We start from the raw sequence: 46,681 nt of genomic DNA on the forward strand, positions 1-46,681 counted from the left end.
TCATCGCCTTGCGCGCGAAGGCGACCAGGGTGCCAAGGAAGAGACCGGTAACCACCGCCAGGGCCACGATCAAGGGACGGTTCGGCTTGATCGGCTTTTCCGGCGGCACCGGCGCATCGACCATCCGCACATTGCTGACGCGTCCGACGGAAATCAGGCGCAGTTGCTGGGCCGTATTCGACAGCGCCGTGTAGAGGTCGGTATTCACCTTGATATCGCGGGTCAGGCGCGCTTCGTCCTGCTCCAGCACCGGCAAGGCCTTGATGCGTGCGTTGACTTCTTCGATCTCCGCTTCCACTTCCTTGTGCTGGCGATTGATGGCCGCGACGATCGGGTGGTCTTCCGTGAAGCGCGCCAGCAGCTCGGTCTTTTTCTGGATCAGGTCGATCCGGCGCGCACGGGCCGCGGCAGCCTGTGCCAGGCTCATCCGGGCTTCTTCCTGCAGGTCCACGGTTCCGTTGGCATTGCGGAACTGGTTGTAGCGGTCCTCGGCCTGCTCGAGCTGGCGCTTCAGGATGGGCAGTTGCTGGTTCAGGAAAGCCAGCGACTTTTCCGCCTCCTCCGTTTTGCGGGCGAGGTTCTGGCGCATGTACTCGCGGCCGATTTCGCTGAGCAGGGTGTGCGTGCGGCGGGCATTCTCCCCTTGCAGCTTGACCTCGATGATCCCGGACTGCTTGCCCTGTTCGGTGATCACGAGGGCGCCCTGGATGGCCTGGATCATCGCCACGCGCGAGATACGGCGCAGGCGGAAGCGGGCCCCGGCATTCGCCGCCATGCGGTCCACCTTCAGCTCGATGGTGCCTTCCGGAGTCGGGACCCGGTAACCCAGGCCGACCGCGCCGTCGAAAGCGATGCGCTGGCCGCCGCCCGAGAAGCGGTAGCTGCCATTGCCGAGCGCAGTCAGGGTAAATTCGCGGCCCAGCCAGGACTCGGGCACTTCGAACACGGACACCTCGGCCTTCTCGGCTCCCCAGACATAGCCGCCATACCCGAACAGGCCGGGCTCGGACAGCGCATTGTTGTTCTGGTTGGCGAACCAGAATCCGGCGATCGGGAAGTACTTCGGCTGCACGTCGATATACAGCTGCAGGTTGTCGACCGCGCGCGAGACCACCATGCGCGAGCGCAGCAGTTCCATTTCGGCGATGGCCGCCTTCTTGGTCTCGAACAGCGAGGAGGCTTCGCTCAGGATGTTCTTCGACGCGTTCGGGCTTTCCTCTTCGACGTGGATCATCAGGTTGGATTCGTACACGGGCTTGGCGACGAGGGCGTAGAGCACCGCGACCAGGGTGATGAAGGCGGTGATCCCGCCGATCAGCCAGCGGCTGTCGTAGAGAGTGTGGAAATATCCCTTGAGGTCGAAAGCGGGCTCATCCGACGGTCCCTCGACGGTACGGATGTCGAAGGGAATGCCGACGATCGGACTGGGGTGGACGACGCGGCTCAGGGAATTCGATTCGCCATGGATATTCATGAGGTCGTGCTCCGTGCGATTGGTCAGGGCCTGGTGGTCGCGCTCACTGCCGACGTCAGCGCACCCGGAATCAGCAGGCTCAGGTTACGGTTCCAGTTGGCCAGCGGCGTGGCGGCCACGTAGACGATGTCCTTCGGCTGCAGTTCGAAGGACTCGGCCATCGCGAGCGATCCGGCCACGCGGGCGTCGAGCTGGAATACGCGGGTACGGTCGGCGGTCTTGCGCACCACGTAGACCTGGCGCGCATCGCCGCTCAGCGGGCTGATGCCGCCGCTCTCGCCCAGCGCCTCGTTGAGGGTCAGGCGGCCGTCGTGCATCGTCAGCGCTTTCGGGGTCAACACCTCGCCGGACACGAAGACCTTGCTCTCGTCACGCGAATGCACGCGCACCACATCGCCCGGCGCCAGCATCACGAGGCCCGGGTTGATGCCTTTCTGCACCAGGTCGCGCAAATTCACCCGGTAACGCTGTTTGCCGCGCTCCAGCACGATGCGGCTCTGGTCCGCGCTGGGCAGCAGGCCGCCGGAGCGGTTGATCGCCTCGACCAGGGTCATCGGGATGTCGTTGATGGCCTGCAGCCCCGGCGACTTGACCTCGCCGTCGACGTACACCCGCTTGCTGCGGTAGGCCTGTACCCGCAGCGTGACGTTCGGATTGGCGAGGTATTTCGCCAGCTTCGCCGTCAGCAGGGCGCGTGCCTGCTCCTCGGTCAGGCCGTCGACGGCGACGAGGCCGATCAGCGGAAACTGGATGCGGCCCAGGTGGTCGACCACGAAACCGGGCGCCCCAGCACTGGCGCCGCTGGGATCGGGCGCGCTCGCGCCTGCGTTCATGGCATTGCCGGCCAGCTCGGGGTGGTCCCAGACGACGATGGACAGGACGTCGCCGCTGCCGATGGCGTACGGCGGCGGGTTCGGCACCAGCAATGAGTCGAGGTCGGAGTTGGCCTGTTCCTGGTGTTGCTGGCGCTCGGCGGCGATCAGCTTTTCGGTGATCATTTCCGTCGGCGGCGCGGATTCGTCGGCGCCGGCGCTTCCTCCCGAGCGGAAGACCATGGCAGGCGCGCAGCCCGCAAGAACAAGCGCAAAAGCAGGCGCCAGCACGGCGGCGCAGGCTCGTGCCAGAAATTGCGTAGTGGAAGCGTTCATGTCTTGCCTGTCGAAATGAGCTGCCAGCCTCTGGCGATCAGAGTCAGGGTAAGCCCCTTACCCGGCAGGGCTTTGGCGCACGTCAAACGGCAGGCTCAGGTCAGCAATGGCGGCAAGGGTAGGCGCTCAGCGCACTTCCTCGACCAGGCGCAGGACTTCGGCGAAGGTCCAGATCCGGCGCAGCTCGATCACGTCGTAATTGGCGGCGACGTTGGGCGGGAAGGCCGAGTAGCGCGCATTCAGGTTCACGATGCGGCGCACGATCTCGTCGATGTCCGGGCGCCCGCTGGAACGCAGGATGGTCACGTCCTCGACGCTGCCGTCGCTGCGGATGGCGATGCTGACCACGGGATCGGTGTGCACCGCGCCGCTGGAAAGCTGGGCCTGGCTGACGATGGCGTTGCGCTCGATCTTCTGGCGCACGCTGTCGAGATACAGGCGCAGCGGCACGTCGCGGCGGGCGGCGTCGGCCAGGGCGCGCCGTATCGCCTGCTGGGCCTGCTGGGCGGCCCGCATGGCCGGCGGCACGGCCTTCGCGACGTCGATGCCGCGCAACAGTTCGCGGGCGCGCGAACCGAAATCCTTGCCCGGCAGGCCGCGCGATCCGGCGCCGGCGCCCTGCCCGCTGCCTGGACCGAAGCCGGCGTCGGCGCCACGCTCGGCGCGCGCCGGAGCGCCGCCCGGCCCGGCGGACGGCTGGACGGGCGCCGCTTCCTGCCGGGCCAGGCGCTGGGCCGCTTCGGCTTCCGTGGCCTGGCGGCGCGCGCGTTCCTCGGCACGCTGGCGTTCCGCCGCCTGCTGGGCGCGCTCCTCGGCCTGGCGCTGTTCTGCGAGCTGCTGCGCGCGCTGCTGTTCAGCGAGCTGCTGGCGGGCCAGCTCCTCGGCGCGGCGCTGCTCGGCCAACTGCTGCGCGCGCTGCTGCTCCGCAAGTTGCTGACGGGTCTGCTCTTCGATGCGCCGTTGCTCGGCCAATTGCTGGGCGCGCTGCTGCTCCGCGCGCTGCTGACGCGTCTGCTCTTCGATGCGCCGTTGTTCGGCCAACTGCTGGGCGCGCTGTTGTTCGGCTAATTGCTGACGGGCCAGCTCGTCAGCGCGACGTTGCTCCGCCAATTGCTGCGCGATCTGCTGCTCAACCAGTCGTTGACGCGCCAATTCCTCGGCACGGCGTTGCTCGGCCAATTGTCGAGCACGCTGTTGCTCGGCGAATTGCTGCCGGGTCTGCTCGTCGATGCGCCGTTGCTCGGCTAGCTGCTGGGCGTACTGCTGTTCGGCTAATTGCTGACGAGCCAATTCCTCGACACGGCGCTGCTCGGCCAACTGCTCCTGAGCACGTTGCTGCTCCTCCATCTGCGCCCGCGCCAGCGCGTCGGCACGCAGCTGCTCCGCCACCCGCCTCTCTTCTTCGTCGGCACGCTGCTGCTGCGCGAGCTCGCGCCGGGCAGCGGCGCTTTCTTCTTCCGCTTGGCTCGCAATCTGCGGCGCGGGCGGCGCCGCCGCCTCGGCTTCCTTCGGCACCTCCTGCACGTCCGCCACGGCAGGCGTTTCCGGCTGGGGCAGGACGAAGCTGGGGAGCTCGCTGGCCTGGCGCGCGATCACCTCGGTGTGCAGCGTTTCCTTCGGCGGCTGGAGACGTGGACGGGACCGGCGCCGCAGGACGCGCCGGGCAGGCGGCGCCGCTTTGGGCGCCGGAGGAGCCGGCATGGCCGGAGCCGGATCGCGCAGGGTGAATCCGCGCTTCGGCACAGGCAATGGCGCCTGCTGCCCGGCCCGCGGCACGGGCGTGGTCTCGGCCGGGGCGGGCGTCACGGGCGCGGGCGGTACAGGAACACTGGGTAAAGGCGGCACGGCGACAGGCGGCGCCTCGACCGCCGGCGGTGCCGGCATGGGCTGCGGCGCCGGCGGCGCCAGCACGACCCGCAATGGCGCCCCCTCCCCCAGCCGCATTCCCGGTATGCCGAACTGCAGCGACAACAGCAGCGCATGCAGCAGCAGCGAGACCAGCAGGCCTCCGGCCAGCCGGCGGTTGGCAGGCGCCAGCTTCGATGGCGCGCGCAGTGCGGCGGCCGGGATCGCGATGAGCGTGGACATGCGATGGCAGCAGGAAATATTGTCTAAGTGTTATAGATCTTATCACTCAGCAGTTTGGATGGCGCGCACGGTTCGGAACGGCAAATCCGATCCCGGCTACAATGAAACGACGCGTTCAGGATGAAAAGGAGGGCCGATGTCTCCAGGATTTATCTTTGCCACGGGTATCGAAAACAGCAATCCGACCATCGAGCATGGACGCGTCCGGATGGACGAGCTGGACAAGTGCGGCCACTACAAGCACTGGCGCACCGACTTCGACCTGGTGCAGGAGCTCGGCCTGAAGGTGCTGCGCTACGGTCCCCCGCTGCACCGCACCTGGCTCGGCCCGAAGCGCTACGATTGGGAATTCGCCGACCTGGCGTTCAACGATCTGCGCCAGCGCAACATCGCTTCCATCGTCGACCTCTGCCACTTCGGCGTGCCGGACTGGATCGGGAATTTCCAGAACCCGGACTTCCCCGAGCTGTTCGCCGAATACGCGGGCACGTTCGCGCGCCGCTATCCCTGGCTGCAGCTGTACACGCCGATCAACGAGATGTCGATCTGCGCCCTGTTCTCGGCCCTGTACGGCTGGTGGAACGAGCAGATGACGACCGACCGCAGCTTCGTCACCGCGATGAAGCACCTGGTCAAGGCCAACATCCTGGCCATGCACGCGATCCTGAAGGTGCGTCCGGACGCCCTGTTCGTGCAGAGCGAATCGACGGAATACTTCCATGCCGAAAGCCCGGCGGCCATCGGTCCGGCGGAACTCTACAATGCGCGCCGCTTCCTCTCGCTCGATCTCAACTACGGCCGGCGCGTCGATTCCGAAATGTACGAATACATGCTCGACAACGGCATGACGCGCGAAGAGTACCACTTCTTCCTGAATAATAATCTGAAGCACCACTGCATCATGGGCAACGATTATTACCAGACCAACGAGCACTACGTCTCGGCCGACGGGCTGACGCGGTCGGCGGGCGAGATCTTCGGCTACGCCGTCATCACCCACCAGTACTACAACCGCTACCGCCTGCCGGTGATGCATACCGAGACCAACCTGTGCCAGGGGCCGCGCGGCGACGAGGCCGTGCAATGGCTGCGCAAGGAATGGGCCAACGTGCTACGGGTCCGCAACAACGGCGTCCCGCTGGTGGGCTTCACCTGGTATTCGCTGACCGACCAGGTCGACTGGGACACGGCGCTGCGCGAGAACAACGGCAATGTGAACGAGCTCGGCCTGTTCGACCTGGACCGCAAGATCCGCCCGGTCGGCATCGCCTACAAGGAGCTGGTGCGCGACTGGATGGAAGTCCTGCCGACCCAGAGCGTGTGCCTGCAGGTGCCGATCGCGATGCCGCACGAATTCCAGCGCGTCGTCCCGCCGTACACGGGCTGGCCCTTCGACGACGATGCGACCCTGGCGCCACGCACGGAAGAGCGGGAATAGCGCTCAATGCGCCCGCGGGGTGAAGGTGTAGGTCTCGCCGTGCGCGAGATAGCTCACCTGCTCCTCCAGCCCGGCCGCCTTGACCTCGCGTGCGAAATCCGCCAGCGGCGACTTGAACACGTCGTAGTCGTCGTAGTGGATGGGGATCGCGTGCTGCGGGCGGATGATCTGCAGCAGCTGCACGCCGTCCTTGCCGTCCATGGTCACCTTGAACACGCCCAGGATGCGGGTCCCGCCCAGGTGCAGCAGGGCCAGGTCGATGCCGGGGAAGCGCTGCGGGATCGCCTTCAGGTCGTCGTACACCAGGGTGTCGCCGCTGATGTACATGCGGTAGGTCGGGCCCTTGCCCGGGCCGAAGTCCAGCACCGAGCCCATCACGCTGGGCAGCAGCGCCTGCATGCCGGCCTTGCCGTGGCGCCCGGGCGCGGCCGTGATGCGCAGGCGCGATTCGCCCTTCTCGACCTCGACCCGGTCCCACTTGCCGAGTCCGATGGCACGGGTGAAACCGAGCTTCCCGAGCGAGTGCGCGGCCTCCTTGGTGGTGACGATCGGCGTGTCCTTGGCCAGCTTTTCCTGCACCAGCTTGTCGAAGTGGTCTTCGTGCATGTGCGACAGCACCACCAGGTCGATCGGCGGCAGCTTGCCGAGCTCGATCGCCGGATTGGTCAGGCGCTCGGCGCTCAGGCCATAGCCGAGGTGCACGTGGTCGCCCTTGTGCAGGAAGTTCGGATCGGTGAGGATGGTGAAGCCCTGGTAGCGGATCAGGACGGTGGCGGTGCCGATGAACTGGACGGTGCCGTTCACTTCCGTGGCCGGGCTGCTGCCCGGCGGCAGCTTGAGCGAAAACACGCCGCCGGACGGCGTGGATGCGGCGGGCTCCTGTGCGTGCGCGGGAACGGCGGACGAGAAAGCCAGCGCCATCAGGACAGCGGCGGCGCGGCCCGCAGCGGCGGACCATGGCAATCGGCAAAGCGGCATGTTCTCCCTCAGGGTATCGGCATGATGTTGTCGGGATGGACACTACCATGGACGCTTGCGCGGCGGCGTTCGCTAGCAGGAAGGAAACGGATGGCCTGCCCAGCTGGGTTCGAACCAGCGACCCTCAGCTTAGAAGGCTGATGCTCTATCCAACTGAGCTATGGGCAGTCAGCTTGGCAATGAAGATTGCCGGAGAAATGAAAACGGGCCGTCGAGGACAGCCCGCGTTCGAAACGGTGGTCGGAGTACAAGGATTCGAACCTTGGACCCCCTGCTCCCAAAGCAGGTGCGCTACCGGGCTGCGCTACACTCCGATGGAAACGATCATACCCCGCCAGCCCGCAAGCGTCAATGAACGACGCCCGGCCGGCGGACCGGCATCACACCTCGAAACGCGCGGCGATGCGCCTGGCCATCGATTGCGCCAGTTCGGCTTCCTTGGCCTCGACCATGACGCGCACCAGCGGTTCCGTACCCGACGGACGGATCAGCACGCGGCCACGATCGCCCAGCTCGCGCTCCACAAGCTCCTTCTCGGCCACGATGGCATTGTTCTTGGTCCAGTCGAAGCCGGGCTGGATGCGCACGTTGATCAGGGTCTGCGGGAACAGCACCAGGTCCTTGCAGCACTCGGCCAGGCTTTGGTTGCCGCGGCGCAGCGCCGACAGCACTTGCAGGGACGAGACGATGCCGTCGCCGGTGCTGTGCTTGTCCAGGGCCAGCAGGTGGCCCGAGCCTTCGCCGCCGAACAGCCAGCCCTTCTCCCGCATCATTTCCAGCACGTAGCGGTCGCCGACCTTGGCGCGCGCGAAGCCGACGCCCATTTCCTTGAACGCCACTTCGAGCGCCATATTGGTCATCAGCGTACCGACCGCGCCGTCCACCTTGCCGGTGGCCATGCGCGCACGCACCATCACGTACAGCAGCTCGTCGCCGTTGTACAGGCGGCCGGTGGCGTCGCACATGATCAGGCGGTCGGCGTCGCCGTCCAGCGCGATGCCGAGGTCGGCCTTGTGCTCGACGACGGCCTGGGCCATCGCCTTCGGTGCGGTGGCGCCGACGCCGTCGTTGATGTTGAAGCCGTCCGGCTTGGTGCCCAGCTCGATCACCTCGGCGCCCAGTTCGTGGAACACGTGCGGGGCGATGGCGTAGGCGGCGCCGTGGGCGCAGTCGACCACGATCTTCATGCCGCGCAGGTCCAGTTCGTTCGGGAAAGTGCTCTTGCAGAATTCGATATAGCGGCCCTGGGCGTCGCGCAGGCGGGTCGCGCGGCCCAGCTTTTCGGACGAGACGCAGCCCATCGGCTGGTCGATCGCTTCTTCGATTTCCAGTTCGACCGCATCCGGCAGCTTGGTGCCGTGCTCGGAGAAGAACTTGATGCCGTTGTCCTGGAAGGGGTTGTGCGAGGCCGAGATCACGACGCCGGCCTGCAGGCGCAGGGCGCGGGTCAGGTAGGCGATCGCCGGGGTCGGCATCGGGCCGGCCAGCATGACGTCGACGCCGGCGGCCGAGAAGCCGGCTTCCAGCGAGGCTTCCAGCAGGTAGCCGGAGATGCGGGTGTCCTTGCCGATCAGCACGGTGGGGCGGCCGCTGGCGCCGGTACTGCCCTTGGCCAGCACCTTGCCGGCGGCGTAGCCGAGGCGCATCACGAAATCAGGGGTGATGGGCGCTTCGCCCACCAGGCCACGTACGCCATCGGTACCAAAATATTTGCGTGCCATGTTGTTCTCTTTAATCAGTTGTGTGCTCTTTGGCGGCGGATGCCGCGTTCCATACCCGCAAGGCGTCCACGGTCTCTGCGACATCATGGACCCGCACGATGCGGGCGCCCTGCGCTACCGCAGCCAGTGCGCCGCCCAGACTGCCGGCCATGCGCTGCTCGACGGGGCGTCCCGTCAGGGCGCCGATCATCGACTTGCGCGACAGGCCGGCCAACACTGGCAGGCCCAGTTCGCGCTGCATGCGATTGATACCGCAAAGCAAAGCGACATTATGCTCGACAGTCTTGCCAAAGCCAAATCCGGGATCAATCGTGATGCGCTCACGCGTCACCCCGGCCGCCAGCAAGGCCTCGACCCGCTCGCGCAGGAAGGCGATCACCTCCCCCACCACGTCATGGTAGCTGGGGCCGGCCTGCATGTCCTGGGGCGTGCCCTGCATGTGCATGATGCACAGGCCGACATCGCTGTCGGCCACCGCCTCGATCGCTCCGGGCGCGCGGAAACCGTTGATGTCGTTGATCATGTCGGCGCCGGCGATGATCGCTTCGCGCATCACCTCCGGTTTGCAGGTGTCGATCGACAGCGCATGGCCGAGTTCACGCAACGCATAGATGACCGGCATCACGCGCGCCAGTTCTTCCGGCACCGGCACGCTGGGCGAACCGGGACGCGTCGACTCGCCGCCGATGTCGATGATGTCGACGCCGTCCCTGATCATTTGCTCGGCCCGTTCCATGGCGAATTCGAGGCCCTGGTAGCGGCCGCCGTCGGAAAAGGAATCGGGGGTGACGTTGAGGATGCCCATCACCAACGGGCGCTGGGCAAGGTTGAAGCCGAAACGGCCGCATTGGAGGTATTGACGCATAATAAAAAGCTAATTAATCGCAGAAAAAAAGACACCCCGTAGGGTGCCTTTCATGAAGCCGTATGACGGGCGCTGTGGCGGCCCGGCGATCAGGCCGGTGCCGGGGCGTTGGTGGCCACGCCGCCCGAACCGTCGCCGCCGCTCGGACGCTTGGTCAGCTGCACCGACTTCGGCGGGGTCGGCTGGCGGCCGGCCATGATGTCGTTGATCTGGTCGGCGTCGATGGTTTCCCACTCGAGCAGGGCCTTGGTCATGACTTCGACCTTGTCGCGGTTCTCTTCCAGCAGGCGGCGCGCCAGCGCGTACTGCGTGTCGAGGATAGCCCGGATCTCGGCATCGACTTTCTGCTGGGTCGCCTCGGAGATGGTCTTCACGGAACCGCCGAAGAAGCCTTCGTTCGCGTCGTCCTCGTAGACCATCACGCCCATGCTCTCGGACATGCCGAAGCGGGTCACCATCGAGCGCGCCAGCTTGGTCGCGCGGGCGAAGTCGTTCGAGGCGCCGGTCGACATCTGGCCGACGAAGATCTCCTCGGCGATGCGGCCGCCGAACAGGATCGAGATCTCTTCCAGCATCTTGTCCTTGTAGCCGGACAGGCTGTCATGTTCCGGCAGCTGCCAGGTCAGGCCCAGCGCGTAACCGCGCGGCATGATCGTGACCTTGTGCACCGGATCGGCCTTCGGCAGCAGCTTGGCGATCACCGCGTGGCCCGACTCGTGGTAGGCGGTATTGCGGCGCTCTTCCTCGCGCATGACCATGGACTTGCGCTCCGGGCCCATGAAGATCTTGTCCTTGGCATCCTCGAAGTCGCTCATCTCGACCAGGCGCTTGCTGCGGCGCGCGGCGAACAGGGCGGCTTCGTTGACCAGGTTGGCCAGGTCGGCGCCGGAGAAGCCCGGGGTGCCGCGGGCCAGGATGTCGGCCTTCACGTCGGTGCCGATCGGCACTTTACGCATGTGCACGTTCAGGATCTGTTCGCGACCGCGGATGTCCGGCAGGCCGACCATCACCTGGCGGTCGAAACGGCCCGGACGCAGCAGCGCCTTGTCCAGCACGTCGGCGCGGTTGGTCGCGGCGATCACGATCACGCCCGAGGAGGCCTCGAAGCCGTCCATCTCGACCAGCAGCTGGTTCAGGGTCTGTTCGCGCTCGTCGTTGCCGCCGCCCATGCCGGCGCCGCGGTGGCGGCCGACGGCGTCGATCTCGTCGATGAAGATGATGCAGGGCGAATGCTTCTTCGCGTTCTCGAACATGTCGCGCACGCGGGACGCGCCCACGCCGACGAACATCTCGACGAAGTCGGAACCCGAGATCGAGAAGAACGGCACTTTCGCTTCGCCGGCGATGGCGCGCGCCAGCAGGGTCTTGCCGGTACCCGGGGGGCCGACCATCAGCACGCCGCGCGGGATACGGCCGCCCAGTTTCTGGAACTTGGTCGGGTCCTTCAGGAAGTCGACGATCTCGGCGACTTCTTCCTTGGCTTCGTCGCAGCCGGCGACGTCGGCGAAGGTGACGGTGTTGTTGGTTTCATCCATCATGCGGGCCTTCGACTTGCCGAACGAGAAAGCCCCGCCCTTGCCGCCGCCCTGCATCTGGCGCATGAAGAAGACCCAGACGCCGATCAGCAGCAGCATCGGGAACCAGGAGATGAAGACTTGCTGCAGGAACGACGGCTCTTCCGGCGGCTTCACGTCGAAGCGCACGTTGTTGTCGCGCAGGTCCTTGATCAGGCCGCGGTCGAGCATGGTGGCCGTGGCGCGCACCTTGCTGTCGTCCTGGCGAGTTGCCGTGATGTTCGATCCCTCGATCACGACGTCCTTGATGCGTTTCGCCTGAACGTCATCGAGCAGCTCGGAATAAGCAATCGTCTTGCTGCCGCCCGCTACGCTGTGGTTGTCGAACTGCTTGAACAGCATGAACAACAGCAGCGCGACCACCACCCAGATGGCGGATTTGGAAAACATATTATTCACGAAAACTCCTCTGATGCGGACGCATCTTTTCCCATTGTTTCAAACGCGGATTTTACCGCAATAAGCAGGCGGTGCCACGCACGGCCGCTCATAAAGCTTTGCCCCGTCACTATAACGGTTTTTTATTTCCGCCGCGCACGAATAAACACCGTTCGCTACAGGCGGATGGCGTCGGGTGGCTTCACGCACACTCACCACCCGTGGCTGATGTGTGGTTGCCGCCGCGAATATCAAGGGACAATTCGTGGATTAATTCGCATTTCTTCTATGCCGGATTCTTGAGACCGCGGCCAAGCAGGAAAATCTCCGACGACTTATCGCGGCTCGCCTTCGGTTTGATCTGCTTGACCACCTTGAATTCCTGGCGGAAGAGCTCAACGATTTGCGTAAAGCCCATGTCCTTAAAGCATTTTACTAACAATGCGCCGGACGGCTTGAGGTGCGCTTGAGAAAACTCAATGGCGATTTCGATCAAATGCTCCATGCGCGCCGCGTCCGCCGTCGGGATGCCGGACAGGTTCGGCGCCATGTCGGACAGCACCAGGTCGGCCTGGCGGTCGCCCAGGATGTCGGCCAACTGGTCCAGCACGCTTTCCTCGCGGAAGTCGCCCTGGATGAAGTGCATGTCGGCGATCGGCTCCATCGGCAGGATGTCCAGGCCGATCATCGTGCCCTTGATGCCGCCCTCATCGCCGCCGGCCAGCTTGCGCCGGGTGTACTGGCCCCAGCTGCCGGGGGTGCAGCCGAGGTCGACGATCACCTGGCCCGGCTTGATCAGCTTCTCCGCCTCGTCGATCTCTTTCAGCTTGTAGGCCGCACGCGCCCGGTAACCCTCTTTTTGTGCCAATTTGACATAAGGGTCGTTAATGTGGTCGTGTATCCAGTTTTTATTGAATTTGTTCTTGGCCATTCGCGTAAAATACTGCTTTTAATAGGTACATCAAAAAAGAACCATTATGATCAAACTTACACCGGCCGAGCGCGCTGCCCTCCGTGCGGAGGCCCACGGGCTCAATCCTGTCGTCATGATCGGCGAAGCCGGCCTGACCGAGGCCGTCATGAAAGAAATCTCGTCCAGCCTGGACGCACACGGCCTGATCAAGGTACGTGTGTTCGGCGACGACCGCGAAGAGCGCGTCGCCGCCTACGAACGGATCTGCGAAGAGCTGGACGCCGCACCCGTGCAGCATATCGGTAAACTGCTGGTCCTGTATCGCCCGAAGAAGGAAGCCGTCAAGGAACGTTCGGCCAAGGCCGGCAAGGGCATGCGCGAAGTCACCATCGTCAAGCCGAGCCCGAGCGGCACCAAGAAGCCCAGCGTCACCAAGGTCCTGCTGAAGGGTAACGAACGCGTGACCCAGGGCGGCAACGTCAAGCGCGCCAAGCCGCGCCAGGCCAGCACCAAGAAGACCGCGCTCAGGTGAGCTGCAGGCGGCGATAAACAAACAACCGGGGCATGCCCCGGTTTTTTATCGGCTCTTCACCACCAGCACCGCCCCCAGCACGGATTCGAGCAGGTACAGCACCTGCGACACGCCATGCAAGGCCGCGAAGGTAGCCCACTGCGGCGACGCCCGCACCCCGGCCGGGCCGGCCGCCTCGCGGATCGCCGCCATCATCGGCTGCAGGCCCAGGTAGACGACCAGGCTGCAGGCCAGCATGCCGGCGATCAGCCAGGCCAACCAGCGGCGCCGGCGGCCGTCGAGATCGGCCGAGCGCCACACCAGCAACGCCAGCAGCGGCGCCAGCGCGATCGACAGCCAGGCCAGGCGGGTCAGCATGGTGCCGACCACGTTGCCGGCCTGGGTGCTGTCGAGGACCGCGAATGCGCTCGGCGCGGCCAGGTAGCTGACCGCCCACACGCTGCCGGCCCACAGGCTGGCCGCCAGCAGGCGCAGGTTGGCGAGCATGGTCACGCCCGGATCAGACGTAGCGGACTTCGAGGATTTCGTATTCGCGCGGACCGGACGGGGCCTGCACTTCGACCACGTCGCCGGCGTACTTGCCGATCAGGGCGCGCGCGATCGGCGAGGTGACGGACACCTTGTTCATTTTCAGGTCGGCTTCGTCGATGCCGACGATCTGGTAGGTCACTTTCTGGCCGCTCTCGAGGTCTTCGAGGTCGACGGTCGAGGCGAACACCACGCGGCCTTCGGCGTCGAGGGTGCTCGGATCGATGACCTGGGCGGTCGACAGCTTCTGTTCCAGTTCCGCGATGCGGCCCTCGACGAAAGCCTGGCGCTCCTTGGCGGCATCGTATTCGGCGTTCTCGGACAGGTCGCCGTGCGAGCGCGCTTCGGCGATCGCATCGATCACGTTGCGGCGCTCCTTGGTCTTGAGCTGGTGCAGCTCTTCCTTCAACAGTTCGGCACCGTATTTGGTCAATGGAGTGTTCATGGGTCGTCGCTATAAAAAAGTGAAAACCACAGAGCCGCACGGGATTCACCGCACGAACTCTGTGGTTCAGGTACTGCTTCTACGCTTAGTTTAAGGTTTTATGCAGGCCTTGTAAATCGTAGACCCGCAACTCGTCCAGCTGGCGCATGCCCTGCACCGCCGCTTCGGCGCCGGCGATGGTCGTGTAGGTCACGACGCGCGCCTGCAGGGCCGAGGTACGGATGGTGCGCGAGTCGTTGATCGCGCTGCGCTTTTCCTCGACCGTGTTGACCACCATCGCGATCTCGTGGTTCTTGATCATGTCGACGATGTGCGGACGGCCTTCCAGCACCTTGTTGACCGGGGTGACCGGGATGCCGGCGGCGGCGATCACCGCGGCGGTGCCCTTGGTCGCCACCAGCGAGAAGCCCAGCGCCACCAGGTCGCGCGCCACGGCCACGGTGCGCGGCTTGTCGGAACCCTTCACCGACAGGAACACGCGGCCCGAGGACGGCAGGCTGATGCCGGCCGCCAGCTGCGACTTCACGAAGGCTTCGCCGAAGGTCATGCCGACGCCCATCACTTCGCCGGTCGACTTCATCTCGGGGCCGAGGATGGTGTCCACGCCCGGGAACTTCACGAACGGGAACACGGCTTCCTTGACGCTGTAGAACGGCGGCGTGATTTCCTTCGTCACGCCCTGCTGTTCCAGGGTCTGGCCGACCATGCAGCGCGCGGCGATCTTGGCCAGCTGCAGGCCGGTCGCCTTCGACACGAACGGCACCGTGCGCGAGGCGCGCGGGTTCACTTCCAGCACGTAGACCACGTCCTGCTTCTTGCCTTCGACGTCGGTCTGCTGGATCGCGAACTGCACGTTCATCAGGCCGACCACGTTCAGGGCCTTCGCCATCAGCGAGGTCTGGCGCTTCAGCTCATCGATGGTGTCCTGCGACAGCGAGTACGGCGGCAGCGAGCAGGCCGAGTCGCCCGAGTGCACGCCGGCCTGTTCGATGTGTTCCATCACGCCGCCGATGAAGGTGGTCTTGCCGTCCGAGATGCAGTCGACGTCGCATTCGATGGCGTCGTTCAGGAAGCGGTCCAGCAGCACCGGAGAATCGTTCGAGACCTTGACCGCTTCGCGCATGTAGCGCTCGAGGTCGCGCTGCTCGTGGACGATCTCCATCGCGCGGCCGCCCAGCACGTAGGACGGGCGCACCACCAGCGGATAGCCGATCTCGGTCGCCAGCGCCAGCGCTTCCTCTTCGGTGCGCGCGGTGCGGTTCGGCGGCTGGCGCAGGCCCAGCTTCTGCAGCAGCTGCTGGAAGCGCTCGCGGTCTTCGGCGGCGTCGATCATGTCCGGCGAGGTGCCGATGATGGGCACGCCGTTGGCTTCCAGGTCCAGCGCCAGCTTCAGCGGGGTCTGGCCGCCGTACTGGACGATCACGCCTTCCGGCTTCTCGAGGTCGACGATTTCCAGCACGTCCTCGAGGGTCAGCGATTCGAAGTACAGGCGGTCCGAGGTATCGTAGTCGGTCGACACGGTCTCCGGATTGCAGTTGACCATGATGGTCTCGTAGCCGTCTTCGCGCATGGCGAGGGCCGCGTGCACGCAGCAGTAGTCGAACTCGATGCCCTGGCCGATCCGGTTCGGGCCGCCGCCCAGCACCATGATCTTCTTCTTGTCGGTCGGGTTGGACTCGCACTCTTCGTCATAGGTCGAGTACATGTAGGCGGTGTTGGTCGCGAACTCCGCGGCGCAGGTGTCGACGCGCTTGTAGACCGGGCGGATGCCCAGCGCGTGGCGCTTCTCGCGCACGGCCTGCGCGGTGGTCTGCATCAGGAAGGCCAGGCGGCGGTCCGAGAAGCCCTTCTGCTTCAGCTTGTACAGCGTCGGCTTGTCCAGGCTGTCCAGCTTCTGGTGATCCAGCCACAGTTCGATGTCGACGATTTCCTTGATCTGGATGAGGAACCACGGATCGATCTTGGTCAGCGCATGCACTTCTTCCAGCGTGAAGCCCTGGGCAAAGGCGTCGCCCACGTACCAGATGCGCTCCGGACCCGGCTCGCCCAGTTCTTCCTCGATCTTCTCGCGGTCGCGGGTCTTCTCGTTCAGGCCGTCCACGCCGACTTCCAGTCCGCGCAGGGCCTTCTGGAAGGATTCCTGGAAGGTGCGGCCCATCGCCATCACCTCGCCCACCGATTTCATCTGGGTGGTCAGGTGCTTGTCCGCGGCCGGGAATTTTTCGAAGGTGAAGCGTGGGATCTTGGTGACCACGTAGTCGATCGAGGGCTCGAAGCTGGCCGGGGTCGCGCCGCCGGTGATCTCGTTGCGCAGCTCATCCAGCGTGAAGCCGACCGCCAGCTTGGCCGCCACCTTGGCGATCGGGAAGCCGGTGGCCTTCGAGGCCAGCGCCGACGAGCGCGACACGCGCGGGTTCATCTCGATCACGATCATGCGGCCGTCGACCGGATTGATCGCGAACTGCACGTTCGAGCCGCCGGTGTCGACGCCGATCTCGCGCAGCACGTTGATCGAGGCGTTGCGCATGATCTGGTATTCCTTGTCGGTCAGCGTCTGCGCCGGCGCGACGGTGATCGAGTCGCCGGTGTGCACGCCCATCGGATCCAGGTTTTCGATCGAGCACACGATGATGCAGTTGTCCTTCCTGTCGCGGACCACTTCCATCTCGTACTCTTTCCAGCCCAGCAGCGATTCCTCGATCAGCAGTTCCGAGGTCGGCGAGGCTTCCAGGCCGCGCTTGCAGATCGCTTCGAATTCTTCCTCGTTGTAGGCGATGCCGCCGCCCGAACCGCCCATCGTGAACGACGGACGGATGATGACCGGGAAGCCCAGCTCGCGCTGCGCGTTGCGCGACTCGTCCATCGAGTGGGCGATGTAGGAGCGCGCCGAACCCAGGCCGATCTTGGTCATCGCGTCCTTGAACTTGGCGCGGTCCTCGGCCTTGTCGATCGCTTCCGGCGAGGCGCCGATCAGCTCGACCTTGTACTTGTCCAGCACGCCGTTGCGGTGCAGGTCGAGCGCGCAATTCAGCGCGGTCTGGCCGCCCATGGTCGGCAGGATCGCGTCCGGGCGCTCCTTCTCGATGATGCGCTCGACCGCCTTCCAGGTGATCGGCTCGATGTAGGTGACGTCGGCCGTCTCCGGATCGGTCATGATGGTCGCCGGGTTCGAGTTGACCAGGATGACCTTGTAGCCTTCTTCGCGCAGGGCCTTGCAGGCCTGGGCGCCGGAGTAGTCGAATTCGACCGCCTGGCCGATGACGATCGGGCCTGCGCCAATGATCAGGATACTGTTAATGTCAGAACGCTTTGGCATTTATTTCTTCTCCTGAGCTTGCATGAGGCTGATGAAACGGTCGAACAGATACGAAACGTCGGTCGGGCCGGGCGAGGCTTCCGGGTGGCCCTGGAAGCAGAAGGCCGGCTTGTCGGTGCGTTCGAAGCCCTGCAGCGAGCCGTCGAACAGCGAGACATGGGTCACGCGGCAGTTGGCCGGCAGCGTGCTGGAATCCACCGCGAACCCGTGGTTCTGCGAGGTGATCAGGACCTTCTTCGAGTCCAGGTCCTGCACCGGGTGGTTGGCGCCGTGGTGGCCGAACTTCATCTTCAGGGTTTTCGCGCCCGAAGCCAGGGCCATGATCTGGTGGCCGAGGCAGATGCCGAAGGTCGGGATGCCGGATTCGATCACTTCCCTGGTCGCTTCGATCGCGTAATCGCAGGCGGCCGGGTCGCCGGGGCCGTTGGCCAGGAAGATGCCGTCCGGGTTCAGGGCCAGCGCCTCGGCGGCGGTGGCCTGGGCCGGCAGCACGGTGACCTTGCAGCCGCGCTCGGCCAGCATGCGCAGGATGTTGCGCTTGACGCCGTAGTCGAAGGCGACCACGTGGAACTGCGGGTTCTCCTGCTTGCCGAAGCCTTCGCCCAGCTTCCATTCGGTCTCGGTGAAGACGTACGGTTCCTTGACCGAGACGACCTTGGCGAGATCCATGCCGTTCAGGCCGGGGAAGGAACGCGCCAGTTCGAGCGCCTGGGCTTCCGACGGCTCCACGCCCTGCTGGGCGGTGAGGATGGCGCCGTTCTGGGCGCCCTTCTCGCGCAGGATGCGGGTGAGCTTGCGGGTGTCGATGCCGGCGATGGCGACCACGTTTTCCTGCTTCAGGTAGTCCGACAGCGATTGGGTCGAGCGGAAGTTCGACGCCAGCAGCGGCAGGTCGCGGATGATGAGGCCGGCGGCATGCACCTTCGAGGCCTCCACGTCGGCCGGGTTCACGCCCTGGTTGCCGATGTGCGGATACGTCAGGGTGACGATCTGACGCGAATAGCTGGGGTCGGTAAGGATCTCCTGGTAGCCCGTGATCGCGGTGTTGAACACCACTTCACCGGTCGTGTGACCGATGGCTCCGATCGAATATCCTTTGAAAATGGTTCCGTCTGCGAGGGCCAGGATGGCTGGAACGGCTGGGCCAGAAAAAAATGGCGGCAAGGGCAACTCTCCAATAAGGTTGCCGTAGCCGCGCCACGTCAGACCGACCTGGATGAGCGGCAAAGCCGTCGTGCTGCGCCTGCGCTCGGGGTCGTTATGATGAAGGAGTGAGTGGGTAAGCGCTACGGCAGGTGAGTGATGGATAAACTTCCGAATTATAGCGCGAATCCGCCTGGTCGGCAATCGGACGTCCTTGCACTTGCCTGCCGTTCCCTCAGGAAATTAAGCGCCCAGCGCGGCGATGCCGGCCCTGGCGATCTGCGCGTCCTCGGCCGACTTCACGCCCGACACGCCGACCGCGCCGATGGTGTGGCCGTCGACCACGACCGGCACGCCGCCTTCCAGCATGCCCTGCAGGTCCGGCGCGCTCAGGAAGGAGACGCGGCCATTGTTGATCATGTCTTCATAGACCTTCGATTCGCGGCGGCCCAGGGCGGCGGTCCTGGCTTTCTGCGGGGCGATCTGCGACGAGATCGGGGCGGCGCCGTCCATGCGCTGCAGCCACAGCAGGTGGCCGCCGTCGTCGACGATCGAGATCACGACGTTCCACTTGTTGGCGACGGCTTCGGCTTCGGCTGCGGCGGCGATCTTCTTCGCGTCGTCGAGGGTCAGAAACGGTTTGGTTTGCATCTGTGTCTTCCTATCGTGGTGGTTGTTATCGGTCGGCTCAGGGAGCCGGGCTGAGTTGCATGGCCTTGAGCCTGGCCTTCAGTGCCGGCATGACGCTTGCCGCGGCCTGTTCGCCGGCCAGCACCGCCATGTTGCGGCCGTTGAAATCGGCGCTGCCCATCGCGCCCAGGGCCGGGGTGATGACGACGTCGGCATCCTTCAGCTCGTGCTGGTTCAGGCGCTGTCCCATGATGGTAAACGTCTGCATCAGCACGTCAAGCGAGCTGGCCGTGGCCTGGGCCTCGGTCGCGCTCGAAATGTTCACGGCGATGATGAACTCGGCGCCCATCTCCTTCGCGAAGCGCACCGGCACCGGCGCCACCAGGCCGCCATCGACGTAGGTGTGGCCGGCGATGCTGACCGGCTGGAACACGCTAGGCACGGCGGACGATGCGCGCACGGCCATGCCGGTGTTGCCGCGCCTGAACAGGATCGGCTGGCCGTTCTTCAGGTCGGTGGCGACGGCGCCGAACGGGATCTTCAGCTTTTCGATCGGCTGGTTGTGCACGGCCTTGTTGACGTAGGCCTGCAGGGCCTCGCCTTTCAGCACGCCCGGGGACTTGCTGAAGAAAGGCAGCGCCCAGTCCGAGATCGAAGCCTCGTCCATGTCGAGCGCCATCTTCTGCAGCGCGAAGCCGCTGTAGCCGTAGGCGTACATGGCGCCGACCACCGAGCCGGCGCTGGTGCCGACCACGATGTCGGGCACGATGCCCTGGGCTTCCAGGGCCTTGATCACGCCGATGTGGGCAAAGCCGCGCGCGGCGCCGCCGCCGAGGGCCAGGCCGATCTTCACCTTGCGCGGGACCGGGGCGGGGGTGGGCGCGGCGGCGACCGTGGCGGCGGGCTGGGTGGGGGTGCTGCCGCAGCCGGCCAGCAGAGCGGCGGCGCCGAGGGCGGACAGCAGGGAGCGTCGAGACAACATCATCCGGGGGAGAGCCAAATCGGTAAAGAGCTGATTGTAACCCGATCGCGGCTGGGCCTGGTGCCCCCTTATCCCGGCAGCGACGTATTCGGCAATACCGCCGTAAACACACTGCCCTGCCCCGGCTGCGAGGTGATGACCAGCTTGCCGCCATGCCGCAGCAGCACGTGCTTGACGATCGCCAGTCCCAGTCCCGTGCCCTGGGTCTCGCGCGAGCGGCTCTTGTCGACGCGGTAGAAGCGTTCGGTGAGGCGCGAGATGTGCTGCGCGTCGATGCCGATGCCGGTGTCCGCCACCGAGAAACGCAGGTCGTTCGGCCCGTGCTCCCAGGACAGCTTGATGCTGCCGCCTTCCGGCGTGTAGCGCACCGCATTGGTCGCCAGGTTGCCGAAGGCGCTGCGCAGTTCGTCGAGGCTGCCCATCACGTCCGGGCCGTCGACGCTGAAGTCGATCGTGTGGCGGCCGTTCGACAGCGCGCGCGCATCCAGCGCCACCTGCTCCACCAGGGCCTTGATGTCGACCCGTTCGCGCTTCAGCGGATACTCGTCCGACTCCAGGCGCGACAGGGTCAGCATGTCGGCGATCAGGCGCTGCATGCGCTCGGCCTGTTCCGTCATCAGCTTCAGGTGGGCGATGCGGGTCCGCTCTTCCATGCCGGGGTCGGCCAGCGCGATCTCGAGGAAGCCGACGATCACCGTCAGCGGCGTACGCAGTTCGTGCGAGGCGTTGGCGATGAAGTCGCGGCGCATGGCTTCGATGCGTTCGGTCTCGGTGGCGTCATGCGTCACCAGGATCTGCCGGCGGTTCTCGAACGGGATCACCTGCACCACCAGCTTGCGGCCGCGGAAGGCGAGCGTCAGCGGCTGCTCGTAGCGGCCGAGGATGATGTAGTCGATGAATTCCGGATGGCGGATCAGGTTGGTCACGCGCCGGCCCTTGTCCTTGTCCAGGGTCAGGCCCAGGTGGCGTTCGGCGGCCGGGTTGCACCATTCGAGGAACAGGACGTCGTCCATGATCGCCACGCCTTCCGGCAGCAGATGCATGGCCTGGCGGAAGCGCGCCAGCCATTCGGCCAGCTCTTTCTGGTTGCGCTCGTCGTCGCGCCGCAGCCGGTACAGGCGGGCGAACACGTCGGTCCAGGCGCCCCACCCGTCCGGCAGCCGGCTGCTGTGCGGGTCGTGCAGCCATTCGCCCAGCTGGTGCAGGTAGGCCAGCTGCACCACCAGCAGGGCCACCGTGATCGCCAGCGCCAGCGCCAGCCCGGCCACCGGGCCGGACAGCCACCAGGCGACGCCGGCGGCGACGAACACCAGGGCCAGGCGCAGCAGCGCCGGGACCCAGAACAGCAGGTGCGGATGCACGCTGGACGGCACCGGGGTGGCAACGTCGGACCTGGAGCCGGGGGTCGCTTCGGGAACGGCGCGCATGGCTTACTTCTCTTTCTCGCTCAGCATGTAGCCGACGCTGCGCACGGTCCTGATCAGCTTCTCCGCTTCCTTCAAGGCCTTGCGCAGCCGCAGCACGTGGACGTCGACGGTGCGCTCCTCGACCGCGGAGGCGTCGCCCCAGACCTTGTCCAGCAGCTGGCTCCGCGAGAACACCCGTTCGCGGTGGGCCATCAGGAATTTCAGAAGGCGGTATTCGGCATTGCCCATCTCGAGCTGGCGGCCGTCCAGGGTGACGGTGCAGCTGCCCGGATCCAGGGTCACCGGGCCGGCGCTCAGGGGCGCCTCGGCCAGGTGCGGGCTCTTGCGCCGCAACAGCGCCTTGGCGCGCGCCAGCAGCTCGCGCGGCGAGAACGGCTTGGTGACGTAGTCGTCCGCGCCCGTATTCAGGCCGGCGATCTTGTCCTCTTCCATGCTCTTCGCCGTCAGCATGATCACCGGGATGTCCTGGAAGTCGCGGTCGCCGCGCAGGCGCGAGAGCAGCCGCAGGCCGCTCTGGTCGGGCAGCATCCAGTCCAGCAGCAGCAGGTCCGGACGCGCCTGCACGATGGCGTCCCAGGCCGCGGCCACGTTGGCGGCCGTGCCGATCTCCCAGCCGGTCTCGCGCAGCGAGTAGCTCACCAGCTCGACGATCGCCGGTTCGTCCTCGACGATCAGGACACGGGTGTTGGACGCCATGGTGTCAGCTTTCCCCGTGGGCCGCAGGGGAGCCGGACAGCGCCGGCTTCGAGTGGCGGATGTCGCGCCCCTCGGCCACGTAGATCACGTATTCCGCAATGTTCTTGGCATGGTCGCCGATGCGCTCGATCGCCTTGCCGACCCACAGCGTGTCCAGCGCCGACGAGATGGTGCGCGGGTCTTCCATCATGAAGGTGATCATGTTGCGCAGGATGGTGCGGAATTCGAAGTCGATCTCGTCGTCGCGGGCGATGATCTGCAAGGCCTGCTTGCCGTCCAGGCGCGCGAAGGCGTCGAGGGCATCGTGCAGCATGTCGGCGGTGTTGCGCGCGATGGTGCGCACGATGTCGTAGTGGTTGAAGCCGATCATGCCGCGCTCGTGCAGGCTCTTGGCGGTGCGCGCGATCTTGCTGGCCTCGTCGCCGATGCGTTCGAGGTCGGTGATGGCCTTGATGGTCGCCATCACGGTGCGCAGGTCGTTAGCGGCCGGCTGGCGGCGCACGATCAGGTGGCTGCAGGCGTCGTCCAGCTGCACTTCGAGCTGGTTGACGGCCTGGTCGTCGGCCATGACCTTGTCGGCCTGCTCGGCATTCCCGACGCGGAACGCCTCGAGCGCCTCGTCGAACTGGGTTTCCACCATGCCGCCCATGAGCAGCACCTTGGAACGGATGGCTTCCAGTTCCTGGTCGTACTGCTTGGATGAATGCTCGCCTACCATGTCATCAATTCCTATCGAATATCGTTATATTAACTTGTCCGGCACACGGTTTAACTTGTCAGCGCACCGTTGGCTTCACGAGGGCCTTTACAACCGTAGCGAGCGGCTGCAGGGGTGGCCGAGAAGCGCAGCCGTACATCCGGTACGGCGAGCATCGCAGGCCGGCCCTGCGGCCGCGCAGTAGGTTGTAAAGTCCCTCATCCAAAGCGGCCGGTAATGTAGTCTTGGGTTTCCTTGCGCCCCGGGTTCATGAACAGCTGGTCCGTCTCGCCGAACTCCACCAGCTCGCCCAGGTACATATAGGCCGTGTAGTCCGAGCAGCGGGCCGCCTGCTGCATATTGTGGGTCACGATGGCGATGGTGTAGTCGCCTTTCAGCTCGCTGATCAGTTCCTCGATCTTCGCGGTCGAGATCGGGTCCAGCGCGGAGGTCGGCTCGTCGAGCAGCAGCACGTCCGGCTTGACCGCGACGCCGCGCGCGATGCACAGGCGCTGCTGCTGGCCGCCCGACAGCGACAGGCCGCTCTTGTTCAACTTGTCCTTCACCTCGGTCCACAGCGCCGCCTTCTTCAGCGCCCACTCCACGCGCTCGTCCATCTCGCCCTTCGACAGGTTCTCGTACAGGCGCACCCCGAAGGCGATGTTGTCGTACACCGACATCGGGAACGGGGTCGGCTTCTGGAACACCATGCCGACTTTCGCGCGCAGCATGTTCACGTCCACGCCCGGCTCCAGGATGTTGCGGCCGCGGTAGAGGATCGAACCCTCGGCGCGCTGGCCGGGATACAGGTCGTACATGCGGTTCAGGGTGCGCAGCAGGGTCGACTTGCCGCAGCCCGAGGGACCGATGAAGGCCGTGACCTGCTTGTCGTGGATGTCGAGGCTGACGTTCTTCAGGCTCTGGGTCTTCCCGTAGTAGAAGTCCAGGCCGGAAATTTCGATGGTCTTGGTCTTGGTCGCGGTAGCTTGGGTCATCATGGTATCCGGGTTCATGCTCGTTTATTGCGGGCTCTTCTGGCGGAAAATCGTCCGCGACAGGATGTTCAGGGCCAGCACGCTGAAGGTCACCAGCAGCGCAGCGCCCCAGGCGATCGACTGCCAGTCTTCGTACGGGCTCATGGCGAAGCGGTAGATCACCACCGGCAGGTTGGCCATCGGCTGGTTCATGTCGGCGGTGAAGAACTGGTTGTTCAGGGCCGTGAACAGCAGCGGCGCGGTCTCGCCCGAGATGCGGGCCACGGCCAGCAGCACGCCGGTCACGACGCCGGCCTTCACGGCGCGCAGGCGCACCGTCATCGCCACTTTCCAGCGCGGCGCGCCGAGGGCGAAGGCCGCTTCGAGCAGGCTGTTCGGGACCAGGTGCAGCATGTTGTCGGTGGTGCGCACCACCACCGGGATCGCGATCAGCGACAGCGCCAGCGTGCCGGCATAGCCCGAGAAGTGGCCCATGCGCGGCACCAGCAGCGCGTACACGAACAAGCCGATCACGATCGACGGCGCGGACAGCATGATGTCGGTGACGAAGCGGGTCACGGCGGCGAACTTGTTGTTCTGGCCGTACTCGGCCAGGTACATGCCGGCCAGGATGCCGACCGGGGTGCTGACCGCGGTGGACAGGCCGACCATCAGCAGGCTGCCGATGATGGCGTTGCGGATGCCGCCCTCGCTGCCCGGCGCCGGCGTGTCCAGCGCGAACAGGTTGTGCGAGAGCGCGCCAAAACCGTGCACCAGCAGGGTGAACAGGATCCAGGCCAGGAAGCCCAGGCCGATGGCCATGGCCAGCACCGACAGGGCGATGCCGATGCGGTGCCCGAGCAGGCGGCGGCGGTAGACAGGGTTCATCACGCCATCCATTTATTTGACTCCTTCTTTGCGGGACATCCCCAGCAACATCAGTTTGGCGGCCGACAGCACGATGAAGGTGATCGCGAACAGGATCAGGCCCAGCGCGAACAGCGAGGACACGTGCAGCGGCGAGCTGGCTTCGGCGAACTCGTTCGCCAGGGTCGAGGAAATCGAGTTACCGGCGGCGAACAGCGACCACGAGAGCTCGTTCGCGTTGCCGATCACGAAAGTGACGGCCATGGTCTCGCCGAGCGCGCGGCCGAGGCCCAGCATCACGCCGCCGACCACGCCGGTACGGGTATAAGGGAGCACGATCTTGCGCACCACTTCCCACCGGGTGCAACCGAGGCCGTACGCCGATTCCTTCAGCACCGCGGGGACGATCTCGAACACGTCGCGCATCACGGAAGCGATGAAGGGGATGATCATCACGGCCAGGATCAGGCCTGCGGTCAGGATGCCGAGGCCCATGGTCGGGCCCTGGAACAGCGGGCCGATCACGGGCAGCACGCCCAGGGTCTTTTTCAGCAGCGGCTGGATATGGTCGCCGAACATCGGCGCGAACACGAACAGGCCCCACATGCCGTAGATGATGGAGGGGACGCCGGCCAGCAGCTCGACCGCGGTGCCCATCGGGCGGCGCAGCCAGGCCGGGCAGATCTCGGTCAGGAACAGGGCGATGCCGAAGCTGATCGGCACCGCGACCAGCAGCGCGATCAGCGAAGTCGCCAGGGTGCCGGTGATGGCGATCAGGGCGCCGAACTGGTCGTTGACCGGATCCCATTCGTTGCGCGCGATGAAGTGCGCGCCGAACTCGCGGAAGGCCGGCGCAGCGCCGACCGCCAGCGAGACGATGATCCCGACCAGCACCACCAGCACGGAGGCCGCGAACAGCAGCGTGATCTTGTGGAAGAAGAAGTCCTGGATGCGCTGGGTGCGCATGGTCCTGCGCAGGCGGGCGTGGCTGGCTTCGTCCAGCCCGGCCTGGCTGGTCTCTTGGGTAACTGCGGCGTCTTGTGCGCTCATATATGTATTACTGGTTAGCGTCGTCCCCGCGCAGGCAGGGACGACGGGGTACGTATTACCAGATCGCCTTGCCCGAAGCATCCTTCATGTTCGCCTTCCAGGCATCCTGCACCAGCTTGGTGACACTGTCCGGCAGCGGCACGTAGTCCAGTTCGGTGGCGGCGGCGTCGCCGTTCTTGAAGGCGTAGTCGAAGAATTTCAGCACTTCCTTGCCTTTCGCGGCGTCGGCCTGGTTCTTGTGCACCAGGATGTAGGACACGCCGGTGATCGGCCAGGCCGCCTTGCCCGGCTGGTCGGTCAGGACCACCGAGAAGCCCGGGGTCTTGGCCCAGTCGGCGTTGGCGGCGGCGGCCTTGAAGGCGTCGTCGTCCGGCTGCACGAAGGCGCCGTCGCGGTTCTTCAGCTGGGTATGGCCCATCTTGTTCTTCTTCGCGTAGGCCCACTCGACGTAGCCGATCGAACCCTTGATGCGCTGGACGTTGGCGGCGACGCCGTCATTGCCCTTGCCGCCCACGCCGGTGGCCCACTTGACCGCGGTGCCGGCGCCGATCTTCGATTTGAAGTCCGGGCTGGTCTTCGACAGGTAGTCGGTGAACAGGAAGGAGGTGCCCGAGCTGTCGGCGCGGTGCACGACGGTGATGTCCTCGGCCGGCAGCCTGACGCCCGGGTTCAGGGAGGCGATGGCCTGGTCGTTCCACTTGGTGATCTTGCCGAGGTAGATGTCGGCGACGACCGGACCGGTCAGCTTCAGCTGGCCCGGCTGGACACCGTCCAGGTTCACCACGGTGACGACGCCGCCCATGATGGCCGGGAACTGGAACAGGCCTGCCTGGTTCAGCTCGTCGGCCGGCAGCGGCATGTCGGACGCGCCGAAGTCCACGGTCTTGGCCTTGATCTGCTTGATGCCGGCGCCCGAGCCGACCGATTGGTAGTTGAGGCCGTTGCCGGTGGCCTTCTTGTACATCTCGGCCCACTTGGCGTAGATCGGATACGGGAAGGTCGCGCCCGCACCGGTGATGTCCGCCGCCAGGGTCGCGGTGCTCGCGAAGGCGGCCGAGGTGCCGATGATCAGGGTTGCCAGCAGTTGCTTCATGCGCATATCAGGTCCTTGGTTCTTGGTTAAGGGTGGTGACGCGGTGTTGATGCTGCGCAGTGTAGAGAGCAAATATGACGGCTTTATGACATGGCCATCATGCCTGTCACAACGGCCCGGAAGGTCCGTCGCAGTGGCGGGCTCGCCTATACAACTCTTATTTCTGAACACCGAAAAGGCGCCTTGTAAATACGCGATGGTCTGCTAGCTTGAAAGTGTCGAATTTGATTGGAGGGCTCGTCCAGCGTGAGCATGCCACGCCAGCAGAGCATGTGGAATCACCGGGGAGGACTCGCCAAACGGCGTTTGAAGTCCATGTTGAGCTTGATTGTTACAGGGGTATTGGCCGGGATTGCCGGACTGGTGATCTTCGAAGCCATCTGCGAAGGACACGGGTGCTCCGAGAAACTGCGGGACCGTTATCACGAGTAGCGCTATCACGAATAGCATAACAGGCTGGATAGCCTGGAACGAAAAAGCGGCGAGGCCTCCATGGCGCTCGCCGCTTGTCATGCCGGAGACACGAAGTTGAATAGACAGGTCAGCGCAAGAAGCGCGAGAGCTGGGTCATGGCGTTCAGGTCCAGGTTCAGGAACTGGAAGCCGGCCTTGAATTCGCCGCCGCTGAAAATGCAATAGATGACTTTCGCGCGGGCCGCGATGGCGGTCAGCTTGCCTTCGACCAGCAGGTCGAAGCCCACCTGCCCCGTCTGGCCCACCTGCAGCGGCTGTTCCACGCCGATGCTGACGCCGTTCGAGCCGATATCCGAGGTACGCCCCGGCATCGGCGCCATGCCCTCCATCGCGACCACCGCCTTCACTTTCACGATCTTGCGTACCGATTGCCTCAAATCTGTCATTACGGGTTACCCAGTCAAACTGATATCAAACAGGTCGGGGATTATAAGGCTTCAATCCAGTTCCCGCAGTTTGCTGAAGGCCTCGTCGATGCGCTCCACGGCGACGATGGTCATGCCCTCGATTTTCTGCTTCGGCACATTCGATTTCGGGATCACGGCAATCGAAAAGCCCAGCTTGGCCGCTTCGCGCAGGCGTTCCTGGCCGCGCGGCGCCGGACGGATCTCGCCGGCCAGGCCGACTTCGCCGAACACCACCAGGCCGCGCGGCAGCGGCTTGTTGCGCATCGACGAATTAATGGCAAGCAGGACTGCCAGGTCGGCCGCCGGCTCGGTGATCTTGACGCCGCCGACCGCGTTGATGAACACGTCCTGGTCGAAGGCGGCGATGCCGGCGTGCCGGTGCAGCACCGCCAGCAGCATGGCCAGGCGGTTTTGTTCGAGGCCGACCGACAGGCGGCGCGCGTTCGGCAGGTGGCTGGCGTCGACCAGGGCCTGGATCTCGACCAGCAGCGGCCGGGTGCCTTCCTGCGTCACCATCACGCAGGAACCCGGCACCTGGCTGTCGTGCTGGGACAGGAACAGCGCCGAAGGGTTCGACACCCCTTTCAGGCCTTTTTCCGTCATCGCGAACACGCCCAGCTCGTTGACGGCGCCGAAGCGGTTCTTGATCGCCCGCACCAGGCGGAAGCTGCTTTGCGTATCGCCTTCGAAGTACAGCACGGTGTCGACGATGTGCTCCAGCACGCGCGGCCCGGCCAGCGCGCCCTCCTTCGTGACGTGGCCGACCAGGATGATGGTCACCCCGGTCTGCTTGGCGACCCGGGTCAGCTGGGCCGCGCACTCGCGCACCTGGGCCACCGAACCGGGCGCCGAGGTCAGCGCGTCCGAGTACAGGGTCTGGATCGAGTCGATCACGGCCACTTCCGGCTTCATGTCGGCGATGGTGCCGAGGATCTTCTCGAGCTGGATCTCGGCCTGCAGCTTGAGCTCCTTGGCCTCGACCTGGAGCCTGCGGGCGCGCAGGGCGATCTGGGCGCCGGATTCCTCGCCCGAGACATACAGGGTGTTGCGGGTGACGGCCAGGTTGGCCAGCGCCTGCAGCAGCAGGGTCGACTTGCCGATGCCGGGGTCGCCGCCGATCAGCACCACGCCGCCGGCCACCAGGCCGCCGCCCAGCACGCGGTCGAATTCCTCGATCCCGGTGCCGAAGCGCGGCACGTCGATCGCCTCGATGTCGGCCAGCGACAGCACCGGCGCGGTCTGGGCCAGGCTCTTGTGCATGCCGGGAGTCTGCGACATGCGGTTCAGGCCGGCGCTCTCGACCTGCTCGGTCATGGTATTCCATGCCTTGCAGTCGCCGCACTGGCCGGTCCAGCGGCTGGCGACGGCGCCGCAATCGTTACAGACGAAACTGGTACGGGATTTTGCCATTGTTCTATATATGTGTCGGTTAGTTTAAAGCGCCTGAAACAGTACGATAGTACGGCGAGGCGATGCAACGCCGCCATGGAGGCTTTATCGGACGCTTTCAGTCGGTTCCGACGCGGCCCTCGGAAACGCGCACGCGCGGCGCCAGGGCGCACATCAATTCATAGCCGATCGTGCCGGCGGCATGCGCGACCTCGTCAACCGGCAGGCCGTCGCCCCACAGGGTGACCTTGCTGCCCACGCGGGCGTTGGCGACCGGGGTCAGGTCGACCGTCATCATGTCCATCGACACCCGGCCGACCAGGCCCGTGCGCACGCCGTCCACCAGCACCGGGGTGCCTTGTCCGGCATGGCGCGGATAGCCGTCCGCATAGCCGCAGGCGACCACGCCCACCGTCATCGGGCCCGGCGCGACGAAGCGGCTGCCGTAGCCGACGGTGTCGCCCTGCTCCAGCTGCTGGATGCCGATGATCTCCGATTTCAGGGTCATGGTCGGCAGCAGGCCGTAGCCCTGCGCCGACACGCCGCCGCCCGGGGTCCCGCCGTACAGCATGACGCCGGGGCGGACCCAGTCGTTGTGCAATTCCCTGGCCAGCGCCGCCTGGTGCAGCACGCCGCCGGAATTCGACAGGCTGCGCTGCCCTTCCAGCCCCTCCGCCCCTTCGCGGAAGCGGCGCACCTGCTCGGCGATCGAGAGGCGCGGGTGCTCCAGCTCGTCGGCGTTGGCGAAGTGGGTCATCAGGGTGATGTTGCGGATGCCGGGGATGGCGCGCAGGCGCCGGTAGGCCGCGGCGTATTCGTCGGGCCGGAAGCCGAGCCGGTTCATCCCCGTATTCATCTTCAGGTGGACGTCGATCGGGCGGTACAGCTGGGTGTATTCCAGCATCCTGAGCTGCTCGATGCAATGCACCGCGCTATTGATATTGTGCTCGGCCAGCAGCGGCACGTCGGAGGCATCGAAGATCCCTTCCAGCAGCAGGATCGGCTTGACCCAGCCAAGCTCGCGCAGGCGCAGCGCGTTCTCGGTCTCGATCAGGGCCAGGCCGTCCGCCTCGGCGAAGCCGCGCATGCCGCGCTCCAGGCCGTGGCCGTAGGCATTCGCCTTGACCACCGCCCACACCCGGGCCGTGGGCGCGCAGGCGCGCGCGCGGGCAAGGTTGTGCTGCATCGCGTCGAGATGGATGGTGGCGTGGAGAGGACGTGGCATGGGTCGAAGATGGGGGCGAAACTGGCGAACGGAAGTGCCATTTTAGCGCCAACCGGGGCGCAGGCTGTTGAAATGGAGTATTGTCGATTTCTTTGGACTGGCGGTCTTTCATGGTATAAAGCAACCCACACCAGTTTTTAGACAGTCTCGAATGAATCGTGGTTTTTATACCATCATGGCGGCGCAGTTTTTTTCGTCGCTGGCAGATAACGCATTGATTTTCGTTGCGATCGGCCTGCTGACGGCGATGAAAGCCCCGCCCTCGCTGACGCCCCTGCTGAAGCTGTCGTTCGTGCTGTTCTACGTCCTGCTGGCCGCGTTCGTCGGCGCCTTCGCCGATTCGATGCCCAAGGGCCGCGTCATGTTCATCGCCAACCTGATCAAGGTGTTCGGCTGCAGCCTCATCTTCTTCGGCGTCCATCCGCTGGTCGCCTGCGCCGTGGTCGGCTTCGGCGCCGCCGTGTACTCGCCGGCCAAGTACGGCATCCTGACCGAGCTGCTGCCGCCCGAGAAACTGGTCGCGGCCAACGGCTGGATCGAGGGCCTGACCGTGATGTCGATCATTTTCGGCACCGTGATGGGCGGCGCCCTGGTGAGCACCCATGGCGGCGCCTGGCTGATGACCCTCGACTTCCCCGTCATCGACACCGGCATCGACACCCCGATCAAGGCGTCGCTGGCGGTGCTGATCGCGGTGTACGCGCTGGCCGCCCTGTTCAACCTGCGCATTCCCGACACCGGCGCGCGCTACGAGCACCAGGAACGTAATCCGGTCAAGCTGATCGCCGACTTTGCCGAATGCTCGGCCACGCTGTGGAAAGACAAGCTGGGCCAGATCTCGCTGGCGGTGACGACCCTGTTCTGGGGCGCCGGCGCGACCCTGCAATTCATCGTGCTGAAATGGGCCGAGCGCTCGCTGCACATGAAGCTGGACAAGGCCAGCACCCTGATCGGCGTGGTCGCGATCGGCGTGGCGGTGGGCGCCGCGATGGCGGCCAAGATGATCCCGCTGAAGAAATCGCTGACCGTGATCCCGCTCGGCATCATCATGGGCATCGTCGTGATGGGCATGACCCTGGTGTACTCGGTGTCGATCGCCGTGCCGCTGCTGCTGATCATCGGCCTGCTGTCCGGCTTCTTCGTGGTGCCGATGAACGCCCTGCTGCAGCACCGCGGCCACGTCCTGATGAGCGCCGGCCACTCGATCGCCGTGCAGAACTTCAACGAAAACCTGTCGATCCTGACCATGCTGGCCGTCTACGCCATCATGATCACGCTGAACCTGGACCTGAACGTCATCATCGTCCTGTTCGGCTTCGCCCTCGCCGGCCTGATGTACATGATCGGCCGCCGCCACGCCGCCAACCAGCGCGAGCACGACTCGCTGGCGCTGATTGGCGAGCACAAGCACTGATTTGTTTTACCTCAAACCGGGGTCAGACTCCGGTTTTTGGCAATTTCCTGCGCCCTCATCACCTGTCTGCTCGCAAAATATTCTTTCATTTTAGCCATTAAAATGAAAGGATATTTCGCGCAACAGGCTATTTGTTCCAACGGATTTATTTCCAAAATTCGGAGTCTGACCCCGGTTTGAGGAAGATCAGGGGTGCAGGCGGGCGCCGGCGCGTTCGCGCCAGTCGTCGGGGACGATGAAGCCGCGCTCGGTTTCGACGATGGCGCCCAGGCCGTTGCTGTGCTCGTCGCGCACCACCGCCACCAGCACCGGCGTGCCCGAAGTGGCGAAGTGGTCTTCCAGCTCGGCGAGCAGCTGGGCGCGGTCGAGCATCCAGGTTGCGGACGAGGCGCGGAACGGCGCCAGCCATTGCAGGCGCGGCAGGATCAGGAAGCGGTCGGCGTCCATCCGCTCGAGCTCGGACAGCGCGCACCAGAAGCCGCGGCAGTGGCCGGCGGCGATGCCGTTCATCGAAAAATAGGTCCCGGCCGGATAGAACAGCCAGCCCTTCACCAGCGCCTTGGCACTGACCACCGGCCGCGGCAGCACTGCCTGGGCGGCCGGGTGCGATCCCAATTGCAGCTGGCGGTCGAAGACCTTGCGCATCTTGCGGCCCAGGCTGTCGGCCAGGTTGGGGCCGACGAAGCTGTCGAAGCTCGCGGCGATGTCGCCATGCACCGCGTCCTGCAGCAGATAGAACTTGGTCGCGAACTCGATGTGCTCGACGCCATCCGGGCCGGCATCGAGCAGGAAGTCGAATTCGCCGATGGTGGCGGTGGGGCCGGCGCGCACCTGCACGCCATGCGCCACCAGCCTGCCCTGCTGGGCGAAATAGAAGGCCATCAGCTTTTCCGCGTACAGGCCCAGGCGGGTATGCACCTTGGCGCCGAGGGCGGCGTCGAGCGCCGACGGATCGCGGTCCAGCCCGGCCAGCCAGCGCTCGGTCTCCGGCGTCATCGGGCCGAGGGTGGCGATCTTTCCTTCCCAGTGCGGATCGTGGATGTCGAGCAGGTCGGGCGCGTCCAGCAGCCAGGCCAGGGCCCGCACCCGTGCGCGCCGCAGATGGCTCCAGCGGCGCTCGAAAGATGACTGGTAATTGTCAGCCGCCTCGCGCACCGGCCTGTCCACCCGAAGCCCGCGCCCGGCACAGATCGGCCCAGGCCTGGGCCTTGTCGCCGCCGCGCCGCAGCAGCTCGCCCGGATGCAGGGTCGCCACCAGCATCGCCCCGGAGCCGGGCAGCGGATAGGCCCTGCCGCGCAGGCCGGCCAGCGGTTCCGCCAGCGGGCGGCCGAGCAGGGTGTTGGCCGCGATCTGGCCCAGGGTCAGCACGGTGCCGGCCCCAGTGAGCGCCAGTTCGCGCTCCAGGTAGGGACGGCAGGCCGCCGCTTCCTCTTGTGTGGGCGCGCGTTCGCCGCCGGCGGACGTGGTCGGACGGCACTTGATCAGGTTGGTGATGTAGACGTCGCGCTCGCGCGACAGCTCCACTGCCGCCAGCATGTTGTCGAGCAGCTTGCCCGGATCGCCGGCCAGCGGGATGCGGGCCTTCTCGTCGGCGGCGGTCGAGGCGCCGGCCGCCACCAGCCAGCGCGCCTTCTTCGCGCCCGTGCCCGGCACCGGCGCGCGGCCGTCGCGGCAGGCGCTGCAGCGGCGGCAGGCGGCGATCGCCAGCTGCAGCTGGTCCCAGTCCATCTGCGCGATTTCTTCCGGCGTGGCGTCGGCCGGGAGCGCGGCGTCGTCCCAGGCCAGGTCTTCCGGCGGGACCGGCTCCAGCGCCGATACCGACTGCGCGACCCGCTGCAGCGGGCGCGGGCCCTGTTCCACGCGCGGCGGCGGGGCGGACGGCGGCGGAGCCGGCGGCGCAGATTGCACGGGCGCGGCTACAGCCTCGCCGAAAGCATCCCCGGCCACATCCGGCGCCGCAGGCGCTGCGTCGGCCACGGCCTGCGGCGCCGCGCCAGCTTCCTCGGCGGGCTGCACGGCCTCCGCCGCGAGCGGCGCTCCAGCTGGCGCCTGCCGCAGATGCCACAGCGGTGCAATTCCCATCTCCGCCAGGAAGATGGCGTCGCGTTCGGCCAAGCCGTTCATAGTGCAAACCTCATCACGATCGCGTCCTCGCGCTGTCCCTCATGGGCTGGATAATACCCTTTGCGGCGCCCGATCTGTGTGTAACCGTAGCGTTCGTACACCTGCAGCGCGCGTGCGTTCGACGGCCGCACCTCCAGCAGGATCGAGCCCATGCCCTTCGCACGCGCGCGCGCGGCGATCCGGTCCAGCAGATAGCGGCCCAGGCCGCTGCCCTGGCGCCCGCCGCTGACGGCGACGTCCAGCAGATGGGCCTCGTCCACCGCGTACATGACCAGGAAGTAGCCGGCCAGCGCGCCCTCGCCGCGCTCGCGCAGCACCCAGGCGTCGTAGCCGCTGGCCAGCGAGTCGGCGAAATTGGCGCGGCTCCAGGGATGCGGGAACACGCTTTTCTCGAGCGCGTAGACCTCGTCGATGTCGTCCGCCACCATCGGCCGCAACTCCAGTGCGGCCTGCTCCAGCGCTGCGCTCATCAGCCGGCCGCCTTCGCCGCATTGATCGCCTGGCGCTCGGCGCTGGTATAGGCGACCTTGTTGCGCAGGTAGATCGGCTGGGCCTGGTCAGCGGGCACGGCGCGGCCGGCGGCCAGCGCGCCCACGCCCAGCACGGCCAGTTCGCGCGCGTGCGGCAGCACCTCGCCGAGGGCGTGCGCGGCGAAGTCCTTGCCGGCGAAAGCGTCCGGATAGGCGGCGAAGCCGTTGCCGCAGGCGGCCAGGCCGTCGGCGGGCAGCGGCGCGACGTCCTGCGGCGCACACAGGCTCGGGGCCGAGACTTCCAGCCAGGCGCCGTCGACGTAACGGTATTGCGCCCAGTAGACCTCGCCCATGCGCGCGTCGAGCACGGCCAGCACCTCGGTCGCGCCGGTACGGGAACGGCAAGCCTCGGCCATCGCTTCCAGGGTCACCATCGGCAGCACCGGCAGGCCGGCGCCGAAGGCCAGGCCCTGGGCCACGCCGCAGGCGGTGCGCACGCCGGTGAAGGAACCGGGGCCGGCGCCGAAGGCGACCGCGTCGCAGTCGGCCAGCCTGACGCCGGCCTCGCGCAGCAGTTCCTGCACCATCGGCAGCACGGATTGCGAATGGGTGCGCACGCCGGAAGATTCGCGGGCAAGGACGGTGGCGGGCGCGCCGGCCGTCGTGGCGTCGCTATTGAACAGCGCGCACGAAGCCAGTTCGGACGAGGTTTCGATGGCAAGGATGATAGGCATGCCGTATTTTAACCCGTGGCGCGGGTCGGCCAAAAGCCGTAAAATCCGGCCCATGCATAGCCTGACTCTCGAGCTTGACAATCGCGACCAGATTGCCGCCGCCCTGGACGGCGACGGCTGGGTCGTCGCCTGCCTGTGCGCCGCCTGGTGCGGCACCTGCTCGTCCTACCGCGCCGCCTTCGAGGGGCTGGCCGCGCGCCACCCGGACAAGACCTTCGTCTGGATCGACATCGAAGACCAGGCCGACGTGGTCGGCGACCTCGACGTCGAGAACTTCCCTACCCTGCTGCTGCAGCGCCGCGGCACCGTGGCCTTCTTCGGCACCATGCTGCCGGATGCAAACGTGGCCGACCGCCTGGTGCAGTCGCAGGCGCTGCTGCCCGATGAGGAACTGGCGCGCCTGGCGGGCTCCAGCGAGGAACGGCGCGGGTGGCAGCGGGATGCCAATCTGCGTGTGTTGTTGGATAACGCCGGCTGAACTGCGTGGGCACGAGGCGTCCACGCCCCCGATCGATCAGGCCAGACGCAATGGCAGGCTGCGCAGCCGCTGGCCCGTCAACCTGAACACCGCATTCGCCACCGCCGGCGCCACCGGCGGCGTGGCCGGCTCGCCCATCCCTTCGGGCGGCTCGATGCTGGGGACGATCACGGTCTCGACCAGCGGCGCCTGGTTCATCCGCAGCACCGGATAGTCGCCGAAATTGCTCTGCTGGATACGTCCATCCTTCAGCGTGATCTCGCCGGCCAGCGCGGCCGACAGGCCGAACACCACCGCCGATTCGACCTGCTGGGCCACGATGTTCGGATTCACGACGATGCCGCAATCGACCGCGCACACCACGCGGTGCACGCGGATCTGCCTGTCCTGCACCGACACCTCGGCCACCTGCGCCACGATGCTGCCGAAGGACTGGTGCACCGCCACGCCGTGCGCCCGTCCTTCCGGCGCCGTCCCGGCCCGCGCCAGCGCGGCATCCAGCACCGCCAGGTGGCGCGGATGGTCGCGCAGCAGCTCGCGCCGCAGCTGCACGGGGTCCTTGCCGGCGGCGTGCGCCACCTCGTCCAGGAAGCCTTCCTTGAAGAAGGCATTGTGCGAGTGGCCGACCGAGCGCCAGTAGCCGATCGGCACCGCGCTGTCCGCGATCACGTGGGCGATGCGGCGGTTCGGGATCGCGTACTGCATGTCGTATTCGCCCTCGGCCGTGGTCTTGTCCGGGCCGATGCCCGGCAGGCCCAGGTTGCGCGGGAAGTACTGGTGGCCGATCGCCCCGCTCACCGACTTGTTGTCCCAGGCCAGCACGCTGCCGCTGGCGTCCAGCTTCGCGGAAAAGCGCGCCAGCGCCTGCGGACGGTAGACGTCATGCTGGATATCGTCTTCGCGGGTCCAGACCAGCTGCACGGCCTGGCCGCCCAGTTGCCCGTCCAGGGCCTTGGCGATGGCGACCGCCTGGGCCACCATGTCGGTTTCCAGGCGCCGGCCGAAGCCGCCGCCCAGCAGCATCACGTCGAGCGAGACGTCGGCGCGGTCGATGCCCGCCACCCTGGCGGCGATATCCACGGCCACGCTCGGCACCTGGGTCGAAGCCCAGATCTTCAGCTTGCCATCCTTGAACCGGGCGGTGCAGTTGACCGGCTCCATCGTGGCGTGCGCCAGGAAGGGGGCGCGGTATTCGGCCTGCACGATCTTCGCCGCATCCTTCACGTCCTGGCTGCCGCTCTCGAAATAGGTGAAGCCGGATTCGCTGTCGAGCAGCTTCGCGAAGTCGGCGAAGATCGCCTCGCTGGACAGGCCGGCGTGCGGGCTCGCGCTCCATTCCACCGGCAGCATGGCCGCCGCCTGCTTCGCCTGCCACCAGGTCTTCGCCACCACCGCCACCCCGGCGCCGGCGCCGGAAAACCGCGGCAGCGCGGCCGAGACGTCGGCCACCTGCAGCACGCCCGGCATCGCCATCGCCTTCGCGGCGTCGAACGAGGCGACGCCGGCGCCGACCACGGGGGCCATCTTGACGGCCGCGTACAGCATGCCGGGCACGCGCGCGTCGATGCCGAACAGCGCCCTGCCGTTCACCTTGGCCGGGCTGTCGCGGCGCGGCACCGGCTGGCCGATCAGGCGGAATTCCGCGCGGGTCTTGAGGCGCACGTCGTCCGGCCCGATATCGGCGCCGACCACCGCCGCACGCGCGGCCAGCTCGCCATAGCCGAGGCGGCGGCCATCGGGATGCAGGACGAAGCCGTCGCGCGTCGCCAGGCGGGCAATGTCGAGCTTCGACTGCGCAAGCTTCCACTGTTCGGCGGCCGCGCGCAGCAGCATCGCGCGCGCCACCGCGCCCGCTTCGCGCATCGGGATCCAGGCATCCTTCACGCTGGTCGAGCCGCCGGTGAACATGATGCCCAGCTCGCGGCCGACCTTGGCCATCACCCATTGCACGCCCTGCTTGATGCTGCCGCGGTCGTCGGGATGGAAGGGAAGGTTCTCGCGCAGGACGGTGAGGTTGCCGAAGATCTTGTCGATCGGCGCCTGCGAGATGCGCACGCTGCTCAAGGACGCGTCGAGTTCCTCGGCCAGCAGCATCGGCAGCGCGGTGTTCACGCCCTGTCCCATCTCGCTGCGCGGGACCACGATGGAGACGGTGCCGTCCGGCGCGATCGCGACCCAGCCGTTCAGGGCGACGGCGCCCGCCTCCACGGCCAGTGGACTGGCGCCGCGCAGGCGCTGGCGCGGCGGTTGGCAGCCCCAGCCGACCAGCAGCGCGCCGCCGGCGGCCAGGCCGCCCAGCAGGAAGCGGCGCCTGCCGCGCGAGGGTTTCCCGGCTGTTCCTTCCGTGCTGTCCTGCTCAGGAGTATTCGAGTCGCGCATTGTTATTCTGTCCCCATTGTGCCAGCAGCAGCGCCGGCGGCAAGGGCCGGGCATACAGATATCCTTGCGCGCGCCGGCAGCCGTGCCGCAGCAGGAAGGCCGCCTGCTCGACCGTCTCGACGCCTTCCGCGATCACCGCCAGGTTCATGCTCTTGCCGAGCTGGATGATGGCGATCGCGATCGCTTCCTCATTTTCTCTATCAATGGCATCGGTCGAGATGTCCCGGATGAAGCTGCGGTCGATCTTCAGCGTCTGCACCGGCAGCTGCTTCAGGTAGGCCAGCGAAGAGTAGCCGGTGCCGAAATCGTCGATCGCGAGTTCGACGCCGATCGCGTGCAGCTCATTAATATACTGCATGGCGTCGCCGGTGTTCATGATCACCGACTCGGTCACCTCCAGTTGCAGGCGGTGCGGCGGCAGGCCGGTCTCGCGCAGCACCCGTTCCACCTGGCCGGCCAGGCCGACGCGGTCGAACTGGCGCGCCGACAGGTTGACCGCCATCTTCGGCACATGCAGGCCGGCCCGGTCCCAGCTCACCATCTGGCGGCAAGCTTCTTCCAGCACCCAGGCGCCGAGCTGGTTGATGAAGCCGATGTCCTCGGCCAGCGGGATGAAGCGGTCCGGCCCCATCTGGCCCAGCTCCGCGCTATTCCAGCGCACCAGGGCCTCGACCCCGATCAGGCGCCCGCTGTCGATCTCGACCTGGGGCTGGTAGGCCAGCCAGATCTCGTTCTTCTCGATCGCGCGGCGCAGCAGCGCTTCCAGGCGCAGGCGCTCGACGCCGTCGCCGTCCATCGACGGCGCGTAGAAGGCATAGCCGTTGCGGCCGCGCGCCTTGGCCTGGTACATGGCGACGTCGGCATTGCGGATCAGGACGTTCAGGTCGCTGGCATCCTGCGGGAACAGGCTGATGCCGACGCTGCCGGTGACGAACAGTTCGTACTCCGACACCAGCACCGGCTGCTCGAACAGGCGCATCAGCTTTTCCGCCACCAGGCGCGCGCCGCGTTCGCCGTCGACGCCTTCCAGCAGCACGATGAATTCGTCGCCGCCCAGGCGCGCCAGGGTGTCGCCGTCGCGCAGGCAGCCCGACAGCGATGCCGCGACCTGCTTGAGCAGCTCGTCGCCGACGTGATGGCCGAGGGTGTCGTTGACGTTCTTGAAGCGGTCCAGGTCGATGAAGATCACGGCCAGCTGTTCCCCGCAGCGCGCCGCGCGCACCATCGCGTGCTGCAGCCGGTCGTGGAACAGCAGGCGGTTCGGCAGGCCGGTCAGCGCATCGTGGTGGGCCAGGTGGTCCAGCTTTTCCTGCGATTCCTTCAGCTTGGTGATGTCGCTGAACACGCAGACGTAATGGGTGACCGTATCGTGATCGTCGCGCACCGCGGACACCGTCAGCCATTCGAGATAGACCTCGCCGTTCTTGCGGGTGCTCCAGATTTCGCCGCGCCAGAAGCCGGTTTCCGCCAGGTCACGCCACAGGCCGTCGTAGAATTCCGGATCGTGCCCGGCGCTGCTGGCCAGGCTGGCGCGCGTCAGGCCGGATTCCGTGCCCACCGCCTCGCTCTCGGTATAGCCGGTGATCTGGGTATAGGCCGGGTTGGTGGCGACGATCCGGCCGTGCACGTCGATCACCATCACGCCGTCGGCGATGTGCTCGAGCACCGTGGCGGCCAGGCGCGCCTTTTCTTCGGCCTGGCGGCGCTCGGTGACGTCGGCGAACACCCAGATCGCGCCCTGGTCGGGGCGTTCGGGATCGAGCGCGCGTCCGCTCGTCATGCACCAGAACCGGCTGCCGTCGCGGCGCCGGAACTGGCGCTCTTCATTGAATTCGCCGCCCTCCGCCAGCACCGGGAAGCTGGCGCGCAGGGCGTCTTCGCAGTCTTCCGGCGTGGGGAACAGGGCCAGCACGGCATCGCCGTCGAGCTCGCCCTCGGCATAGCCGAACATCTCGTCGAAGCGGCGGTTGGTCGAGACCACGCGCCGCTCGCGCACGTGCAGGATGCCGAACATGACCGAATCGAGCACCGCGCCCTGCTCGGCCAGCAGCGCCTCGATGCGCATCTCGTTGTGCTTGCGCTCGCCGATGTCGGAGATGATCCCGTCGATCCAGTAGGCGGCATTGCCGCCCTGGGCCACCGGCTGGCCGCTCTCCAGCACCCAGCGCTCGACCCCGTCGGCGTCGACGATCCGGTACTCGATCTCGTAGGGCAGCGCGGCCAGCACCGCCTCCTTCACCTGGCGCCGGCGCATGCGGCGATCCTCGGGCGCGACGATGTCGGACCAGCGGTCGGTGGCGGAATTCATGAACAGGCGCGCCGGGTAGCCGGAGATCTCCTCGATGGCGTCGCTGACGAAGTCGATGGGGCCGCCGGGACGGGCGCGGAATACGGCGCCCGGCACCTGGGTCACGATGGTGCGGAAGCGCTCCTCGCGCCGGCCGATGTCGGCGAACAGCTCGCGGATCGCGATCCGCATCCGCTCCATCTGCGCGCCGAGGAGTCCCAGTTCGTCGCGCGAGGCCAGCACCAGCGGGGCGTCGAAGTCGCCGCGCGACAGGGTGTCGGAAAAACCGGTCAGGCTGCGCAGCGGGGCCAGCAGGCGGCGCTTCAGCACCAGCACGATCAAGAGCAGCGAGACCGCCAGCTGCACCGCCAGCACGCCGGCATAGCGCCACTGCTTGGCGCGCAGCTCGTGCTGGCTGCGGCTGTCGTCCATCTCGACCAGCACGTGGCCGATCGGCTGGCCGTGCACCACCACGGTCCGCTCGGCGCGGAACACGTGGCCTTCGGGCACGGCATCGGCGCGCTGGTCGAGGAATTCGTCATTCGCCTGGGCGCGTACCTGCACGTGCAGCACGGCCGGGTCGCGCATCACGGAATCGACCAGCGAGCGGGCCGCGTCGGCGTTCATGTTCCACAGCGATTCCTGCATGCCGAGGGCGAGGATGTCGGCGTTGCGCTGCAGGGTCTCGTCGAGGTTGGCGCGCGCGGCCTGGCGTTCCTGCACGCCCACCAGGAAGTAGCTGCCCACCAGGGCCGGCACCGCCAGCCCGCCGAACACCATCAGCAGCAGCGCGCCGTACAATGAACGCCCGTACAGCCGAAGCAGGCGCGAGGGCAGCAGGCGCTTGGCGATTCTGGACATGAAATGCGGTGCGGACATGACAGGCGGGCGGCGCCCCGTGGCGGTGGCGTTGGTCAACATGGGCAAACTGTGTTGGCAGATTATGCACATAAAGTTTCCACAAGTCAGCAATTTGTCGTTACCAGCAACACCTCCGGGCATCAAGCGTGTTCGTGCAACCACGTTTCAGGGTTGCTATGATGCGTGTCTACTAATATAGAGAGGAGTAAAGATGAGCTTGTCGATGTATTCCGCATCCGTGCCGGTGTTCCGGCAGGTACTGGGCAGCCTGGCGGCGATCCTGGAGAAGGCCGAGTCGCATGCCGACCTGAAGAAGATCGAGCCGCAGGCGCTGCTGCAGGCGCGCCTGTTCCCGGACATGTTCCCCATGCTGCGCCAGGTGCAGGTGGCGGCCGATTTCGCCAAGGGCACGGTGGCGCGCCTGGGCGGGGTCGAGGTGCCGCGCTACGAAGATGTCGAAACGGATTTCGCCGGCCTGCAGGAGCGCATCGCGAAGACCCTGGCCTTCATCGACAGCGTGCCGCGCGAAGCGATCGAGGACAGCGCCGAACGCGAGGTAACGGTCGGCACCGGCGCCAACCAGCGCCAGTTCAAGGGCCAGCCCTACCTGCTGCACTACTCCCTGCCGAACTTCTTCTTCCACGCGACGACCGCGTACGACATCCTGCGCCATAACGGGCTCGAAATCGGCAAGCGCGACTTCATCGGCAGCTTCTGATAAAACGCAAACCGGGGTCAGACTCCCGATTTTGGAAATAGCCCAACGGACATTTCCAAAATTCGGAGTCTGACCCCGGTTTGATTTAGGTCAGGTATTTCGGCGCGGGTAGCCTTGCGCCAGGATGCGCTGCCACACCAGTTCTTTCTGCTCGGGCGTCATCGATACCCAGTGCGCCACTTCGACCACCGTGCGGCCGCAGCCGCGGCAGGTGTCGTCGAAGGTGGTCGAGCAGACCGCCACGCAAGGGGTGTCGGGGCGCTGCGGGAGCGCGTCGACAGGGCGCTCCGGAAATGGTGCGTTCATATGATCAGCGGGCCGGTCCGACATCGAGCTTGTCCCAGCCTTCATGGCCGAGCTGTTCCATGGTCTCGATATTCTTCTCGAAGATCGCCTCGGCTTCCGGGAAGGCTTCCACGGCGCGGTCGATGCTTTCCTCGCGCAGCAGCTGCAGGATCGGGTAAGGCGCGCGGTTGGTGTAGTTCGAGATATCGTTCCGGTCGGTATCGGCGAACTGGTAGTCCGGATGGAAGCTGGCCACCTGCAGCTCGCCGTCGAGCGACATGTCTTCCACCGCGGCGTCGGCCACGTCCAGGAATTCGTTGAAGTCCAGGAAGTCGTTCAGCACGAAGGGGTGGATCAGCAGGGTCGTGTCGATCTTTTCCGGATCGGCGTCGGCCAGGTCCTGCAGCTCGTTCATCAGGGTTTCGAGCAGCTCTTCCGGGGTACGGGCCGGCGACACCACGTAGCGCACCTGCTCCTTCACGTACACCGCCTTCGCGAACGGACACAGGTTCAGGCCGATGACGGCGCGTTCCAGCCAGCGCCGGGTGGCGGCGATGATCTCGTCATCGTCGGCGTTGAGGTTGGCAGTGCTCATGGTGCTTCTTTCCAAGGTGACAAAAAACGCTGCGCGCAGGGCACAAAGCGCCGTGCACGGAGACGGCATTGTACGCGCACTTTGCGTGCCCTCATAGATGGACTGGCAAGCCGGGGTAACTTGGCAGGCGCGGCCCATGCCGCTGGTATTAGGTTTTCGGGGCCATTCCAGGCTTGCCCAGGGGCCCGCAAAAATGCCTTGCGGCCGGGCCGGCGCCGGGCGGGTTTTTCCCCATACCCCAGGGAGTATGATATTTTAGGAGGAAAATTCCCCAATAAGACTATCCAAAAAGAAATATATACCCCTTAAGAAATTGTCTAAAAATAAGCATGTGTTGGCAAAAATAGTAGCCAAAGAAATTTGTAACCAAGCCGACATATTCCTTGACTGCCGCGCTAACTGGTCCTTACACTGCCCCCTTACTCGTCAGTCCTAATGTTCCTGGACGCAACACTGGAAAGCTATGTACGAAACGACTCGCACCACCCAAGCCCTGGCCCTCGCGATCCTGTTGGCCCCCGCGATCAGCCATGCCGCTGACAGTGCCCCGAGCACGATCACGCAAAGCAACCCCGGCATCGGCGCGGCGGCAAGCGCCAGGCCTGTCCTGCCCACGTCCCTGACGGCGGTCAAGACTGACGACTACAAGGACCCCGACCTGTGGGCCCGCATCCGCAGCGGCTATGCCATCCCCGACGTCGACAACAACCTGGTCGCCAAGCACGTCCAGTGGTACGCCAGCCGTCCGGAATACCTGGCGCGCACCTCGGGCCGCGCTTCGCTCTACCTGTACCACGTGGTGCAGGAACTGGAAAAGCGCGGCATGCCGACCGAACTGGCGCTGCTGCCGGTGATCGAATCAGCCTTCAATCCGCAGGCGCTGTCGACCGCGGACGCTTCCGGCCTGTGGCAGTTCGTACCGGGCACCGGCCGCGACTTCAACCTGAAGCAGAACATGTTCAAGGACGAGCGCCGCGGCGTGCTGGCCTCGACCGACGCCGCCCTCACCTACCTGCAGCGCCTGTACACCATGTTCGGCGACTGGCAGCTGGCCCTGGCCGCGTATAACTGGGGCGAAGGCAATGTCCAGAAGGCGATCCAGAAGAACCGCGCGGCCGGCAAGCCGACGGACTTCGAAAGCCTGGCCGAGCTGATGCCGGCCGAGACGCGCAACTACGTGCCGAAGCTGCAGGCGGTCAAGAACATCATCGCGAATCCGGGCCAGTACGGCGTGAGCCTGCCGGTCATCGACAACCAGCCCTACTTCACCACCGTCGACAAGACCTCGGACATCGACCTGGCCGTCGCCGCCCAGCTGGCGGAAATGTCGATCGACGAATTCAAGGCCCTGAACCCGCAGTTCAAGAAACCGGTGATCACGGGCGAATCGACCAAGATCCTGCTGCCGAAAGAGAACGCCGAGAAGTTCCACCTGAACCTGGCGCAGTGGGGCCACGCGCTGTCGTCCTGGACCACCCACAAGATCACGGGCGCGAAGGAAACGATCGCCTCGCTGGCGTCGAAGTTCGGCACCACGCCGGAAGTGATCCGCCAGGCCAACAACATCCCGCCGCAGATGCGCCTGAAGGCCGGCTCGACCATCCTGGTGCCGAAGACCAGCACCTCGACCGCCTCCGACATCGCCGAGAACATCATCGAGAACGCCCAGATCGCGCTCGAAGCCGACCGCGGCGACAGCAAGGGCCGGAGGCTGAGCGGCGCCCAGCGCATCAAGGCCAGCGCCGCCAACGCCGTGGCCCGCATCAAGAGCCGCGTCTCGGGCGGTGGCAAGCCGGCGGTGAACGCCCACGGCCGCAAGCACCGCTGATCGATCAGCCCGTCACCACGCTGCACTGCGGCAATCATCCATCCGCCAGCCGGCCTGCACGTTTCGCGCAGGCCGTGCACGCTTTTCGAAACTACTGTATAGTGTCGTTTGTGCGTTGCAAAATGCGTTCGCGATCAAGTCGCCGCAACAATGCGCCAGAAGTAAATCAGCAGTACAACTAGCAAGCTTCGCAAGCCCAGGTATCGTAGAAAGATACCTTTCCATAAAGCCCTCCCGCCCTGTGTGCCGTTTGTTCCAAAGGCACCGTCCCGGCGCAAAGCTTTTGTGCCGAAATTTCTTTCGTTTCTAAGTCATTTCGTATTGTTGGCCCGCGTTGCTATTTCGCGTTCCGCTGTTGAATAGCGTAGCGCTCACCGATTTATACCGAGAGTACATTAAACAATGAGTTTTGAAGCACTAGGCTTACACACGTCCATCGTCAAAGCAGTGTCGGTTGCCGGCTATGAAAAGCCGACCCCGGTACAAGAACAGGCTGTTCCTGCAGGCATCGCTGGCCGCGACCTGCTGGTTTCGTCGCAAACCGGTTCGGGCAAGACCGCGGCATTCATGCTGCCGGCCCTGAACAAATTCGCCAACCAGGAAGCCGCGCCGGCCGGCCGTACCCCGGCCCAGGAAGCGCAGGCCGCCAAGGCGCGCGGCGAGCGCGTCCGTTTCAAGCCGGCCCAGCCGAAAATGCTGGTCCTGACTCCGACCCGCGAACTGGCCCTGCAGGTCACCAGCGCCACCGAGCAGTACACGGCCTTCATGCGCCGTATCCGCGCGGTGTCGATCCTGGGCGGCATGCCCTACCCGAAGCAGATGCAACTGCTGTCGAAGAATCCTGAAATCCTGGTCGCGACCCCGGGCCGCCTGATCGACCACATGGAGTCCGGCAAGATCGACTTCTCCCAGCTCGAGATCCTGGTGCTGGACGAAGCCGACCGCATGCTCGACATGGGCTTCATCGAGGACATCGAGAAGATCGTCGCCGCGACCCCGGATTCGCGCCAGACCATGCTGTTCTCGGCCACCCTGGATGGCGTGGTCGGCAACATGGCCCGCCGCATCACCAAGGACCCGATGGTGATCCAGATCGCCAGCGGCACCAAGCGCCACGAGAACATCGTGCAGAAGGTGCACTTCGTCGACGACCTGTCGCACAAGAACCGCCTGCTCGACCACCTGCTGCGCGACGAGACCCTGGACCAGGCCGTGGTGTTCACCGCCACCAAGCGTGACGCCGACATGATCGCCGACCGCCTGAACATCGCCGGTTTCGCGGCCGCCGCCCTGCACGGCGACATGCACCAGGGCGCGCGCAACCGCACCCTGGACAGCATGCGCCGCGGCCAGGTGAAGGTGCTGGTCGCCACCGACGTCGCCGCGCGCGGCATCGACGTGCCGACCATCACCCACGTGGTGAACTACGACCTGCCGAAGTTCCCGGAAGACTACGTGCACCGCATCGGCCGTACCGGCCGCGCCGGCCGCAACGGCATCGCGGTGTCGCTGGTGAACCACGCGGAAGGCATCAACGTCAAGCGCATCGAACGCTTCACCAAGCAGACCATCCCGGTCGACGTGGTCGTAGGCTTCGAGCCGAAGCGTTCGGCGCCAGCACGTAGCGGCGCCCGTCCGGGCTGGAAGCCGGGCGACGGCCGTAATGCCTCGGGCAAACCCGGCCAGCGCAGCTTCCACAAGCCGGGCTCGGGTCCGCGCGAAGGCGGCTTCCGCAGCGAAGGCGGTTATCGTAGCGAAGGCGGCTTCCGCGCCGAAGGCGAAGGCCAGCGTCGCGAAGGCGGCTACAACCGCGATGCGGCCCGTCCTGCCGGCGGCTACAACCGCGACGCCGCTCCGCGCCGTGACAGCGCACCGCGCGAAGGCGGCTTCCGCTCCTCGCACCCGCGTTCGGCGGACAACGCCCGCCGTACCTTCGGCGATCGTTGATCGTTCGCTTGAATGAAAAAAAAGCTGCTCCGTGAACTGACCCCATAAAGTTGGACGGTTAAGTTCGCTAGGCAGCCAAGGCCTGGGTCCTGTACTGAACAGGGCTCAG

39 protein-coding genes and 2 tRNA genes (1 of these 41 cut by a window edge) are annotated in these 46,681 nt (G+C 65.8%); 7 read left to right on the plus strand and 34 right to left on the minus strand.

Annotated elements, in window-relative coordinates:
- From AC3A6M_RS18510 to AC3A6M_RS18520, 3 genes are all read right to left on the minus strand, one after another.
- Positions 1-1,474 carry the 5' portion of a polysaccharide biosynthesis tyrosine autokinase gene (locus AC3A6M_RS18510; RefSeq protein WP_487854191.1) on the minus strand. The gene continues 812 nt to the left of window position 1, outside the view, so only the first 1,474 of its 2,286 coding nucleotides appear in the window; it begins with the start codon at positions 1,472-1,474; its stop codon lies beyond the left edge, outside the window.
- 23 nt (positions 1,475-1,497) lie between these two features.
- Positions 1,498-2,622: a polysaccharide biosynthesis/export family protein gene (locus AC3A6M_RS18515; protein ID WP_487854192.1), complete on the minus strand. Its 1,125-nt coding sequence runs from the start codon at positions 2,620-2,622 to the stop codon at positions 1,498-1,500.
- A gap of 126 nt (positions 2,623-2,748) precedes the next feature.
- A complete protein-coding gene (locus AC3A6M_RS18520) occupies positions 2,749-4,710 on the minus strand; it encodes a TonB C-terminal domain-containing protein (protein ID WP_487854193.1) in 1,962 nt (653 codons plus the stop codon).
- A gap of 136 nt (positions 4,711-4,846) precedes the next feature.
- Here AC3A6M_RS18520 and AC3A6M_RS18525 point away from each other — a divergent pair, with 136 nt between their 5' ends.
- Positions 4,847-6,148 carry a family 1 glycosylhydrolase gene (locus AC3A6M_RS18525; RefSeq protein WP_487854194.1) on the plus strand — a complete coding sequence of 434 codons (1,302 nt, stop codon included), beginning with the start codon at positions 4,847-4,849 and terminating at the stop codon, positions 6,146-6,148.
- Positions 6,149-6,151: 3 nt separating this feature from the next.
- Here the strand turns inward: AC3A6M_RS18525 and AC3A6M_RS18530 are convergent, their stop codons facing one another.
- From AC3A6M_RS18530 to AC3A6M_RS18560, 7 genes are all read right to left on the minus strand, one after another.
- Complete coding sequence (locus AC3A6M_RS18530) at positions 6,152-7,126, minus strand: MBL fold metallo-hydrolase (RefSeq protein WP_487854195.1); 975 nt, start codon at positions 7,124-7,126, stop codon at positions 6,152-6,154.
- 91 nt (positions 7,127-7,217) lie between these two features.
- Positions 7,218-7,294: transfer RNA gene (locus AC3A6M_RS18535), tRNA-Arg, on the minus strand.
- 69 nt (positions 7,295-7,363) lie between these two features.
- Positions 7,364-7,440, minus strand: a tRNA-Pro gene (locus AC3A6M_RS18540).
- Positions 7,441-7,506: 66 nt separating this feature from the next.
- Positions 7,507-8,847 carry a phosphoglucosamine mutase gene (gene glmM, locus AC3A6M_RS18545; protein WP_487854196.1) on the minus strand — a complete coding sequence of 447 codons (1,341 nt, stop codon included), beginning with the start codon at positions 8,845-8,847 and terminating at the stop codon, positions 7,507-7,509.
- A 10-nt stretch (positions 8,848-8,857) separates the two neighbouring features.
- Entirely contained in the window at positions 8,858-9,712 is an 855-nt protein-coding gene (gene folP / locus AC3A6M_RS18550) for a dihydropteroate synthase (protein ID WP_487854197.1), read from the minus strand.
- Between the two features lie 89 nt (positions 9,713-9,801).
- Positions 9,802-11,685, minus strand: coding sequence for an ATP-dependent zinc metalloprotease FtsH (ftsH, locus tag AC3A6M_RS18555; protein WP_487854198.1), 1,884 nt, complete (start codon positions 11,683-11,685; stop codon positions 9,802-9,804).
- Between the two features lie 265 nt (positions 11,686-11,950).
- Complete coding sequence (locus AC3A6M_RS18560) at positions 11,951-12,595, minus strand: RlmE family RNA methyltransferase (protein ID WP_487854199.1); 645 nt, start codon at positions 12,593-12,595, stop codon at positions 11,951-11,953.
- A gap of 46 nt (positions 12,596-12,641) precedes the next feature.
- Between AC3A6M_RS18560 and yhbY the strand changes: the two genes are divergently transcribed.
- Positions 12,642-13,109, plus strand: a complete 468-nt coding sequence (yhbY, locus tag AC3A6M_RS18565; RefSeq protein WP_487854200.1) for a ribosome assembly RNA-binding protein YhbY — start codon at positions 12,642-12,644, stop codon at positions 13,107-13,109.
- A 45-nt stretch (positions 13,110-13,154) separates the two neighbouring features.
- On the opposite strand, the gene AC3A6M_RS18570 is transcribed toward yhbY, so the two are convergent.
- The 16 genes from AC3A6M_RS18570 to alr all read right to left on the minus strand — a co-directional run bounded on the left by AC3A6M_RS18570 (position 13,155) and on the right by alr (position 30,451).
- Positions 13,155-13,595 (minus strand): DUF4149 domain-containing protein, encoded by a 441-nt coding sequence (locus AC3A6M_RS18570; protein ID WP_487854227.1) that lies wholly within the window; start codon positions 13,593-13,595, stop codon positions 13,155-13,157.
- A 13-nt stretch (positions 13,596-13,608) separates the two neighbouring features.
- On the minus strand, positions 13,609-14,082 hold the full coding sequence (gene greA / locus AC3A6M_RS18575) for a transcription elongation factor GreA (protein ID WP_487854201.1): 474 nt from the start codon (positions 14,080-14,082) through the stop codon (positions 13,609-13,611).
- Positions 14,083-14,167: 85 nt separating this feature from the next.
- Positions 14,168-17,398, minus strand: coding sequence for a carbamoyl-phosphate synthase large subunit (carB, locus tag AC3A6M_RS18580; protein ID WP_487854202.1), 3,231 nt, complete (start codon positions 17,396-17,398; stop codon positions 14,168-14,170).
- Positions 17,399-18,562, minus strand: coding sequence for a glutamine-hydrolyzing carbamoyl-phosphate synthase small subunit (carA, locus tag AC3A6M_RS18585; RefSeq protein ID WP_487854203.1), 1,164 nt, complete (start codon positions 18,560-18,562; stop codon positions 17,399-17,401).
- 222 nt (positions 18,563-18,784) lie between these two features.
- Complete coding sequence (locus AC3A6M_RS18590) at positions 18,785-19,192, minus strand: GlcG/HbpS family heme-binding protein (RefSeq protein WP_487854204.1); 408 nt, start codon at positions 19,190-19,192, stop codon at positions 18,785-18,787.
- Positions 19,193-19,229: 37 nt separating this feature from the next.
- Positions 19,230-20,153, minus strand: coding sequence for a patatin-like phospholipase family protein (locus AC3A6M_RS18595; protein WP_487854228.1), 924 nt, complete (start codon positions 20,151-20,153; stop codon positions 19,230-19,232).
- A gap of 68 nt (positions 20,154-20,221) precedes the next feature.
- The gene (gene phoR / locus AC3A6M_RS18600; RefSeq protein ID WP_487854229.1) at positions 20,222-21,514 is read right to left on the minus strand and encodes a phosphate regulon sensor histidine kinase PhoR; all 1,293 of its coding nucleotides are present in this window, start codon (positions 21,512-21,514) and stop codon (positions 20,222-20,224) included.
- Between the two features lie 69 nt (positions 21,515-21,583).
- Positions 21,584-22,276 (minus strand): response regulator, encoded by a 693-nt coding sequence (locus tag AC3A6M_RS18605; protein ID WP_487854205.1) that lies wholly within the window; start codon positions 22,274-22,276, stop codon positions 21,584-21,586.
- 4 nt (positions 22,277-22,280) lie between these two features.
- Positions 22,281-22,994 carry a phosphate signaling complex protein PhoU gene (gene phoU / locus AC3A6M_RS18610; RefSeq protein ID WP_487854206.1) on the minus strand — a complete coding sequence of 238 codons (714 nt, stop codon included), beginning with the start codon at positions 22,992-22,994 and terminating at the stop codon, positions 22,281-22,283.
- Positions 22,995-23,191: 197 nt separating this feature from the next.
- Positions 23,192-23,968, minus strand: a complete 777-nt coding sequence (pstB, locus tag AC3A6M_RS18615) for a phosphate ABC transporter ATP-binding protein PstB (protein WP_487854207.1) — start codon at positions 23,966-23,968, stop codon at positions 23,192-23,194.
- Positions 23,969-23,992: 24 nt separating this feature from the next.
- A complete protein-coding gene (gene pstA, locus AC3A6M_RS18620) occupies positions 23,993-24,835 on the minus strand; it encodes a phosphate ABC transporter permease PstA (protein WP_487854208.1) in 843 nt (280 codons plus the stop codon).
- A 12-nt stretch (positions 24,836-24,847) separates the two neighbouring features.
- Positions 24,848-25,780 (minus strand): phosphate ABC transporter permease subunit PstC, encoded by a 933-nt coding sequence (gene pstC / locus AC3A6M_RS18625; protein ID WP_487854230.1) that lies wholly within the window; start codon positions 25,778-25,780, stop codon positions 24,848-24,850.
- Between the two features lie 139 nt (positions 25,781-25,919).
- Positions 25,920-26,963: a phosphate ABC transporter substrate-binding protein PstS gene (gene pstS / locus AC3A6M_RS18630; RefSeq protein ID WP_487854209.1), complete on the minus strand. Its 1,044-nt coding sequence runs from the start codon at positions 26,961-26,963 to the stop codon at positions 25,920-25,922.
- Positions 26,964-27,498: 535 nt separating this feature from the next.
- On the minus strand, positions 27,499-27,816 hold the full coding sequence (locus AC3A6M_RS18635) for a PilZ domain-containing protein (protein ID WP_487854210.1): 318 nt from the start codon (positions 27,814-27,816) through the stop codon (positions 27,499-27,501).
- Positions 27,817-27,867: 51 nt separating this feature from the next.
- Positions 27,868-29,247: a DNA repair protein RadA gene (radA, locus tag AC3A6M_RS18640; RefSeq protein ID WP_487854211.1), complete on the minus strand. Its 1,380-nt coding sequence runs from the start codon at positions 29,245-29,247 to the stop codon at positions 27,868-27,870.
- A 97-nt stretch (positions 29,248-29,344) separates the two neighbouring features.
- Complete coding sequence (gene alr / locus AC3A6M_RS18645; RefSeq protein ID WP_487854212.1) at positions 29,345-30,451, minus strand: alanine racemase; 1,107 nt, start codon at positions 30,449-30,451, stop codon at positions 29,345-29,347.
- A gap of 151 nt (positions 30,452-30,602) precedes the next feature.
- On the opposite strand from alr, the gene lplT reads away from it, so the two are divergent.
- A complete protein-coding gene (gene lplT / locus AC3A6M_RS18650; protein WP_487854213.1) occupies positions 30,603-31,865 on the plus strand; it encodes a lysophospholipid transporter LplT in 1,263 nt (420 codons plus the stop codon).
- A gap of 186 nt (positions 31,866-32,051) precedes the next feature.
- On the opposite strand, the gene AC3A6M_RS18655 is transcribed toward lplT, so the two are convergent.
- The 4 genes from AC3A6M_RS18655 to tsaB are packed head-to-tail and all read right to left on the minus strand — an operon-like array spanning position 32,052 to position 35,194.
- A complete protein-coding gene (locus AC3A6M_RS18655) occupies positions 32,052-33,020 on the minus strand; it encodes a DUF1853 family protein (protein ID WP_487854214.1) in 969 nt (322 codons plus the stop codon).
- Complete coding sequence (locus AC3A6M_RS18660) at positions 33,004-33,990, minus strand: uracil-DNA glycosylase (RefSeq protein ID WP_487854215.1); 987 nt, start codon at positions 33,988-33,990, stop codon at positions 33,004-33,006. The genes AC3A6M_RS18655 and AC3A6M_RS18660 overlap by 17 nt, the downstream gene beginning before the upstream one ends.
- Complete coding sequence (gene rimI, locus AC3A6M_RS18665; RefSeq protein WP_487854216.1) at positions 33,987-34,460, minus strand: ribosomal protein S18-alanine N-acetyltransferase; 474 nt, start codon at positions 34,458-34,460, stop codon at positions 33,987-33,989. The genes AC3A6M_RS18660 and rimI overlap by 4 nt, the downstream gene beginning before the upstream one ends.
- Entirely contained in the window at positions 34,460-35,194 is a 735-nt protein-coding gene (gene tsaB, locus AC3A6M_RS18670; protein ID WP_487854217.1) for a tRNA (adenosine(37)-N6)-threonylcarbamoyltransferase complex dimerization subunit type 1 TsaB, read from the minus strand. Before tsaB ends, rimI begins: the two co-directional genes overlap by 1 nt.
- Positions 35,195-35,246: 52 nt before the next feature.
- Between tsaB and AC3A6M_RS18675 the strand changes: the two genes are divergently transcribed.
- Positions 35,247-35,672: a thioredoxin family protein gene (locus AC3A6M_RS18675; protein WP_487854218.1), complete on the plus strand. Its 426-nt coding sequence runs from the start codon at positions 35,247-35,249 to the stop codon at positions 35,670-35,672.
- Positions 35,673-35,708: 36 nt separating this feature from the next.
- Here AC3A6M_RS18675 and AC3A6M_RS18680 read toward each other — a convergent pair whose 3' ends face one another.
- Both AC3A6M_RS18680 and AC3A6M_RS18685 read right to left on the minus strand, forming a co-directional pair.
- Positions 35,709-38,051, minus strand: coding sequence for a xanthine dehydrogenase family protein molybdopterin-binding subunit (locus AC3A6M_RS18680; RefSeq protein ID WP_487854219.1), 2,343 nt, complete (start codon positions 38,049-38,051; stop codon positions 35,709-35,711).
- Positions 38,029-41,199, minus strand: coding sequence for a bifunctional diguanylate cyclase/phosphodiesterase (locus AC3A6M_RS18685; RefSeq protein ID WP_487854220.1), 3,171 nt, complete (start codon positions 41,197-41,199; stop codon positions 38,029-38,031). The genes AC3A6M_RS18680 and AC3A6M_RS18685 overlap by 23 nt, the downstream gene beginning before the upstream one ends.
- Before the next feature lie 211 nt (positions 41,200-41,410).
- On the opposite strand from AC3A6M_RS18685, the gene AC3A6M_RS18690 reads away from it, so the two are divergent.
- A complete protein-coding gene (locus AC3A6M_RS18690; protein WP_487854221.1) occupies positions 41,411-41,917 on the plus strand; it encodes a DUF1993 domain-containing protein in 507 nt (168 codons plus the stop codon).
- 90 nt (positions 41,918-42,007) lie between these two features.
- Here the strand turns inward: AC3A6M_RS18690 and AC3A6M_RS18695 are convergent, their stop codons facing one another.
- A complete protein-coding gene (locus AC3A6M_RS18695; protein WP_487854222.1) occupies positions 42,008-42,223 on the minus strand; it encodes a DUF1289 domain-containing protein in 216 nt (71 codons plus the stop codon).
- A 4-nt stretch (positions 42,224-42,227) separates the two neighbouring features.
- Positions 42,228-42,797, minus strand: coding sequence for a DUF1415 domain-containing protein (locus AC3A6M_RS18700; RefSeq protein WP_487854223.1), 570 nt, complete (start codon positions 42,795-42,797; stop codon positions 42,228-42,230).
- A 463-nt stretch (positions 42,798-43,260) separates the two neighbouring features.
- Between AC3A6M_RS18700 and AC3A6M_RS18705 the strand changes: the two genes are divergently transcribed.
- Together AC3A6M_RS18705 and AC3A6M_RS18710 are read left to right on the plus strand one after the other, a co-directional pair.
- The gene (locus AC3A6M_RS18705) at positions 43,261-44,625 is read left to right on the plus strand and encodes a transglycosylase SLT domain-containing protein (RefSeq protein ID WP_487854224.1); all 1,365 of its coding nucleotides are present in this window, start codon (positions 43,261-43,263) and stop codon (positions 44,623-44,625) included.
- Positions 44,626-45,027: 402 nt separating this feature from the next.
- Entirely contained in the window at positions 45,028-46,572 is a 1,545-nt protein-coding gene (locus AC3A6M_RS18710; RefSeq protein WP_487854225.1) for a DEAD/DEAH box helicase, read from the plus strand.
- The last annotated feature ends 109 nt before the right edge of the window (positions 46,573-46,681 follow it).

The organism is Telluria sp. Soil_C_11, from assembly GCF_057657395.1.

What these genes read in the sequence shown, in the direction of transcription:
- AC3A6M_RS18515 (WP_487854192.1), bottom strand. Translation starts at nt 2,622, where the DNA reads ATGAACGCTTCCACTACGCAATTTCTGGCACGAGCCTGCGCCGCCGTG.
- AC3A6M_RS18520 (WP_487854193.1), bottom strand. Translation starts at nt 4,710, where the DNA reads ATGTCCACGCTCATCGCGATCCCGGCCGCCGCACTGCGCGCGCCATCG.
- AC3A6M_RS18525 (WP_487854194.1), top strand. Translation starts at nt 4,847, where the DNA reads ATGTCTCCAGGATTTATCTTTGCCACGGGTATCGAAAACAGCAATCCG.
- AC3A6M_RS18530 (WP_487854195.1), bottom strand. Translation starts at nt 7,126, where the DNA reads ATGCCGCTTTGCCGATTGCCATGGTCCGCCGCTGCGGGCCGCGCCGCC.
- glmM (WP_487854196.1), bottom strand. Translation starts at nt 8,847, where the DNA reads ATGGCACGCAAATATTTTGGTACCGATGGCGTACGTGGCCTGGTGGGC.
- folP (WP_487854197.1), bottom strand. Translation starts at nt 9,712, where the DNA reads ATGCGTCAATACCTCCAATGCGGCCGTTTCGGCTTCAACCTTGCCCAG.
- AC3A6M_RS18560 (WP_487854199.1), bottom strand. Translation starts at nt 12,595, where the DNA reads ATGGCCAAGAACAAATTCAATAAAAACTGGATACACGACCACATTAAC.
- yhbY (WP_487854200.1), top strand. Translation starts at nt 12,642, where the DNA reads ATGATCAAACTTACACCGGCCGAGCGCGCTGCCCTCCGTGCGGAGGCC.
- AC3A6M_RS18570 (WP_487854227.1), bottom strand. Translation starts at nt 13,595, where the DNA reads ATGCTCGCCAACCTGCGCCTGCTGGCGGCCAGCCTGTGGGCCGGCAGC.
- greA (WP_487854201.1), bottom strand. Translation starts at nt 14,082, where the DNA reads ATGAACACTCCATTGACCAAATACGGTGCCGAACTGTTGAAGGAAGAG.
- carB (WP_487854202.1), bottom strand. Translation starts at nt 17,398, where the DNA reads ATGCCAAAGCGTTCTGACATTAACAGTATCCTGATCATTGGCGCAGGC.
- AC3A6M_RS18590 (WP_487854204.1), bottom strand. Translation starts at nt 19,192, where the DNA reads ATGCAAACCAAACCGTTTCTGACCCTCGACGACGCGAAGAAGATCGCC.
- AC3A6M_RS18595 (WP_487854228.1), bottom strand. Translation starts at nt 20,153, where the DNA reads ATGTTGTCTCGACGCTCCCTGCTGTCCGCCCTCGGCGCCGCCGCTCTG.
- AC3A6M_RS18605 (WP_487854205.1), bottom strand. Translation starts at nt 22,276, where the DNA reads ATGGCGTCCAACACCCGTGTCCTGATCGTCGAGGACGAACCGGCGATC.
- phoU (WP_487854206.1), bottom strand. Translation starts at nt 22,994, where the DNA reads ATGGTAGGCGAGCATTCATCCAAGCAGTACGACCAGGAACTGGAAGCC.
- pstB (WP_487854207.1), bottom strand. Translation starts at nt 23,968, where the DNA reads ATGACCCAAGCTACCGCGACCAAGACCAAGACCATCGAAATTTCCGGC.
- pstA (WP_487854208.1), bottom strand. Translation starts at nt 24,835, where the DNA reads ATGAACCCTGTCTACCGCCGCCGCCTGCTCGGGCACCGCATCGGCATC.
- pstC (WP_487854230.1), bottom strand. Translation starts at nt 25,780, where the DNA reads ATGCGCACCCAGCGCATCCAGGACTTCTTCTTCCACAAGATCACGCTG.
- pstS (WP_487854209.1), bottom strand. Translation starts at nt 26,963, where the DNA reads ATGCGCATGAAGCAACTGCTGGCAACCCTGATCATCGGCACCTCGGCC.
- AC3A6M_RS18635 (WP_487854210.1), bottom strand. Translation starts at nt 27,816, where the DNA reads ATGACAGATTTGAGGCAATCGGTACGCAAGATCGTGAAAGTGAAGGCG.
- radA (WP_487854211.1), bottom strand. Translation starts at nt 29,247, where the DNA reads ATGGCAAAATCCCGTACCAGTTTCGTCTGTAACGATTGCGGCGCCGTC.
- alr (WP_487854212.1), bottom strand. Translation starts at nt 30,451, where the DNA reads ATGCCACGTCCTCTCCACGCCACCATCCATCTCGACGCGATGCAGCAC.
- lplT (WP_487854213.1), top strand. Translation starts at nt 30,603, where the DNA reads ATGAATCGTGGTTTTTATACCATCATGGCGGCGCAGTTTTTTTCGTCG.
- AC3A6M_RS18660 (WP_487854215.1), bottom strand. Translation starts at nt 33,990, where the DNA reads ATGAACGGCTTGGCCGAACGCGACGCCATCTTCCTGGCGGAGATGGGA.
- rimI (WP_487854216.1), bottom strand. Translation starts at nt 34,460, where the DNA reads ATGAGCGCAGCGCTGGAGCAGGCCGCACTGGAGTTGCGGCCGATGGTG.
- tsaB (WP_487854217.1), bottom strand. Translation starts at nt 35,194, where the DNA reads ATGCCTATCATCCTTGCCATCGAAACCTCGTCCGAACTGGCTTCGTGC.
- AC3A6M_RS18675 (WP_487854218.1), top strand. Translation starts at nt 35,247, where the DNA reads ATGCATAGCCTGACTCTCGAGCTTGACAATCGCGACCAGATTGCCGCC.
- AC3A6M_RS18680 (WP_487854219.1), bottom strand. Translation starts at nt 38,051, where the DNA reads ATGCGCGACTCGAATACTCCTGAGCAGGACAGCACGGAAGGAACAGCC.
- AC3A6M_RS18685 (WP_487854220.1), bottom strand. Translation starts at nt 41,199, where the DNA reads ATGTCCAGAATCGCCAAGCGCCTGCTGCCCTCGCGCCTGCTTCGGCTG.
- AC3A6M_RS18690 (WP_487854221.1), top strand. Translation starts at nt 41,411, where the DNA reads ATGAGCTTGTCGATGTATTCCGCATCCGTGCCGGTGTTCCGGCAGGTA.
- AC3A6M_RS18695 (WP_487854222.1), bottom strand. Translation starts at nt 42,223, where the DNA reads ATGAACGCACCATTTCCGGAGCGCCCTGTCGACGCGCTCCCGCAGCGC.
- AC3A6M_RS18700 (WP_487854223.1), bottom strand. Translation starts at nt 42,797, where the DNA reads ATGAGCACTGCCAACCTCAACGCCGACGATGACGAGATCATCGCCGCC.
- AC3A6M_RS18705 (WP_487854224.1), top strand. Translation starts at nt 43,261, where the DNA reads ATGTACGAAACGACTCGCACCACCCAAGCCCTGGCCCTCGCGATCCTG.
- AC3A6M_RS18710 (WP_487854225.1), top strand. Translation starts at nt 45,028, where the DNA reads ATGAGTTTTGAAGCACTAGGCTTACACACGTCCATCGTCAAAGCAGTG.